We start from the raw sequence: 57671 nt of genomic DNA on the forward strand, positions 1-57671 counted from the left end.
TGATTTCACACCTCCGAGGCAGACTTTCGTTTTTCTCGGAAAACAAGTACCTTCCATGCCACGGCAAGCCCGCACCCATTGCACGGCCACGGAAAATCCCGATGACGTACACCTGAACCCCGCACCACGACGTCACCGATACGCCCCCCTGAGCAGGGGAGATGCCCGTCGGGCGCGGCGCACCGCGCCCCCGGCCACGCCTCCTCACCGCCCGCCGGGTGATCACGTACCGGTCTCGGTCCGTGGCCGGCGCTTTACTCGGCCTCCCGCACGCGGCACGCCCGCGGAACGCGTCGGAGGGGGTCAGCGCTTGCCGTGACACCCCGCCGACGGCCCGGCGACACCTTTGGGCCGAGCCGGGAAAACCCTGCGCGTCGGGTCCCGGAATTCGAGAAACATGGCCGAAAACCATGAGCCGATCGCTTTTTCCGGACCGTGCCGGTCCTGACGCGACCCGACCACCGACCCCTGAGAAGGAGTGCCGATGACCGCCGAGACCGTCCTCGAGGGGAAGGATCCGGCCGACACGGCGGGCCCGGGCGGCGCCACGTCCGGAACCGGAGGGCACGACAGCGTGCCCCGCTGGCTGTTGGCGCAGATGCGGCCGTTCCGGCCGTACATCGCCCTCCACCTGACGGGCAGTCTCGTCTGGCAGTCGCTGAACGCGGCCATCCCCCTGGTCGTCGGCCTGGCCTTCGACGCGATCCTCGACCACAGCGGCACCGCCCCCGACTTCGGTGCCTTCCACGCCGTCGTCGTCGGCCTGCTGGCGCTCGTGGTCGTCCGGGCGGTGGGCGGCATCGTGGCCACCTACTGCCTGGAGTCCTTCGCCAGCGGGCTGGAACGCGAGGCGCGCGCCCAGGTGTTCGCCAGTCTGCTCCGCAAGAGCCAGGGCTACTTCAACCGGCGCCGGGTCGGTGATCTGTCCGCCCGCGCCACCGGCGACGCCGAGTCGCTGAACCTGATGGTGTCGCCCGGCTTCGACATGGCGGTCGACCTGGCCCTCAACGTGCTGATGCCGATCGTCTTCGTCGCCCTGGTCGATCCGCGGCTGCTGCTGTCCCCGGTCGCCTTCGTCCTGCTGTTCGCGGTGGCCCTCGTCGAGCACGGTCGGCGCCTGGAGCCCGTGTCCGACCTGGCCCGCGAGCGCTTCGGCGACATGACGGCGCAGGCCACCGAGAGCATCGCCGGGGTCGAGGTGGTCGAGTCGACCGGCGGCGTCGACCAGGAGCGCCGCCGGTTCACCGAACTGGCCACGGCCTACCGCGACGCCTCCGTGCGCCAGATCCGCACCCAGGCGCTGTCCCTGCCCCCGCTGCTGCTGACCCTCGCCACCGCGGGCGCCCTGGTGCACGCCGTGGTCCTGCTGCGCGGGGGCTCCCTGAGCATCGGGGAACTCGTCGCCGTACTGGGCTTGATGGGCACCCTGCGGGCCCCCACCCAGCTCGCCTCCTTCAGCATCGGGCTCATCTACCTCGGCATGGCCGGAGCCCAGCGCATCAAGGAGGTCGTCGACGACCCGGACGGCGAGGACGAGCAGGACGGCCGGCACGCCGGGCCCGTCACCGGCGACGTCGCCATGGAGCACGTCACCTTCGGTTTCGAACCCGGCAAGCCGGTGCTGTCCGACGTGTCGTTCCGGGTGCCACCGGGCACCACCGTGGCCGTCGTCGGCGCCACCGGAAGCGGCAAGTCCACGCTGCTGAACCTGCTGAACCGCACCTACACCCCCGACGAGGGGCGCGTCCTGATCGACGGGGTCGCCACCACGGACTGGGCCACCAGGTCGCTGCGCTCGCAGATCGCGGTCATCGAGCAGGACGTGGTGCTGTTCTCCCGCACCATCGCCGAGAACCTCGCGCTCGGCGCGGAGAGCGGAGCGGACGACCGCGCCAGACTGGAAGCCGCGGCCCGCACCGCCCAGGCCCACGACTTCATCACGGCGAGCGAGCACGGCTACGACACCGTCCTCGGCGAACGCGGCGTCACCCTGTCCGGCGGACAGCGCCAGCGCCTGGCCATCGCCCGCGCGCTGGTGGCCGACCCCCGCGTCCTCGCCGTGGACGACGCGACCAGCGCCGTCGACGCCGCGACCGAGCACGAGATCCAACGCGCCATGCGGCAGGCCTCGGCCGGGCGCACCACGTTCCTCGTCACACCCAGGCTGTCCCGTATCCGTGCCGCGGACCACATCCTCGTCCTGGACGCCGGCCGGATCGTCGGCCAGGGCAGCCACGAACAGCTCCTGCGGGACTGCTCGTTCTACCGCCGGATCTTCGCGCCCTATCTGGACGAGCCGGCCCCCACCGACCCGCGCACCGTGGGTGCCGAGGAGGAGAGCCACTGATGGCGCACTTGCTGGAGGGCATCGACGCGGACGGCTACGACCGCCGCTACCGGGACCGCGAGCTGGCCCGCCGTATCGCCCCGTACTTCCGAGGCAGGGGCGGCACGGTGGCGTTCGTGGCCGTCGCCGTGGTCGTCGCCGCGGCGGCGGGCAGCGCCGTGCCCCTGCTGCTGGCCAGGACCGTCGACTCGGCCCTGGGCGACGACGGCGACGGCCGGGTCGCCTGGCTGGTGGCGGCCGTCCTCGCCGCGGGCACCGTCGCCTGGTCGTTCACCTACCTCCAGGAGCGGATGGCCGGGACCCTGATCAGCGACGTCGTCCTCAGCCTGCGCCGGCGCGTGTTCGAGGCGGCCATGCGGCAGGACATGACCTTCCACGACACCCACGCCACCGGTGTCGTGGTCAGCCGGGTCACCAACGACACCCAGGCGTTCGCGACGCTGGTCAGCCTGGTGCTCAGCCTGCTCGGCCAGGTACTGATGATCGTCATCCTGCTGACCTCGCTCTTCCTGATCAACGTGGGGCTGGCCCTGGTGACGTCCCTCGTCGCCGCGGTCGTCGTCGCCGTCAGCCTGGCCTTCCGCCGCGCGGCGCGCAGCGCCTCCCTGCGGCAGCAGGAGGCACTGGCCGAGGTCAACGGCTATGTGCAGGAGACCCTGCGCGGCATCAGCGTGGCGCGCAACCACAGCCACCAGCAGGCCGCGCAAGCCGGACTCGACGAGGTCAACCACCGCTGGTTCCGGGCGAGCGTGCGGCTGAACCGCATGTTCAGCGGCATCTTCCCGCTGCTGATCTCGCTGACCGGGCTGGGCACGGTCGCGGTGGTCCTGGTGGGCGGCCACGGCGTGGACTCCGGCAGTGTCTCGGCGGGTGAGTGGGTGCTGTTCCTGGAGGCGCTGGCCCTGTTCTGGTCACCGCTCACCAGCATCGCCTCCTTCTGGAGCCAGCTCCAGCAGGGTCTGGCCGCCGGGGAAAGGGTCTTCGCGCTCGTCGACCGCGAACCCGCGGTGCGCCAGCGCGACCACCTCCCCGTGCCACGCCTGCGCGGCGAGATCACGCTGCGCGACGTCCACTTCGGCTACGACCCCCGGCACCCCGTCCTCAAGGGCGTGAGCCTGACCGTCCCGGCGGGCCGCACCGTGGCGCTCGTCGGTCACACCGGCGCCGGCAAGTCCAGCCTGGTCCGGCTGATCACGCGCGCCTACGAGTTCCAGGAGGGCGGCATCGAGGTCGACGGACAGGACGTGCGCACCCTGGACGTCGAGCAGTACCGGCGCTGCCTCGGCGTGGTGACGCAGACCCCGTTCCTCTTCTCCGGGACGGTCGCGGACAACATCGCCCGCGGACGGCCGGGCGCCACCCGCGACGAGGTCGAGGCCGCCGCACGCGCGGTGGCGGACGGCGACTGGCTGGCCCAGCTCCCGCAGGGCCTGGACACCCCCACCGACGAGGGCGGACGCAACCTGTCCACCGGTCAGCGGCAGATCGTCGCCCTGGCCCGGGTCTTCCTCCAGGACGCGCCGGTGCTGATCCTCGACGAGGCCACGGCCAGCATCGACCCCCTGACGGAGGCCCAGATCCAGGAGGGCCTGGACGCCCTCGCCAAGGACCGCACCACCATCGTCGTCGCCCACCGGCTGCCCACCGTCCGCAAGGCCGACACGATCGTCGTCGTCGACGACGGACGCATCACCGAGGAGGGCGACCACATGACCCTGCTCGCCCGCGACGGCGCCTACCGCCGCCTGTACGACAGGTACTTCCGCCACCAGCGGCCCGACGCCGACCCCGCCGACGACCCGCGCCCCCTGTCCGCCGCCGCCGAGAGGAAGGCGTGAGCGATGCCCACCACGTCCGGCACCGGGACGGTGCCCGTTCCCGGGACCCTCGACCACCTGCTCGACAGCGCGGCCCGCGCCCGCCCGGGCGCCGTCGCGGTGCGCTGCGGGGACGCCGTCCTCACCTACGGTGAGCTGCGCGAGCGGGTGCGCGCCACCGCGCGCCACTGGAACCGGCTCGGCCTCACCCCGCACGGCACGGCGGCCCTGCTCCTGGACAACACCCCCGAATGCGTCGTCGCCTTCCTCGCCGCCGCGCGCCTCGGAACCCGCCTGGTCCCCCTCGAACCCGGCACGACCCGTCCCCAGCTGGCGGCCCTGCACGGTGCGTTGGGCACCCTCTTCGTCGCGGCACATGGGGCGAGGCTCCGCGCGCTCGGCGACGGCGGGGAACAGGACCCGCTCGACGGCTGCGTCCTCGTCCCCGTGGACGAGCCCGACGGCGCCGGGGGCCGGCCCGCACGGCAGGGCGCCGCCCGGGAGCCCGGCGGTGACGAGCCACCGGCCGCCGCCGCGCCCGACGCCCCCTTCCTGTACCAGTACACCTCCGGCTCGACCGGGGAGCCCAAGGCGGCCGTCCACACCCAGCGCAACCTCGTCAACGGCGGCGAGATCTACACCCGCGCCTACGGCGTCACCGACGAGGACCGTGTCCTGGCCGCCGTACCGCTGCTGCACTCCTTCGGCATGGTCGCCGGGCTGGTCACCGCGCTGCGGGCCGGGGCGCAGCTCGTGCTCCTCGGCCGCTTCGCCCCCGCACGGCTCCTGAGCGCCCTGGACGAGCACGCCTGCACCGTGCTGGTCGCCGCCCCCATGGTCTACGACCTGACGACACGCGCGGCCGTCGGCTCCCGCTCCCCACGGCCGGCGCGCGCCCTGCGGCTGTGCCTCTCCTCGGGAGCCGCCCTGCCACCGGCCGTGGCACAGCGGGTCAGGGAGCGGCTCGGACTGGACGTCCATCAGGTCTACGGCTGCACGGAGGCCGGAGTCATCGCCGCGCACCGGCCCGAGGACGGCCAGGGTCCGGACCGCGGTGTGGGCCGTCCCCTGCCCGGCGTCCGGGTCCGCGTCGTCGACGCGCACGGGCAGGAGGTGCCGCGCGGCGAGGAGGGGGCGCTGCTGGTCCGTACACCGGCGATGTTCACGCACTACCTCGGCCACCCCGAGGCCACCCGGTGGGCCCTGCGCGACGGCTGGTACGCCACCGGCGACGTGGCCCGCCTCGGCCCGGAGGGCCATCTGCACCTGGTCGGCCGCAAGGACTCCTTCATCAACGTGGGCGGCAAGAAGGTGAACCCCCTGGAGGTGGAGCAGGTCCTCCTCGCCCACCCGTCGGTCGTCGAGGCGGTGGTCTGGGGCGAGGAGACGGGTGACACCGGGGAGCGGGTCCGGGCCACCGTCGTCGCCCGCGCTCCGTTGCCCGCGGCGGAACTGACGTCCCACTGCAGGACCCGCCTCCTCCCCCACCAGGTGCCCACCATGGTCGACTTCGTCTCCGCACTGCCGAAGAGCTCGCTGGGCAAGATCCGCCGCGCGGCGGTACGCGCCGCACCGGGCGGCGACGGCGACCGCCCGTAGGGGCGCCGCGGCCCGCGCCGCGCGACGGCCGCGGGCCGGGCCGGCCCCCCGCCTGGTGGCGTTTTGAATCGATAAACACGAGCGCGCCCCCTGCCCGTCCCGCGATCGGAGTCGTCGCGATCGATCCCGTCAGATCCGTTGCCCCTCCCGCCGTCAGCTCCTATGGTTACGTCGCTCCCCCCGATTGAATCGTTCAAATCAATCCGCACACACGGCTGACCCGCTGACGCGTCAGGGAGACACATGGCATCTCACACCTCCCCGTCAAGACCCCCGAGGGGCGGGTCGAGGGGACGACTGCTCGCCTGGGGCACCTGTCTCGCGGTGCTCGTCGGCCTGGTGATGTCACCGCCGGCCGCCACCGCCCCGGCATCCGCCGCACCCGTCGTGGGCGGACTGACGACCAACGGGCGTGTCGATCCCCTCGGCATCCCCGGTCAGGACCCGGTCTTCGGCTGGCGGACCGAGTCGGCCCGGCGCGGCGTCACGCAGACCGCGTACGAGATCAGGGTCGGTACCTCACCGCGCGCCGCCGACGTGTGGCGCTCGGGCCGGGTCGCCTCCTCCCAGCAGGTGGACGTGGCCTACGGCGGGCCGGGCCTCAGGTCCGGCACCCGGTACCACTGGAGCGTCCGGGTCTGGGACGACAGGGGCACCGCGAGCGGCTGGAGCGCGCCGGCCTGGTTCGAGACGGGGCTGCTCACGGCGGACCACTGGGGGGCGGCGGCGTGGGTGGGCAGACCGGCCCCGTCGTACCGGAGCTGGACCGACTACGAGGCGACGCTGGAGTTCAAGCTCAACAGCGAGGCCTTCGGCACCTTCCTGCGCGCCCAGGGACCGGACGACGCCTACATGTGGCAGATCAACGTGGGCACCTCGGGCTCCTCCGTACCCCACCTGGCCCCGCACCGCCGGGTCAAGGGCGCGTACACCAAGCTCGCGGCGGTCGACCTGCGGCCCTTCGGCTTCACCCGGGACGCCCTGCTCGCGGGGACTCACAAGGTCACCTACGCTCTGGCCGGCGACACCGTCACCACCACCCTCGACGGTGTGGTCGTCGACACCCGGACGGTGACGGACTTCGACCACGGCCGGGTGGGGTTGCGCACGCACGGCTCGGAATCGGCCACCGTCACCGCGCTGAAGGTCACCGAGCCCGACGGCACGGTGCTCGCCGAACCAGACTTCACGAGCAACCCCTTCGGCTCGGGGACCTTCAGCGGCCGGCAGGTCACCGTGACGGGCGGCACCGACGCACTCCTCGTCCTGCCCCGGGACCACGAGCCGCTGCTGCGCACCGGCTTCACCACCGTCGCGGGCAAGACCGTCAGGAGCGCCCGGATCTACGCCTCGGCCCACGGCGTCTACGAACTGTCCCTCAACGGCCGCAAGGTCGGTGACCAGTTCCTGGCGCCGGGCTACACCGAGTACGCCAAGCGCGTCCAGTCGCAGACCTACGACGTGACGGACCTGGTCCGGGCGGGCGGAAACGGGTTCGGCGCCAGGCTCGGAGACGGCTGGTGGGCCGGGAAGGTCGGGCTCGCTGGCAAGGGGCAGTACGGTACGGACCTGGCGCTCGTCGCGCGGCTGAGGATCACCTACGGCGACGGCAGCGTCCAGTGGGTGGACACCCATGACGGCTGGAAGTGGGCGCCGGGCCCCTTCGTGGTGACGGACAACCAGCTCGGAGAGACCTACGACGCGCGCCACGAGCGGCCCGGCTGGGACCGCGCCGGCTTCGACGACTCCGCCTGGGAGCCGGTCGTCGTACGTCCCTCCGACACGGCCAGGCTGTCACCGCAGCCGGACGAGCCGGTACGACGGACCCAGGTCCTCGACACCGTCGCCGTCACCCGGCCGGGCGGCGGCGTGACCGTGTACGACCTGGGGCAGAACATGGTGGGCGTGCCGCGGGTGAGGATGACCGGCGAGGCCGGCCAGACCGTCCGGATCCGCCACGCCGAGGTGCTCAACCGGGACGGCACGATGTACACGGCGAACCTCCGGTCCGCCCTGGCGACCGACTACTACACGTTCGCCGCCGACGGCACCGTCACCTACCAGCCGACCTTCACCCAGCACGGCTTCCGGTACATCGAGATCTCCGGACCGGTCCGGTCCCCCGCCGCGGCGGACGTGCAGGGGGTCGTCCTCGGCTCCGACCTGCCCGCGACCGGAACGCTGCGCACCTCCGACGCCATGCTCGACAAGCTCGTCAGCAACGTCTCCTGGGGGGCCCGGGGCAACTTCCTGTCGATCCCCACCGACACGCCCGCGCGCGACGAGCGACTGGGCTGGACCGGCGACATCGGCATCTTCGGCCCCACCGCCGGCTACTTGAGCGACACCCGCGCCTTCCTCGGCAAGTGGATGCTCGACGTGCGCGACGAGCAGAAGGACGACGGATCGATCCCGGCGGTCGTCCCGTCGACCAACGGCGCGTTCGACGCCAGCGGCGTGGGCTGGGAGGACGCCGTCATCACGGTGCCCTACTCGGTGTACCGGGCCCACGGTGACACCCGCATCGTGCGGGACAACTACGCCGCGATGAAGAAGTTCTTCGACCACGCCCGCAGCAGCGCCGGCGCCGACCTGCTGGAGACCGGCCGGACCACCTTCTTCACCGGTGACTGGCTGCACCTCGACGATCCCTCCGACCAGGGCGTGATCGGCACGGCCGTCTGGGCGCAGGACGTGCGGATGATGGCCGAGATGGCGCGTGCCGTCGGCCGCGACGCCGAGGCGGACGAGTACGCCGGCCTCCACCAGGACGTGCGGCGCGCGTTCACCCACGCCTACGTGGCCCCGGACGGCACGGTGCTCGGGAACTCGCAGACCGGATACGCCCTCGCCCTCGGCATGGACCTGATCACCGATGCGACGCTGCGGGTGAAGGCGGGCCAGAAGTTCGTGGCCAAGCTGGCCCGGACGGACAACCACCTGCGGACCGGCTTCATCGGCACCCCCTGGCTGCTGCCCGCGCTGTCCGCCATCGGCCGGGACGACCTGGCCTACACGCTGCTCCTCAAGGAGGACTACCCGTCGTGGGGTTATGAGATCAAGAACGGCGCCACCACGGTCTGGGAGCGCTGGAACTCCATCCAGCCCGACGGCTCCTTCGGGCCGGTGGACATGAACTCCTTCAACCACTACGCCTACGGGGCGGTCGCCGACTGGATGCACCAGCACATCGGTGGCCTCCGGATCGACGCCCCGGGGTACCGCAGCAGCGTCGTCGAGCCGCGCATCGGAGGGGGTCTGACGTCGGGAGAAGGACGCCTCCGGACCGTCTACGGACTCCTGTCGAGCGCGTGGCGGGTGACGGACGACGGTCTGACGATGAAGGTCACCGTGCCGGTCAACACCACGGCGCGGGTCGTCGTCCCCTCCGACCACCGGCACGCCGTCACAGAGTCCGGGAGGCCGCTCGACGCGGTGGCCGGCATCCGCGAGGTCGCCCACGACGAGGCCGGGCGGGCGACCGTGGTGACGGTCGGGTCCGGCACCTACACGTTCCGGGTGGCCAAGACCTCCGTACCGTCGGCCGGGACCGGCACGGGGTCCTCGACGCCGTAGCGTTCCGGCGGCCCGGCCGAGCAGGCGCTCCGGGGGCCGGCGCGGAGGCAGAGGACCCGCTCTCCTCCGCGCCGGCCCCCGTGCGCGTCGACGGCCCGGCCTCCGTCCGACCACCGGTGGCCCCGTGCGGAACCCGGTCCTCGCGTCCACGCGTCCTGACGGGCGAGGACCAGGGACGGGATGTGACGATGGAACGGACGGGCCGCGTGACGTGGGTGGGCCGGGTGACGTCGGTGGTACGGGCGGCACCGCCGCGGTGGGCGCGGCGCCCGGCGTGGACGCGACGGGCGGGCGTGCGGGGCGAGTCGGCCTGGACGCGGGGCCGGGCGCTCGCCTCGTCCGCCGTACTGACGGCCGCCCTGCTGGAGTTCCACGGCGCGGTCCCCAACACCGCCGTCGGGCTGGGCAGTCTGCTGGAGTCCTTCCTGCCGTGGCTGGGCCTGGTGGTCGTGGCACTGCTCGTCCTGGCGCTGCTGCGCCGTTCGGCCCTCGCGCTGGTGGCCCTGCTCCTGCCGGTGGCGGCCTGGGCGCACCTCTTCGGCCCGCTGCTCCTGCCCGCGCCGGGCTCCGGCCCCGACGACCTGGTCGTGGTGCAGCACAACGTCAGCGACGAGAACACCGACCCGGCGGGCACGGCCCGTGCGCTGGCCGCTGCCGAGCCCGACCTCATCGCGCTCCAGGAGCTGGTGCGTCCGGCGCTCGACGTGTACGCGAGAACGCTCGCGCCGCACTACCCGTACCGGGCGGTCCGGGGCACGGTCGGGCTCTGGTCGAAGCATCCGCTCACCGGCGACCGGTCGGTCGACATCGAACCGCGGGGCATCGCGCAGGAGTGGCGTCGCGGACTGCGGGCCGCGGTGCGCACGCCGCGCGGTGAGATCGCCGTGTACGTCGCGCACCTGCCCTCGGTCCGCGTCGGGGCGGGCGGCCTCGCGTCCTCCTGGCGCGACGAGAGCGCCGCCCTGCTGGGCAGTGCCGTCGCGGCCGAGGAGCTGAGCACGGTGATCCTGCTGGGCGACCTCAACGGCACGGTCGACGACCGCGCGCTGGATCCCCTGACCACACGGCTGAACGTGGCGGAGCGGGGCGTCGCCCTCAGCTTCCCCGCCGTCTTTCCGCTGGCCCGCATCGACCAGGTCATGGCCCGCTCGGCGACCGTCGGTCACGTCCGCACCCTGCCCGCCACCGGCAGCGACCATCTGCCGTTGATCGCCCGGGTCTCCTGTCCTCGCCTCTGACCCCCGCCACCGGTCCTTACCTCCGACGTCATCGACCGGGGGACGGCCCTGCGGCAGGATCGGGCGTGCCGAAGCCCCTCCGACCGGAAGGACGTCATGTCCGCCTACGCCATAGCCCACTTGCGGGAAGCCACGCCGCACCCGGAGGTCGCCGAGTACATCGACCGCATCACCGCCACCTTCGAGCCGTACGGCGGCCGCTTCCTCGTGCACGGTGCGCGGCACGAGGTGAAGGAGGGCGACTGGCCGGGGGACGTCGTCATGATCGGCTTCCCCTCGCTCGACCGGGCGCGGGCCTGGTGGGACTCCGACGAGTACCAGGAGATCGCACCGCTGCGCTCGCGGCACATCAAGGGGGACATCATCCTGGTGCCGGGCGTGCCCGAGGACTACGACCCCTCGGACACCGCCCAGGCCCTGCGGGAGTCGCTGCCCCCGCGGTGACCCCGAACCGGCACGCAAGCCCCTTGCATCGCTTGCGCTAGTCTTGCGTACGTGACGCGACGACTTGCTCAAGTAGCGAAGAAGGTTGGGGTCAGCGAGGCCACGGTCAGCCGGGTCCTCAACGACAAACCCGGAGTCTCGGAGGCGACCCGGCAGTCCGTGCTGAGCGCGTTGGACGTGCTCGGTTACGAACGCCCGACGCAGCTGCGGGGCGAGCGGGCCCGGCTGGTGGGGCTGGTGCTCCCGGAGCTGCAGAACCCGATCTTCCCGGCGTTCGCCGAGGTCATCGGTGGCGCGCTGGCCCAGCAGGGGCTGACCCCGGTGCTGTGCACGCAGACCAAGGGCGGCGTCTCCGAGGCCGACTACGTCGAACTGCTGCTGCAGCAGCAGGTGTCCGGAGTGGTCTTCGCCGGCGGCCTGTTCGCGCAGGCGGACGCCCCGCACGACCACTACCGGCTGCTCGCGGAACGCAACATCCCCGTGGTCCTCATCAACGCCTCCATCCCGGACCTCGACTTCCCGTGCATCGCCTGCGACGACGCCGTGGCCGTGGAGCAGTCCTGGCGGCACCTGGTCTCCCTCGGCCACGAGCGCATCGGCCTGGTCCTCGGCCCCTCCGACCACATCCCCTCCCGGCGGAAGCTGGCCGCCGCCCGGGAAGCCGCCGGCGCCACCGGCCGGGAACTGCCCGAGGAGTTCGTCGAACGGTCGATGTTCGCCCTGGAGGGCGGCCAGGCAGCCGCCACCCGACTGCTGGAACGCGGAGTCACCGGCATCATCTGCGCCAGCGACCCCCTCGCCCTCGGCGCCGTCCGCGCCGCCCGCCGGCGCGGACTCGCCGTACCCCGCGACGTGTCCGTCGTCGGCTACGACGACTCCGCCTTCATGACCTGCACCGAACCCCCGCTCACCACCGTCCGCCAACCCATCGAGGCCATGGGCCGCGCCGCCGTCGACCTGCTCTGCACCCAGATCCAGGGCAGCGAGGTACCCCACAGCGAGCTGCTCTTCGAGCCCGAACTCGTCGTCCGCGGCTCCACCGCACAGGCGGCGGCCCGGTAACGGAATCCCCGCCGTCTGCGGTCCACTGTCACACAATTACGAAATCAGCGCGAGATATTGCGTCCCCTTGTTCACGGTGGTTGAGTGAGCGGCGCCCCGCAACGCATCGGCGGTGGGGCGCCTTCCACGTTCATGCCCGAAGGGGACCACCCATGAGAAGTGCTCGGTTCCGCCGTACTCGCCGTGCCGGCGCCATCACGCTCGTCTCCGCTCTCACCCTGACCGCTCTGGCCGCCTGCGGCACGAGCAGCAGCGACGACGGCGGTTCCGAGGGTGGCAGTGGGTCCTCCGACCCGGCCGCTCCGCTGGACCCGAAGACGAAGGTGACGATCACCATCGACTGCATGCCCCCGGCGGCGAAGGCGGCCGAGCTGGAGGAGTGGAAGGAGGACGTCGAGGAGTTCAACAAGACGTACCCGAACGTGACCGTCGAGGGCCGCTCCACCCCGGGCCAGTGCCTGGAGCCGCCGCGCTTCACGGCGATGCTCAAGGCAAAGTCGCAGCCCGACGTCTTCTACACGTACTTCACCGACCTGCCCCAGGTGCTGGACAACGACGGCGCCGAGGACATCACCGCGTACGTCAACGACAAGACGGTCCCGCTCCTGAAGGACATCGACCCGGACGTGCTGGGCTCGCTCAAGCACGAGAACAAGCTCTACGGCCTGCCCACGAGCAACTACACGATGGGCCTGCTGATCAACCGGAAGCTCTTCGAGAGGGCCGGACTCGACCCGGACGCCCCGCCGCGCACCTGGGACGAGGTCCGCACCGCCGCCAAGAAGATCGCCGGCCTGGGCGACGGAATCGCCGGCTTCGGCGAGTACAGCGCGGGCAACACCGGAGGCTGGCACTTCACCGCCCAGATGTACAGCCTCGGCGGCGAGGTCGTGGACGCGAGCGGCAGGAAGGCGGCGTTCAACGACGAGCTGGGCAGGCAGGTCGCCGAGAACCTCCACGCCATGCGCTGGGAGGACGAGAGCATGGGCAAGACCCAGCTGCTCAAGTGGGGCGACCTCCAGAAGCAGATCGCCACCGACAAGCTCGGCATGTTCCTCGCCGCACCCGACGACATCACGTACATGGTCCAGCAACTCGGCGCCGACTACGAGAACTTCGGGATGGGCCCGATCCCCGGCGGGAAGAACACCCTGGCCGGCGGCAACAACTACATGATCAAGAAGGGGATCTCCCCCGACAGGATCAAGGCCGGCATCGCCTGGCTGAACTTCCAGAACCTCACCGTCGGCGAGGGCCAGTTCAACTGGGCCCGCAAGAAGGCCGACAAGCTGCCGGTCGGCCTCCCGCAGCCCAACTTCTGGCTGAACGAGTCGAAGGCCAAGGACGACGCGGCCCGGGTCGAGCACGCCACCATGCCGGTCGCGAACTTCAGGACGTTCATGGACAACCCGGTCCCGGGCAAGGCCGAACCGCCGAAGGCGCAGGAGGTCTACAAGGTCCTGGACAACGTGATGTCCGGCATCCTCACCAACGAGGACGCCGACATCGACAAGCTGCTCTCCACCGCCGAGCAGCAGGTCGACCAGGTCCTGGCCACGCAGTGACCGGCTCCCTCGGGGGGCGGGCCGCATCGCCCCCCGGGGCCCATGAGACCAGCCCCGAGGAGCGACGATGTCGGCCCCCAGCCTGACCCCGAGCAAGGCGGCGAGAGCCCGCCACTCCCAGCCACCGGTGGACGGCCCGTCCCCGCCCGGCGGGGCCTTCGGCAAAAGTCTGAAGCGCAATCTCACCGCGCACGGCTTCCTGATCGGAGCGGTCCTGTGCTTCGCGCTGTTCTCCTGGTACCCCATGGTCCGGGAGTTCTTCCTCGCCTTCCAGAAGACGGACCAGGGCGAGGTCTCCTGGGTCGGCCTGGACAACCTGCGCACGGTCGTCGACGACCCGGCCTTCTGGCAGGCGTGGCGCAACACCCTGCTGTTCACCGTGCTGGCCCTGGTCCTCGGGTTCGCCGTGCCGTTCGTCGTCGCGCTCGTCATCAACGAACTCAGGCACGGCAAGGGATACCTGCGGCTGCTGGTGTACCTGCCCGTGATGCTGCCCCCGGTCGCCGCCGTGCTGCTCTTCAAGTACCTGTACGACCCCGGCTACGGCCTGCTCAACGAGCTCTTCGGCGCCGTCGGGCTGCCCGAGCAGCAGTGGCTCCAGGACCCCGGCCTGTCCATGCTCTCCGTGGTCGTCGCGTCGACCTGGATGAACATGGGCGGCGCGGCCCTCATCTACCTGGCCGCGCTCCAGGGCATCCCGGGAGAGCTGTACGAGGCGGCCGAACTCGACGGGGCGGGGCTGCTGCGCAAGATCTGGCACGTGACGATCCCGCAGACACGGCTCATCCTCTCGCTGATGCTGCTGATGCAGGTCATCGCCACCATGCAGGTCTTCGTCGAGCCCTTCCTGCTCACCGGCGGCGCCGGCCCCGAGGGGTCGACCACCACCGTGGTGTACCTCATCTACCAGTACGCCTTCAACTTCAACAACTACGGCGCCGCGGCGGCCCTGGGCCTGCTCCTCCTCGTGCTCCTCGCCGGATTCTCGGCGGTGTACGTGAAGCTCAGCCGCGCCGAGGACGAGTAGGCCCCGGGGGGAACCACTGATGTCCACACGCACACTCATCTCGCCGGCCCAGCTCGCCAGGCCGCGCGGCAAGATCCTCTACTGGGTGACGCTCGGCGTCGTCGTCACCGTCTTCACCGTGGTCTTCCTCGGCCCGATGTACTGGATGGTCTCCAGCGGGTTCAAGGACACCCAGGAAGTCGTCCGGACACCGCCGACCCTGGTCCCCGACTCCTTCCGGCCCGAGAACTACTCGCGGGCGTGGGAGGTCATGGACCTGGCCGGCCTGCTGTGGAACACCCTGTTCTACGCCTTCGGCGCGCTCGCCTTCCAACTGGTCCTGGACGTGGCGGCGGCGTACTCCCTGTCCAAGCTCCGCCCGGTCTTCGGCAAGGCCATCCTCGGCATGATGCTGGCGACGCTGATGATCCCGGCGACCGTGCTGGTCGTGCCGCAGTACCTGACGGTGCTCGACGTGCCGGTCTTCGAACGCAACCTGCTCAACACCCCGTGGGCCATCTGGCTCCCGTCGGTGACGAACGCCTTCAACATCTTCCTGCTGAAGCGGTTCTTCGACTCGATCCCGAAGGAGTTGCTGGACGCCGCCGCCATGGACGGCGCCTCGCCGATGCGCACGCTCCGGTCGATCGTCCTGCCGATCTCGCGGCCGATCCTCGGCGTGGTGTCCATCTTCGCGATCGTGGGCGTCTGGAAGGACTTCCTCTGGCCCATGCTGACGCTGCCCGACCCGTCCAGGCAGACGCTGAACGTCGGAATCTACTCCCTGTCCAACGGCGTGCCCGTGAACGTGCTGATCGCCGCGCTCACCCTGGCCTCCCTGCCGACGCTGATCATCTTCCTGATCTTCCAGCGCAACATCATGAGCGGACTCACCGCAGGCGGACTCAAGGGCTGAGGCCCCGGCCCGCCCGCACGCCCCCGCCCGCACGCTCGCCCCGTCAAGCCTTCGCCGCCGGCCCGTCCGACGCCCCGCTGTCCGGGCCGGCGGCGAAGACCACCCCTGCCCGAAAGGACCGTCACGTGGCAGCCCCTCCCCCGCACCGCACCGCAGACTGGTGGCGCGACGCCGTCATCTACCAGGTGTACCCCCGCAGTTTCGCCGACGGAGACGGCGACGGCACCGGTGACCTCGCGGGCGTCCGGGCAAGACTGCCGTACCTCGCCGAACTCGGCGTGGACGCCGTCTGGTTCACCCCCTGGTACGTCTCGCCGCTCGTCGACGGTGGGTACGACGTCGCCGACTACCGCGTGATCGACCCCGCCTTCGGCACCCTCGGCGAGGCCGAGAAGCTGATCGCCGAGGCCCGGGAGCTGGGCATCCGCACCATCGTGGACATCGTCCCCAACCACGTCTCCGACCAGCACGCCTGGTTCCAGGAGGCGCTGGCGGCCGGGCCGGGCGGCGCCGCGCGGGAGCGCTTCCACTTCCGCCCCGGCTGCGGCGAGCACGGTGAGCTCCCGCCCAACAACTGGCCCTCCCAGTTCTCCGGCCGCACCTGGACCCGGGTCCCCGACGGCGAGTGGTACCTCCACCTCTTCACCCCGGAGCAGCCCGATCTCAACTGGGCCCACCCCGAGGTGCGCCAGGAGCACGAGAACGTGCTGCGCTTCTGGTTCGAACGCGGCGTCGCCGGCGTGCGCATCGACTCCGCCGCCCTGCTGGCGAAGGACCCGGCGCTCGCGGACTTCCAGGAGGGGGTCGACCCGCACCCGTACATCGACCTGGACGAACTGCACGACATCTACCGCTCCTGGCGCGCGATCGCCGACGAGTACGGGGCCGTGTTCGTGGGTGAGGTGTGGCTGCCCGACTCTGAACGCTTCGCCCGCTACCTGCGGCCCGACGAACTGCACACCGCCTTCAACTTCAACTTCCTGTCCTGCCCCTGGGAAGCGGACCGGCTGCGTCGCACCATCGACGACACCCTCGCCGAGCACGCTCCCGTCGGCGCCCCCGCCACCTGGGTGCTCTGCAACCACGACGTGACCCGGACCGTGACCCGGTACGGCCGTGAGGACACCGGCTTCGACTTCGCGAAGAAGGCCTTCGGCATCCCGACCGACCTCGCGCTCGGGACCCGGCGCGCCCGCGCCGCCGCGCTGCTGACGCTGGCCCTGCCCGGCTCCGTCTACCTGTACCAGGGGGAGGAACTCGGCCTGCCCGAGGCCGACGTCCCGCTCGGCCGCATCCAGGACCCGATGCACTTCCGCTCCGGGGGCACCGACCCCGGCCGGGACGGCTGCCGGGTCCCGCTGCCCTGGTCGGCCGACGCCCCGTACTGCGGTTTCGGCTCCGGGACGGAGCCCTGGCTGCCGCAGCCGGAGGACTGGCCGGCGTACGCGGCGGACCGCCAGAGCGACGACCCGGAGTCGATGCTCTCGCTCTACCGCGAGGCGCTGCGCCTGCGGCGCTCCACCGAGGGGTTCGGTGACGGCCCCCTGCGCTGGCTGCCCGCACCGGACGGCGTGCTCGCGTTCGCCCGCGCGGGCGGCCTGATCTGCGTCGTCAGTCTGGCCGAGGAGCCCGTCGGGCTGCCCGCGCACGACACGCTCCTGCTCGGTAGCGGGCCCCTCGACGCGGACGGCCGGCTGCCGCGGGACACGGCGGTGTGGCTGCGCGCCTGAGGTGACGCGGTCGGCCCCCCGGCCGGCGGGCCGACCGGTCGCGGCGCCGCCGTCGCCGGCCGCCCCGAGGGGAGGCAGAATCGGGGCAGGAGGCCCCGGGAGGAGGCGAACGCGAGCGGGAACGACCGTGGCTGCGCGGGGAACGCCGTCCTCCACAACCCGTCGACGGCGTCCGCCAGTTGACCGACATGCCGTGCCGGCGCCGGGGCTCGTGCCGCACGCCCGACCAGAAGGTCGTCCGGGCGGAGCAGGACCTGCCGGTGCGGGCCGGATCGCCCGGCCCGCGGTAGCACCTACGCGGCCTTTCCGGCCTCGTCCGGCGAACCCCCCTCCCGCGCCTTCGGCGCCTGGTCCAGCGCTCGCGGCCCGAACTGCGTACGGCTCAGCTGGGCGTAGCGGCCACCGGCGGCCAGGAGTTCCTCGTGCGTGCCGCGTTCCACGATGCGGCCGGCCTCGACCACCAGGATCTGGTCGGCCGCCCGGACGGTGGACAGCCGGTGTGCGATCACGATGGCCGTCCTGCCCTCCAGGGCCTCGGTGAGGGCCTCCTGGACGGCGGCCTCGGAGGTGTTGTCGAGGTGGGCGGTGGCCTCGTCGAGGATGACGACGCGCTGGCGGGCCAGCAGCAGCCGGGCGATGGTCATGCGCTGGCGCTCACCGCCGGAGAGCCGGTAGCCGCGCTCGCCGACCACGGTGTCGAGGCCGTCGGGCAGGGACCGTACGAGGTCGGTCAGGCGGGCGCGGCGCAGCGCGTCCCACAGCTCGGCGTCGGTGGCCCCGGGGCGGGCCAGCAGCAGGTTGGCCCGGACCGTGTCGTGGAAGAGGTGGCCGTCCTGGGTGACCATGCCGACGGTGTCGCGCAGTGACCGTGCGCTCAGGTCACGGACGTCGACGCCGCCGACGCGCACGGTGCCGCCGTCGGTGTCGTACAGGCGCGGCAGCAGCCCGGCGGTGGTCGACTTGCCGGCGCCCGAGGACCCGACGAGCGCGACGGTCTGCCCCGGTTCGGCGCGGAAGGAGAGGCCGTGCAGGACCTCGGCGCCGCCCCGGGTGTCGAGGGAGGCGACCTCCTCGAGGGAGGCCAGGGAGACCTTGTCGGCGGACGGGTAGCCGAAGCGGACGTCGTCGAACTCGACCGCGACCGGGCCGTCGGGCACCGGACGGGCGTCGGGCTTCTCGTCGATGAGCGGGGGCAGGTCCAGCACCTCGAAGACCCGCTCGAAGCTGACGAGGGCGCTCATCACCTCCACGCGGGCCCCGGCGAGCGCGGTGAGCGGCGCGTACAGGCGGGTCAGGAGCAGCGCCAGCGCGACGACGGCGCCCGGGTCCAGGGTGCCGCGCAGGGCGAACCAGCCGCCGAGGCCGTAGACGAGGGCGAGGGCCAGGGCGGAGACCAGGGTGAGCGCGGTGATGAAGGCCGCCTGTGCGGTCGCCGTGCGGACGCCGATGTCAGCGACGCGTCGGGCGCGGTCGGCGAACTCGGCCGACTCCTCCTCGGGGCGGCCGAACAGCTTGATCAGCGTGGCGCCGGGTGCCGAGAAGCGCTCGGTCATCCGGGTGCCCATCGCGGCGTTGAGGGTGGCCGCCTCGCGCTGCATGCGGGCCATGCGGCGTCCCATGCGCCGGGCCGGAAGCACGAACACCGGCAGCAGCACGAGGGCGAGCAGGGTGATCTGCCAGGACAGGGTGAGCATGACGGCGAGGGTGAGCAGGAGGGTGACCAGGTTGCTGACCACGCCGGACAGGGTGTTGCTGAAGGCCCGCTGGGCCCCGATGACGTCGTTGTTGAGACGGGAGACCAGGGCTCCCGTACGCGTACGGGTGAAGAACGCGACCGGCATGCGCTGCACATGATCGAACACAGCCGTGCGCAGGTCGAGGATGAGTCCCTCCCCGAGCATCGCCGAGAGCCGGCGGGAGACGATGCCGAGCGCCGCCTCCGCGACGGCGATGAGCGCGATCAGGAGGGCGAGGCGGACGACCGTCCCCTCGTCGTCGCCCGACACGATCGCGTCCACGACGCGTCCGGCCAGTACGGGGGTGGCGACGGCGAGCAGCGCGGTCACCACCCCCAGCAGAACGAACCGGGTGATGCGGCGGCGGTGCGGACGGGCGAACGCGCCGATGCGGCGCAGCGTCGCGCGGGCGAGCGGACGGCGCTCCTGCTCGGCGTTCATGACGCTGTGCAGCTGGGTCCAGGCGGTGGTCTCCATGCTCATGTTCATGACGGTAGAACCTCAATCAACCTTGAGGTCAAGACTCCCGGGCTTGAGGTCAGGACTCCCGGGGTGGGCCGGTCGCCCGCGGTCCGTAAGCCCCCGTCCGCGCGTCGGACATCCGTGGTTGGCACGGCTGGGGGAGTCTCTGGTGGTGTGACAGCGGTGCCTCTTCCCGAGCAGTCCCTCTCCGGACGCGTCCCGGTCCGCCGGAGCGGCCCCGCCCGCCGCATCCGGCGGTCCCTCTGCGTGCTCCCGCTGCTGCTGGTCACCGTGGTCGCGGTGCGGCACCGGTCCGTGCTCGCGGAGGGCTTCGGCCACCTCGCCACGGCCCGGTGGCCCTGGCTGCTGGCCGCGGCCGGCGCGACCGGTCTGACGTGGGTCGCCGCGGCCTGCACCCGGCAGGGTGCCGTGGTGGAGCGGCTGCCCGGGCGGCGGCTGCTCGCCACGCAGTTCGCGGCGGGGGCGGCCAACCACCTGCTGCCGACGGGGCTGGGCGCGAGCGCGGTCAACCTCCGGTTCATGACGGTGTGCGGGCTGTCGCTCGCCCGTTCGTCGGCCGCCCTCGCCCTGTACCTGCTGGCGGAGGGCGTCGGACGGCTCGCCCTGCTGGGTGCCCTGCTGATCGCGTTCCCCGGCGCGCTGCGACTCGGCACCCTGTCGCCCGGGGCGGCGACCGGGCCGTTGCTGGTCACCGCGGGCGCCGTGCCGGTGGTGGCGGCGGGCGTCCTGGCGCTGCTGCCCCGCGTGCGTGCGTCGGTGGTCTCCTTCCTGCGGACGGCGCTGGGCGAGGCCCGCTCGGTGCACGCCCGTCCGGCGCGGGCGCTGATGCTGTGGGGCGGCGCGCTCGCCTTCCCCGCGCTCCAGGCCGCCGCGCTGGTCCTGGTCGGCCGGGCGCTGGAGCTGCCGGTGCCGCCCGGCCACATGGCGGTGGCCTACCTGGCGGCGACGATCGCGGTCGCGCTGGTGCCCGCGCCGGGCGGTGTCGGCTCGGTCGAGGCGGCGCTGGTCGTGGCGCTGGTGGCGGCGGGCGGTCCGGCCGCGGTGGCCACGGCGGTGGTGCTCGCGTTCCGGCTCCTGACCGTCTGGCTGCCGCTCCTGCCGGGTGCGCTGACGCTGGCGGCGCTGGTCCGGACGAAGGTGATCTGAGGCCGGGCGGCGCCCCGGCCCCGCCGGCCTCCCGGCCCTCGCGGACGGCGGAACCGAAGGTCCACGACGGCGGCTCGCACGGCATCGTCCTCGTGCCGGGCGGCGGCGAGAAGGCCCACGCGCACCCGGGCAACCCGGGCACCGCCGCGTGCCCGGTGCGCCTCAGGTGACCGTGACGCGTACCGGTCCGCCCTCCGGGTCGACCCGGTGGGTCCAGCGTGCGGTCAGCGTCAGGGGGCGGTGCGGGACGGCCGCGGTGCGGGTGGGCCGTTCGCGGTGGAGCGGGCGGCCGTCCTGGGTGACGTGCAGGACCGGGCGGGTCAGCGGTGTCGTCGTGCGCAGGAGGTACGGGAAGGAGTCTGCCGGGGTGACCCGGTTCGGGGTGATGCGGCCCAGGGGAGGTTCGGCGATCAGGGGGACGCCGCCGGGCCACCCGGTGTCCCGCGCGAGCCGGTCCCGTACGGCGGTCGCGGCGTACGCGCCCTCGCGGGCGGCCGTCGCCGCGCTCTCCACGGCGTGCAGCACGCTGCCGACCGCGAAGACGCCGGGCCGCGAGGTGCGCAGGGCACCGTCGACGGCGGGGCCGCGGGTGCCGGGGTCCAGGGTGAGCGCGCCGCGCCGGGCGAGTTCGTGCTCGGGGACGAAGTCGCCGGTGAACACGACGGTGTCGCAGGACAGCGTCGCCGTACGGCCGTCGTGGTGGCGCACGCGCACCGCCGACAGGCGTCCGTGGCCGAGCAGCTCGGTGACCGCGGTGCCGGTGAGGAGGGGGATGCGGTGGCGCAGGCGGGCGTCGAGTGCGCGCGCGGGGCGGGTCAGGGCCCGGGGCCGGTCCGTGACCAGGGCGACGACCCGGGCGCCGGCGGTCCGTACGGTGTCGGCGGCGGCGTAGGAGACGTCTTCCGCGCCGACGATCAGCACGCGGCTGCCGATGTGCTGTCCGTGGAGGTGGACGGCCTGCTGGAGTTCGCCGGTGGTGTACACGCCGGCCGGGCGGGTGCCGGGGACGAGGCGTGCGGCGCGGGGGCGTTCGCGGGCGCCGGTGGCCAGGACGACCGCCCGGGCGGCGACGGTCTCCGGGCCGTCCGGTCCGACGGTGGCGAGCGAGCGTGGGCCCGCCCAGTCGAGGGCGGTGACGCCGGTCCGTACGTCCGCTCCCGCGCGCACGGCCGCGTCGGCGAGCAGCCGGGCGTAGGCCGGGCCGGTCAGCGTGTGCGGCCAGGCGCCGAAGCCCCGGTGCGCGCAGTGCCTGGGCACTCCCCCGGCCTGCCGTTCCCGTTCCAGGACCTCGACGCGTGCGCCGGTCACCGCGAGCAGGGACGCGGCCACGAGTCCGGCGGGGCCGGCCCCCACCACCAGGACGTCGACCTGCCGGGTCATCCCTGGGCCTCCTCGAACAGCGCCCGTACCTCGGCCCCGCAGTAGAAGCCCTGGCAGCGGCCCGCCCGGGCCCGGGTGCGGCGGCGCAGTCCGTCGAGGGAGCGGGGCGGGATCGGGCCGGCGAGGGCGTCGCGGATCTCACCGCGGGAGACGCGTTCGCAGTGGCAGACCAGGGTGCCGTACTCCGGGTCGGCGGCCACGAGGTCCGGCCGCTGGTGGGGGCGGGGGCAGGACTCGCCGAGGCCCGGCATGCGGACGGGGTCCGGCGGGCGCCACGGGCCGAGGTCGAGCCCCAGGCCGGCGAGCAGACCGGTGACGTGCGCGGCGATGGCGAGGGAGGCGGTGAGCCCGGTGGAACGGATACCGCCGACGGTGACGTATCCCTGGCCGGGGTGGGCGGTGATCCGGTAGTCGTCGTGCCCGGTGGCGGCCCGCAGGCCGGCGTAGACGGCGGTGACCTCTTCCTCCAGCAGCGCGGGCAGGATGCGGCGGCCCTGTTCCCGCAGCCCGTGCAGGCCCTCGGCGGTGGATTCGGTGGCGTGTTTGTCGTCGAGATCCTCGGCGGTGGGGCCGAGCAGGACGTTGCCGTGGACGGTGGGGGCGACCAGGACGCCCTTGCCGAGTGCGGTGGGGACGGGCAGGAGGATGTGGCGGACGAGGGCGCGGGCGAACCTGTCGTAGACGATGAGCTGGCCCCGGCGCGGGGTGACGGTGAAGTCGTCGTGGCCGAGCCGCCGGTCGAGGGTGTCGGCGTGCAGTCCGGCCGCGTTGACGAGCCGGCGGGCGTGCAGCGGACCGCGCGGGGTCGTCAGCCGGTGGAGGCCGTGCGTGTGGCCGGCCTGCTCGACCGGCGCGTTGAGGTGCAGGTCGACTCCGCCGCGGACCGCCTGGGTGGCGTAGGCCAGGGTCGTCGTCCACGGGCAGATGACGCTCTCGCCGGGTACGTGGAGGGCGCCGAGCGCGCCGGGGCCGAGGTGGGGTTCGCGGTCGTAGAGGTCGGCGGCGTCCAGGATGCGGGCGGCGTGGTACTCGTTGTGCTCGGCCTTCTCGGCGAGGCGGGGCAGGGCCGCGAGCTGCTCCTGGTCCCAGGCGACCAGCAGCGCGCCGACGGGCTCCACCGGAATGCCCGACTCGGCGGCGTACGCGGCGAGTTCCCGGGCGCCCTCGCGGACGAGCCGGGCCTCCAGGGAGCCGGGCACGGCGTCGAAACCGGTGTGCAGGATGGCCGTGTTGGCCTTCGAGGTGCCCTGCCCGACGTCGTCCTGCGCCTCGACGAGGGCGACGCGCAGACTCGGGTGGTGCGCGAGCCGGCGGGCGATCGCGCAGCCGACCACACCGGCGCCGACGATCGCCACGTCGTACGGGTCGGTGGGCAGGGGGCCGGAGGCGGTGACCGTCATGCCGGGCTCCCCGCGAGCAGCGCGGCGACCGCCGTGCGGAAGCGGGCGAGGCGTTCGGCGGCCTCGTCGGCGGTGACGCGGGGTTCGTACACGGCGGCCGGCCGGGCGTCGGGCAGTGCCTCGGCGACCGTCAGGCCCGGGTCCGCGCCCAGCCGGGCCAGCGCGCCGGCGCCGAGCGCGGTGGCGTCCGGCAGGGCGGACACCTCCACGGGGCGTTGCAGCAGATCGGCTTGTGTCTGCATGAGCAGCGCCGAGTGGGTCAGTCCGCCGTCGACGCGCAGGACGGTGAGCGGGCCGCCGAGGTCGGTGGCCGCGGCGTCGGCGAGTTCGACGACCTGGGCGGCCAGGCCCTCGCACAGGGCGCGCACCAGGTGCCCGGGGCCGGTGTCGAGGCCGAGGCCGGTGAGCGAGCCGCGCAGGTCGCCGCGCCACCAGGGGGCGGCGAGCCCGGCGAGCGCCGGGACGAAGGTGACGCCGCCGGAGTCCGGCACCGTGCCGCCCACGGTGTCGAGGTCGGCGGCGCCGGCGATGACGCCGAGGTCGGTGAGCCAGCGTACGGCGGACGCCGCCGTGTACACCTGCCCGTCGAGGCAGTGGCTCGTCCGTCCGCCCAGCCGCCAGGCGACACAGCTGACCAGGCCCGAGGCGCCCCGCCGGGGGGTGTCGCCGGTGTGGGCGAGGAGGAACGCGCCGGTGCCGTAGGTGCACTTGGCGGTTCCGGGTTCGGTGACGCGCTGGGCGAGGAGGGCGGCCTGCTGGTCGACGGCGAGGCCGGTGAGCGGGAGTTCGGGGCCGAACACCGTGGTCGTCCCGACGTGGGTGGCGTTGTCGACGACGTCCGGGAGCCGTTCGCCGGTCAGCCCGTACACCTCCAGTGCGCGCGGCGACCACGCGGTGCGGTCGAGGTCGAGGAGCTGGGTGCGGGAGGCGGTCGCGGCGTCGGTGGCGCAGACGCCGGTGAGCCGGTGGACCAACCAGGCGTCGGAGGTGGTGACACGTCCCTCGCGGGTGAGGTGCCGTCGGATCCAGGCCATTTTCGGCGCGGCGAAGTACGGATCGAGGGGCAGCCCGGTCAGGTGCCGCAGTTCCTCGCCGTAAGGGGCGAGTTCCTGGCACACGGACGCGGCGCGGCGGTCCTGCCAGACCAGCGCGTCGGTCAGGGGGCGGCCGGTGTCCGGGTCCCAGGCCAGTACGGTCTCGCCCTGGTTGGCCAGGCCCAGCGCGGCGACCGGCTCGCCGGCCCGGTCCAGGGCGCGGCGGCCGGCGTCGACCACCGAGCCGTACAGTTCCTCCGGGTCGGCCTCCACCCGGCCGCCGGGCAGGTACCGGGGGCGCACCTCGGCGAAACCGGTGCCGATGACGCCGCGTTCGGGGCAGATCACCAGGGCCTTGGTGCCGGACGTGCCCTGGTCGACGGCGAGCACCGCCCTTGTCATCGCGCCCCTCCCCGGCTCCCGCGCCGACGGTCTCGGCGATCACTGGGCGCCAGCCTGCCGCCGCGCGCACACCGCGTCAAGGCCGACTGACGGTAAGTCAGTTTCAGCTGGTGGTAAAGGAATTGCTCAGCTTGGAGAAAACCGGCAGAGGCGGAACCTCCGCCTCTATAGTGGCCGCCGACCAGCACGACCGCTCGACCGCCGCCCGGGGGAGGCCTGTTTGTCACTCCAGCCTGCCGTCCCACCCGCTCCGTGCCCGGGAGCGGGCGGGTGATGGCCAGAGACGGAGCACGCCCCGCCTACGATCCCGCCGGCCACGACACCGCGCTGCGCTCGGCGCTGCAGGAGGTGCGCGCCGGGCGCTGGATGTCGATGCGCACCCTGCTGGAACAGACCGCCTCCTGGTGGCAGTGGACGCAGCGTACGCAGGTCCTGGCCGCCTCTGCCGCGGGTACGGACGTGGTGCGGGCCTGGCTCGCGGAGGAGCCGCACAGTGCGCCGGCCGTGGTGATGCACGCCCGGGTCGTGGTGGAGCGCGCGCTGCGTGCCCACCGCGAGGACCACCACCGCACGCGCGAGCTGTGGCTGGAGGCCTGGCACGCGTGCGACGCGGCGGCCCGGGTCGCGCCGTACGACCCGGTGCCGTGGGTGTGCCTGCTGGCGCTGGCCCGGCTGGACGGGGAGCAGAGCTGGGAGGAGCACCGGGTGGCGCCTCCGGAGCCGATGCTGCCGCCGGGCCCGTGGGGCCTGCTCGCCGAGGCCGGCAAGCGGGACCCGTACAACCGGGAGGCCCACCACCGCATGCTGCAGTTCCTGTACCCGCGGGGCGACTCCGGGCGACTGGCCAGGGCGGCGGGGTTCGCGCAGTGGGCGGCGGGGTCCGCCCCGCCGGGTTCGGCGCTGCACGTGCTGCCGCTGTACGTGCGGGTCGAGCGCTACCGCCGCTCGGGCGGGCGGGACGCCGCCCTCGATCTGCACTGGGTGGCCGAGGACGCCACCCGCGAGGCGCGGCAGGCCTTCCACTCCTGGTTCCTGCTCACCCAGAACGCCGAACGGTCCCTGCTGGACATGAACCACCTGGCCCACGCCCTGTGGGGCGCCCTCCAGTTCCGGGAGGCGGTCCAGGTGTTCGACGCGCTCGGCCCGTACTGGACGCCCCTGCCCTGGGCCTACCGCGTCGCGGGGCCCGGTGACTCCCAGCGTGCGGTGGAGGTCTTCCTCCAGGCCCGCGCGCGCAGTCGGTCCGCCGCCCGCGGCGGTGGCCGGCGCCGCTGACCCCCCAACCCCTTCCGTCCCCGGAGGTCTTCGCATGTCCCGCTCCTGTGAACCGTCCGATTCCGGACCAGCCGTTTCCGGGCCAGCCGTTTCCGGGCCAGCCGTTTCCGGGCCAGCCGTTTCCGGGCCGTCCGTTTCCGGCCCGTCCGCCACGACCGACGAGGAACAGCGTCTGCGCGAACTCGGTTACCGGCCGGTGCTGGCCCGCCGCATGGGCGGCTTCGGCAACTTCGCGATCAGCTTCTCCGTGATCTCGATCCTGTCCGGCTGCATGACCCTGTACGGCTTCGGCCTGGGCACCGGCGGTCCCGCCGTGATGCTGTGGGGCTGGGCGGGTGTCGGCCTGTTCGTGCTGTGCGTGGGGCTGGCGCTGGCCGAGGTGACCAGCGCGTACCCGACGTCCGGCGCGCTGTACTACATGGCCGACCGGCTCGGGGGCCGCCGCTGGGGCTGGTACACCGGCTGGCTGAACCTGCTCGGGCTGCTCGGCGCGATCGCCGGGATCGACTACGGGGCCGCGTTGTTCACGGGCGCGTTCCTGAACCTCCAGTGGGGCTTCGAGCCCACACCGGAGAAGACGATGCTGATCTTCGTGGCGATCCTGCTGCTGCACGCCGTGCTCAACCTCTTCGGCGTGCGGCTGGTCAGCGTGCTCAACTCCATCAGCGTGTGGTGGCACCTGGCCGGTGTGGCGCTGATCGTCGGCGCGCTGGCCGTCGTCCCCGACCACCACCAGTCGCCGTCCTTCGTGTTCACGGAGTTCGTCAACGACACCGGCTGGGAGAGCCCGCTGTACGTGGCCGCGATCGGGCTGCTGCTCGCGCAGTACACCTTCTCCGGCTACGACGCCTCCGCCCACCTGTCCGAGGAGACCTCGAACGCCTCGGTGTCGGCGGCCCGCGGCATCGTCCGGGCGATCTGGGTGTCGTGGCTCGCGGGCTTCGTGCTGCTGGCCGGCCTGACCTTCGCCATCCAGGACTACGACGCCACACGCGCCACCGCGACCGGGGTGCCGCCCGCGCAGATCCTGCTGGACGGCCTGGGCACGGACGGCGCGAGCGCGCTGCTCCTCGTGGTGATCGTCGCGCAGTTGTTCTGCGGCAACGCCGAGGTCGCCGCCGCCAGCCGGATGGTGTTCGCCTTCAGCCGGGACGGCGCCCTGCCCGGCTCGGCGCTGTGGCGCAAGGTCTCCGCGCGCACCCAGACGCCGGTCGCCGCGGTGTGGCTGTCGGTGGCGGTCGCCTGTCTGCTCGCGCTGCCGTCCCTGTACTCGGCGACGGCGTACGGCGCGGTCACCGCCATCAACGTCATCGGTATCACCCCCGCGTACGCCATCCCGGTGCTGCTGCGGCTGCGGGCGGGCGACCGCTTCACGCCGGGGCCGTGGAGCCTGGGCCGGTGGAGCAGGCCGGTCGGGTGGGTCGCGGTGGTGTGGGTGGCCTTCGTCACCGTGCTGTTCTGCCTGCCGCAGTCGTCGCCGGTGACGGCGGAGACGATGAACTACGCCGCCGTCGCGCTGGTCGTGGTGCTGGTGCTGGCCACCGTGTGGTGGTTCGTCGCCCGCCGCTCGTACGGCACGCCCACGACCGCGGCCTACGGCGACGACCGGGAACAGGCCGAACTCGCCGAGGGCATCGTCTGAACGCCCCCGGTCGGCCCCCGGCGCGGTACGGACCACCACTCGGCATGCGGCAGGATGAGCGATCGCGCCGGTCGAACTGTCTTGCGGACCGGGCGAGCGCACATCCCGAAAACCAGCAGGTACGAGCAGGTGAGACGTGACGAGACTTCACATCCGGCCGTCGGCGAGGCACTTCGCCGCAGCAGTGCCCCCCGGAGGTGACCGGTGACGGACGACCTGACCATGGACCACCTGGTGCCCGCCGGCATCGCGCTGGCGGCGGGGCTGCTGGGGGCGTTCCTGCTGCGGGTCCTGCTGCGCTGGCTGGCGGGGCACGCCGGACGCACCCGCTGGAGCGGTGACGACGTCATCGTGGCCGCGCTGCGCACGGTCGCGCCGTGGGCCGCGGTCGCGGGCGGCGTGGCGGGTGCGGCGGCGGCTCTGCCGCTGACCCGCACGGTGCAGCACAGCGTCAACCAGGTGCTGACGGTCCTGCTGATCTTCGTGGCGACCGTGACGGCGGCCCGGGTGATCGCCGGTCTGGTGCGGACGGTGACGACGTCCCGCTCCGGGGTCGCCGCGTCGGCCACGATCTTCGTCAACATCACCCGGATCCTGGTACTGGCCATCGGTTTCCTGGTGATCCTGCAGACGCTGGGCGTCTCCATCGCGCCGATGCTCACCGCGCTGGGCGTCGGTGGTCTGGCGGTCGCGCTGGCGCTGCAGGACACGCTGGCCAACCTCTTCGCGGGCATCCACATCCTGGCCTCCAAGACCGTGCAGCCGGGTGACTACATCCAGCTCAGCAGTGGCGAGGAGGGCTACGTCGAGGACATCAACTGGCGGCAGACCACCGTCCGTGAGCTGTCCAACAACCTCGTCGTGATCCCGAACGGTCAGCTCGCCAAGTCGAACATGACCAACTTCATGCGGCCCGAGCAGCAGCTGACCATCATGGTCCAGGTGGGTGTCGCCTACGACAGTGACCTGGACCACGTGGAGCGGGTGACCACCGAGGTGGTCGCCGAGGTGATGACCGAGATCACCGGCGCGGTGCCGGAGCACGAGCCGGCGGTGCGCTTCCACACCTTCGGCGACTCCCGGATCGGCTTCACGGTGATCCTGGGCGTCGGCGAGTTCAGCGACCAGTACCGGATCAAGCACGAGTTCATCAAGCGGCTGCACAAGCGCTACCGCGAGGAGGGCATCCGCATCCCGTCGCCCGTCCGCACGGTCGCGCTCCAGCAGGGGACCGTGGTGTTTCCGCAGCAGCGCGAGGGCGAGGACACCCCCACTCCCCTCTGACCGCTCACCTGTTCGACAGGGGGCGCGCGGCCGGTTGTCCGGAATCTCCGCGTGACCCCTGTCGAGCCGAGGTCGATCACGAGATATCTTGATGTCGAGCAATGTTGCAGACGTGGAGCGGAGCACCCGGTGACTGACTCGACCATCATCTACACACACACTGACGAGGCCCCGGCCCTGGCGACGTATTCGTTCCTGCCGGTGGTCCGGGCCTACGCCTCGCAGGCGGGTGTCGCCGTCGAGACCCGCGACATCTCGCTGGCGGGCCGCATCATCGCCCTGTTCCCGGAGTACCTCGCCGAGGACCAGCGGATCCCGGACGCCCTCGCGGAGCTCGGTGAGCTGGCCAAGACGCCCGCCGCCAACATCATCAAGCTGCCGAACATCTCGGCGTCCATCCCGCAGCTCAAGGCCGCGATCGCCGAGCTGCAGAGCCAGGGCTACGCGCTGCCGGACTACCCGGACGACCCGAAGACCGACGAGGAGCGCGAGATCCGCGCCCGCTACGACAAGGTCAAGGGCTCCGCGGTCAACCCGGTCCTGCGCGAGGGCAACTCCGACCGCCGCGCCCCGGCCTCGGTCAAGAACTACGCCAAGACCCACCCGCACCGCATGGGCGCCTGGACCGCCGAGTCCAGGACCAACGTCGCGACCATGGGCGAGAACGACTTCCGCTCCACCGAGAAGTCCGTGGTGATCGCCGAGGACGGCGCGCTGCGGATCGAGCTGGTCGGCGACGACGGCACCACCACCGTGCTGCGCGAGTCCGTGCCGGTGAAGAAGGACGAGGTCGTCGACGCCTCCGTGCTGCGCGTCGCCGCGCTGCGCGAGTTCCTCACGGCGCAGGTCGCCCGCGCCAAGGCCGAGGGCATCCTGTACTCGGTCCACCTGAAGGCCACGATGATGAAGGTCTCCGACCCGATCATCTTCGGCCACGTGGTGCGCGCCTTCTTCCCGAAGACGTTCGCCCAGTACGGCGAGACGCTCGCCAAGGCCGGCCTGACCCCGAACGACGGTCTGGGCGGCATCTACAAGGGCCTGGAGTCCCTGCCCGAGGGCGCCGAGATCAAGGCGTCCTTCGACGCCGAGCTGGCCGAGGGCCCGGAGCTGGCCATGGTCGACTCCGACAAGGGCATCACCAACCTGCACGTCCCCTCGGACGTCATCATCGACGCCTCCATGCCGGCCATGATCCGCACCTCCGGCCACATGTGGGGCCCGGACGGCCAGGAGCACGACGCCCTCGCCGTCATCCCGGACTCCTCCTACGCCGGCGTGTACCAGGCCGTCATCGACGACTGCCGCGCCAACGGCGCCTACGACCCCTCCACCATGGGCTCCGTGCCGAACGTCGGCCTCATGGCGCAGAAGGCCGAGGAGTACGGCAGCCACGACAAGACCTTCGAGATCCCCACCACGGGTACGGTCCGTCTGGTCGACCAGGCCGGCAACGCCGTCCTCGAGCAGACCGTGTCCGCCGGTGACATCTTCCGCGCCTGCCAGACCAAGGACGCCCCGATCCGCGACTGGGTGAGGCTGGCCGTCACCCGCGCCCGCGCCACCGGTGCCCCGGCCGTCTTCTGGCTGGACGAGGGCCGCGCCCACGACGCCAACCTGATCGCCAAGGTGAAGCAGTACCTGCCGGAGCACGACACCGAGGGTCTGGACATCCGGATCCTGAACCCGGTCGAGGCGACCAAGCTGTCGGTGGAGCGCATCCGCCGCGGTGAGAACACCATCTCCGTCACCGGCAACGTGCTGCGCGACTACCTGACCGACCTCTTCCCGATCCTGGAGCTGGGCACCAGCGCCAAGATGCTGTCGGTCGTCCCGCTGATGGCGGGCGGCGGCCTGTTCGAGACGGGCGCCGGCGGCTCCGCGCCGAAGCACGTCCAGCAGCTGGTCAAGGAGAACTACCTGCGCTGGGACTCCCTCGGCGAGTTCTTCGCCCTGGTGCCGTCCCTGGAGCAGTACGCCGAGGCCACGGGCAACACCCGCGCCAAGGTCCTCGCCGACACCCTGGACCGCGCCACGGCGACCTTCCTCAACGAGGACAAGTCCCCGACCCGGCGCGTCGGCGGCATCGACAACCGCGGCAGCCACTTCTACCTGTCCCTGTACTGGGCGCAGGAGCTGGCGAAGCAGACCGACGACGCGGACCTGGCCAAGGCCTTCGCCCCGCTCGCCGAGACGCTCGGCGCCAACGAGGCGAAGATCGTCGAGGAGCTGAACGCCGTCCAGGGCAAGCCCGCCGAGATCGGCGGCTACTACCAGCCCGACCCGGCCAAGGCCGCCGCGGTCATGCGCCCGTCGGCCACCTGGAACGAGGCGCTGGCGTCCCTCGCCTGATCCCCGCCGGGCCCGGACAGGCCCCGTGGCACCCCGTCCCCGCCCCGGCGGAGGCGGGGTGCCCGTCTCTTCACCGGTCCCGCGCGGCGACGAGCGGAACCGGAGGCGCGGTCGCCCGCCGCTCCGTGCACGGCAGCCGATCCCCGCGGCCCTCGTTCGGCACTCCGGCCTGCCGCACACCACCGACAACACCCCTGGAGCACTCCCGTGACCGACGCCCAGCGCCCCGCCTTCGCGTTGCTGCCCGGCGCCGCGCGGTCCCCCGTGATTCTCCACGTGCCGCACTCCTCGCGGGAGATACCCGCCGACGTCCGCGCCGGTATCGTCCTGGACGACGCGGCCCTGGAACGGGAGCTCGACCACATCACCGACTCGCACACGGCGGACATCGCCGAGGCGGCCGCCGGACTGGCCGGCATCACGCCCTGGCGGTTCGTGAACCGGGCCTCGCGGCTGGTCGTCGACCCGGAGCGGTTCCCGGACGAGCGGGAGGAGATGACGGCCGTCGGGATGGGCGCGGTGTACACGCGGACCACGCACCGCGAGGTCCTGCGCCCCGACGACACCGACCCGGAGCCGCTGCTGGAGCGGTACTTCCGGCCGTACGCGCGGGCGGTGACCGAGGCGGTCGCCGACCGGCTCGCCGCCACCGGGCGGGCCGTGATCATCGACGTGCACTCCTACCCGACCGATCCACTGCCCTACGAGCTGCACGGCGCGGGCCCGCGCCCGCCGGTCTGCCTGGGCACCGACGGCTTCCACACGCCTCCCGCGCTGCTCGCCGCCGCCCGGAAGGCCTTCGCGAGCCGCGGGGGGACGGGGCTGGACAGCCCGTTCAGCGGGACGTACGTGCCGCTGGAGTTCTACGGCCGTCGGGCCGAGGTCGGGGCGTTGATGGTGGAGATCCGCCGGGACACCTACATGACCGAGCCGGGCGGACCGGCCGGGCCGGGGCTGTCCCGCCTCGCGGAGTCGCTGGCGGCCCTCGTCGACGCCGCGTCCGCCTGACCGCGGACCGGGCCCCGGCCCGCCCGCGCTTCCCCCGTGTCCCGGCCCGCCCGTCTTCGTCGACCAGCCCACCAGCGGGACCAGCCCGACCACGAGGAACCCGTGGCAGGCGGTCGCCGGGGCGTTCACGGTGCGTGCGGTGGAGGGCTGCGGCCCCCGGGCGCGGCAGGTCCGCGACAGTCCGGTAGACGGCGGCGGGGGCGTACGGGACCGGCCCCGGCGGACCTGGGCGAGGGCCTCGAACGCTTCCCGACGGCCGTGCCGGCGAGGTGACGGCGTGCCGGACCGTCTTCGGCGCGGGCGCGCACCCCGCCCCGCGGCCGGCCGTTCAGGCCCGCCGGCGGGTCAGGCGCGCAGCCACTCCGTCACGACCACCGCGCCACCGGTCCGCAGCCGCAGTGCGAACGGGCCGGTGGGCGGGGCGGCGCCGGTGAACCGGCCCATGTCGTCCGCCGTCAGCCGCGCGTGGGTCCGGGGACCGCTGAGCACCTCGACGCGGGCGGGCCCGGGCGGCAGCACCTGCCCGATCAGGCCGTCCGCGGTCACTTCGACGTCGACGGTCACCTCGTCCACGCGGAAGGTGAGCATCCGCGGCGGGTCCTCCGCTCCCCTGACCGGAAGCGCGTCGACCAGCGAGTCGAACGTCAGCTCGGCCACGCGCGTGTCCAGGTCGTGCAGCGCGAACGCGTCGACGGCGATCCGCCGCAGCTCGGCCGGGACCGGATCCAGGATCGCGGCGGCCTGCCGCAGTTCCTCCTCCAGCAGCGCGGCCTCCAGCTCGCCCTCGGTGAAGGTCCCCTCGGCGAATCCGTCGCCGTCGTACATGTCGCTCATATCGTCCCCCGTGCCTCGAGCCGGGCCCGCAGCCGGCGCAGACAGCGCTGGCGCATCGGCCCGATGCTGCCCACCGCGATCCCCAGCGCGGCGGACACCTCCTGATAACTGGGCGGCGGCGAGGAGATCAGCACACGCAGCAACTGGCGGCACCGCTCGCCCAGTTCCTCGAACTCCTGCCACAGCCGCCGGACGCGCTCGGTCTGCGCGGCGGCCTCCTCGGAGTCGAGCACCGACTCCTCCGGCGTGCGGTCCTCGCTCGGCCGGTCGAGCAACTGCGGATCGTCGGTCGGTGTCCACCGCTTCGACGCCCTGAGCAGCTTCAGGCACTCGTGGCGTGCCGTGCTCGCCAGCCAGGAACCGGTCTTCTCCGGTTCCCGGATGCGCCCCAGGTGCTGGGCGAAACGGAACCAGGCGGTCTGGTACACCTCGTGCGCGTCGGCGTCGGACAGCCCGTGCGCCCGCGCCACGGACCACACCAGCGGGCCCAGCCCGTCGACCAGCGACTTCCAGGCCGCCGCGTCCCCGTCGGCGGCCAACCGGACGAGCGCCCCGACCTCTGCACGGTCCACTGCCCCACCCCTCGTGTACGACACGTCATCGTACGCCGTGGAATGGGTGGTTCCGCCCAGCGTGCGGCCGCTCACGGCCTGCCGGCCGACGGGTCGACGGGGACCGGTCGCCAGGTGGGCGGCAGCAGGGCCGGAACGTGCGCCCCGCGGACTTCCGCGTACTCGGTGTTGGCCGCGAGCAACTGCGCCCGGGCGGCGCGCGGGTTCCGCTGCTTGTGCGCCGTCATGTGGGAGGCGACCAGACCCGCGACCACGGGGGTGGCGAAGGAGGTGCCGCTCCACTGCGCGTGCCCTTCGAACATCACCTGGTCCGGCTTGGCGGGGGCGTCGCCCGGCTCGCTCAGCACCCCGTTGTGCCGGGGGTACTGACAGGTGCAGGGGTAGGCGAAGCCGTACCGGCACGCGTCGTAGGTGGAGTGCTGGTAGACGTACGGCACGGGCGCCCGGAAGCCGGTCAGGGCGCTGGTCAGGCGCTCGCCCGGGGCGTAGACCTTGACCCAGCCGCCGTGGTTGCTGAAGCAGGCGCCGAACTCGCCGTCGGAGCGCAGCGCGCCGACCGACAGCACGGAGTCCTCCCAGCCGGGCAGGTCGGCGTAGGCGGCGGGCCAGAAGGGCGTGGCGCTGCCGTTGTTGCCGGCGGCGGCGACCAGCAGGGTGCGCTGCTCGCGCAGCTCCTCCATGAAGGCGTGCACGCCGAGCAGGCCGTCGGTGCGGCCGTTGGAGGTGCCGGCGGAGAGGCTGAGGATCTCCGGCCAGCCGTCCCGGTCGACGGCCTCGAAGAGCCTCTCGCCCAGCTCGGACTCCAGGATGGCGCCGGCGTCGTTGAGGGTGTTGCTGACGGTCACCTCGGTGTTGGGGGCGACGGCGGCGACGAGACCGGCGATGAAGGTGCCGTGGCCGACGTACTGCTGGAGGATGCCGTCCTCGTCGCACTCCCTGATCTGGGCGTCGCCGTCGGTGTGGGTGAGCAGCGGGCAGGACCGGTAGTCGTGCATGAGGCCGGTGTCGATGACGAGGACACCGACGGCGGTGCCCGCGTCGTACGGCGTGTCGGCGGGGGCCGGGTTCGGCTGCTCGCTGACCGGGACGGGCACGGGCTCGTCACCGGGGCAGGCGTTGACGGCGATGGAGACGACGTGGTTGCGGCTGATCAGCCTGCGGCCCGCGCGGCCCTCCATCGTCCGCAGGGAGCGCAGGGCGTGGGCGACGGTGGGGTCACCGCCGCCGTCGCCCTCGCCGGGGTCACCCACCTGGATACGGGTGATGCCGGTGCGGTTGGTCTCGGGGCTCGCCCGGCGCACGTGGTCCGAGGTCAGCTCGGCCATCGTGGTGAAGTGGTCCCGCACGGTGTCCTCGACCAGGCGGGCCTCCTCGCCGTCACGGGCGAGGACGACGCCCTTCTCGTAGAGGAACTCGGCGGAATCGTCCGGACCCATCGCCAGCGGGACGCCCGGCATCGAGCGTTGGATCTGATCGAACTGCTCGCGGAATCTCTGTGGTGCCATGGCATGTCCTCCACTGAGGCGGTGGTGGTGACGGTCGCGGCGACGGTCGTCAATCAGAGTCGACGGTTGGCTGATTGATACAGACTCGAACCTGTGGGGTGCGGTTCCGGAGCACTACCATCCGTGGGGTGACAGCGGGAAACGACTCGGTTCTCCAACTGCTGCCCATGGTGTTCGCCTCCCCCAACGAAGCGCTGGCGCGGGCGGAGGAGCTGCTCGGGGCCGATCCGTCACCGCTGCACGCCTCGATCGCCCACCAGGTGATCGGCATCTGGCAGCGGGACTTCGGCGACACCCGGCGGGCCCTGGCCCATCTGCGGCGCGCCCGTGACCTCGCGGCCCGCGCGGACTCGGCCGAGCGGGAGGCGGACGTACTCGCCACGCTCGGGGTGGCGCTGGTGCACTCCGGCCGCACCCGGGAGGGGCTGGCGGCGTTCGAACGGGGCGTGGCACGCGGCACCGGGCACACCAGGGCGCGGGTGCTGTACCGGCGGGCCTACGTCTGGTGGGTGCTGGGCCGGCACGGCGAGGCGCTGGAGGACGTGCGGCGGGCGATCCCGGTGCTGCGGCAGGCGGACGACGTGATCTGGACCGCGCGGGCGCTGACGCTGCGGGCCACGGTGCATCTGGCGCTCGGGGCGGTGGAGCGGGCGGACGCCGACTTCACCGCGGCGGAGGCGCTGTGGGACACCACCGGCCAGGAGCACGACAAGGCCGACGCGGTGGAGAGCCGGGGGCTCGCGGCGTTCCGGTCGGGTGACGTGCCGGCGGCGCTGCGGCTGCTGGACGAGGCCGAGGAGCGGTACGCCAAGCTGGACACGCCGACGTTCATGCTCACCATCCGGCGCTGCGAGGTGCTGATGGCGGCCGGGCTGGCGACGGAGGCGCTGACCGAGGCCGACGGGGCCATCGCCGCGCTGGACGGCATCGGCGGGCAGTCCACCCGCAAGGCCGAGCTGCTGCTGGTGGCCGCGCGGGCGGCCCGGCTGGCGGACGATCCGCGGACCGCGATCGCCCGCGCGGCCGTCGCGGTACGGCTGTTCGCCGGGCAGCGGCGCACCTGGTACGAGACGCACGCCCGGCTGGTGCTGATCGAGGCGCGGGTCGCGACGGGGCGCGCGTCGGGCCGGCTGGTGGCGGACGCCGCGGCGGTGGCGGAGCGGCTGGCCGCCTTTGGGGCGCCGGCCGCGCCGGAGGCGTCGCTGCTGGCGGGCCGGATCGCGCTGGGCCTGGGCTGGACGGCGGACGCGGAACGGCATCTGGCGGTCGCCGCGCGCGCCCGGCACAGCGGTCCGCCGCTGGCACGGATGACGGGCTGGGCGGCGCAGGCGCTGCGGGCGCGGGCGGCCGGCTCGGCGCGGGGCGTGCTGGAGGCCTGCCGACGGGGGCTGGACGTACTCGACGACCACCGGATGACGCTGGGCGCCTCGGAGCTGCGGGCCCGGGCCACCGCGCAGGGGGCGGAACTGGCGGCGCTGGCGCAGCAGGCGAGCCTGGTCTCGGGCGGGCCGCGGCGGCTGCTGGTGTGGAGCGAGCGCTGGCGGGCGACCGTGCTGTCCGCGCCGCCCACCCGGCCGCCGGCCGACCCCGCGCTGCTGAGCGGTATGACGGCGTTCCGGGAGATCGCCGCCCGTGCGGACGAGGCCCGGCTGGAGGGGGGCCGGCCCGTGCCCGCCCTGGAGCGCGAACAGCGGCGCCTGGAGCGGGAGATCCGCTCCCGCACCCTGCACATGCGGGGCGAGGCCCCCGGTGACGGTGACCGGTTCGACGTCGGCCGTCTGCTGCGGCGGCTGGGTGACGACGTGCGGCTGGTGGAGCTGGCGGTGCTCGACGGGCGGGTGCACGTCCTGTTGTGCGGGCAGGGCCGGGTGCGGCGGTTCGAGGCCGGGCTGCTGGCGGAGGCGGAGCGGGAGGCCGAGCACGTACAGGCCGGGCTGCGGCGGCTGGCGCATCCGGGAGCGGATGCCCGGCTGCCGCTGGTGGAGGCGGCGGGCGCGCGCCTCCAGGAGCTGCTGCTCGGCCGCGCGGCGGCGCACCTCGGCTCCGGTCCGGTCGTCGTGGTCCCGCCGGGCCGCCTGCACCGGGTGCCGTGGGCCCTGCTGCCCGCCCTGCGGGAACGGGTCCTGAGCGTGTCGCCGTCGGCGACCAGCTGGCTGCGCGCGAGCGAGACCACGCCCCCGTCGGGCGGCCGGCAGGTCCTGGTCCGCGGACCGGGTCTGGCGAGCGGCGGGGCGGAGGTACCGCACCTCGCCGGCCGGTACGGGGTGCCGCGGATGCCGGGGGCCGGCGGGGCGTGGGCGCCTTCGTCCGGCGGCGCGTACGAAGACGGCGCCGGGACGCGGGACCGGGCACGGGACACCGGTGGGAGCGGGAGGCCCACCGGGCCGGGGGACGGCAGGGACGGCGCGTCCTCACCCGGGGACCGGGGCGCGGTACCGGCCCACCCCGGGAGCGACGGCGTACGCGGGGCGCGGCCCCCGGACCGGCACGGGCACTCCGCCGAACCCGACAGCGGCCGGGGGCGCGTGCCACGTACCTCCGGGCGGGGGGACGGCGCGGACCTGCCGCGTGGTGGCGCGGCGGGAGGACCGGCCGGCGCGGAGGACGCCGCCGCGCGGGAGGCCGGCCGGCACGCGGGGCCCACGGTGCTGGAGGGCGACGAGGCGCGGGTGCCGCGGGTGTTGCGGGAGCTGGACGGGGCCGCGCTGGCGCACATCGCCGCGCACGGCACCTTCCGCGCGGACAGCCCCTTGTTCTCGTCGCTGCGGATGGCGGACGGGCCGCTCATCGTGCACGACTTCGAACGTCTGGACCGCAGCCCGTACCGGATCATCCTGTCCTGCTGTGACACCGCCCGGTTCGCGTCGGTCGGCGCCGACGAGCTGCTCGGGCTGGTCACCGCGCTGCTGCCGCTGGGCACGGCCGGGGTGGTGGCGTGCAGCGCGCCGGTCAACGACGCCGCGGTGGTGCCTCTGATGCTCGCGCTGCACAAGGGCCTGGACGCCGGGCTGTCCCTCGCGGAGGCACTGCGTGACGCGCGGGCGGCACTGCCCGGGGACGCGGTGCACCAGGCGACGGGGTGGGCGTTCTGCGCGTTCGGCGCGGCCTGAGGCCTCGGCTGCCCGTGCTCAGGCCGGTTGGGCCTCGGGCAGGTCCACCAGCCAGGGCAGGGCGCCGCGGTCGCCCGCACCGAGACGGGTGTAGGCGCTGTAGAGGTGGTTGCCGACGGTGCGGACGGACAGGGTGAGTCTCTCCGCGATCTGCCGGTTGCTCAGGCCGGCCGCGGCGAGTGTGACGATCTGCCGCTGACGGGCGGTGAGTTCGCCGAGCGCCAGACCGGACAGGGCGGGCGTCCGGGCGCCCTCGCAGCGCCGGGCGAGGGCGACGGCGCGGGTTCGGGCGGTGCGTGCGGCGCTCGGGTCGCGGTGCGCGCCTGCCGCCTGGGCGTGTGCCTCGGCCGCGAACAGCAGGAAGCCGCGTTCCTCCAGCTGCTCGGCCACCCCGTCCAGCGCCGGTCCGTCGCCCCGCGCGAGGGCGTCCGCGTGCGCGGCGAAGACGCCGGTGAGACGGCCGGCCGCCCACTCGGGGGCACCGAGCCGGACGGCGTCGTACGGGTCCCCGGCGAGCGCGGCCTCCCGGACCGCCGCGTCCAGGTCGCCGCGCGCGGCGGCGGACCACACGGCGGCGTCCCCGGTGGGGGCGCCGTGGGCCGCCGTCGGTGTCGCGTCGCCCGACTGCGCCGAGGCGAGGGCGAGCTCGGTACGGCACGAGGCGTCGCCGGGGGCCGTCCGCAGGCCCTCGCGGGCCCAGGCCGCGGCCTCCCGCAGCCGGCCGCGCAGGCGTGCGAACCGCGCGCGCGGCGCCGCGTACTCCGCGGGCAGCGGCACTCCCTCGGCCACGAGCCACTCCCCCACGGGCGTCTCCAGGGCCCGTACGTCGGCCTGTTCGATGCGCCGGGTCAGGGCGGCCGACTCCGCCGCCAGGGCGGGACCGCACCGGTCCGGGGTACGGGACAGACGCCGGGCCCGCAGCCGGCCCGCGGCGGCCCGCAGGACGGGGCCGTGCAGGGGGTGGGCGAGCCGGGTGGCCCCCTGCTCGTCGACGACGACCAGGCCCTCGGCCTCCAGCCGCTCCAGGGTGTGCGCGTCGAAGGAGTCCAGGTCGGGCGGCAACGGCTCGGCGAAGGCCAGGCGTTCGAGCGTCTCACGCTCCTCGGGGCGGGCGCGGCCGAGGACGTGGGCGGCGCGCTCCCGTACGGCCGCGGTGACCGGCACCGGCCCCCGCCACGCGCGCCGGTCCGTGCCCGGGACCGGCGTGAGCAGCCCCCGTTCGCGTACCGCGGTCAGCAGCTCGCGCAGCAGCCGCAGGTCTCCCCGGCACAGGCGGTGCAGCCGGTCGACGGTGAGCGGCTCCAGGCCGACGCCCGCACCCGCCGCGAGCAGTTCGGCGGTCTCCTCGCGGGGCAGCGGCTCCAGGGCGAGACGCGGCAGCAGCTCGCCGGACCACAGCCTGGACACCGCGTCCGGCACGGGGACGCCCTCCGTGGCGACGACCAGGAGCCGGGTACGGCCGTGCACGGCGAGCTGGTGCACGAGGGCGGCGGAGGCGTCGTCGAGCAGGTGCGCGTCGTCGACGAGCAGCAGCCGCACGCCGGACAGGAGGTGCACGGCACGGTGCAGGGTGACGGTCTCGGGGAGCAGGTGCGCGAACGCGGCGAAGGGGATGCCGCCGGTCGCGGGCGTCCCGGCCGCCCGGGAGTGTTCCGTGCCCCGGACGGCCTCCGTCACGAGCCGGCTCTTGCCGCAGCCCGCCGGGCCGGTCACCACGACGCCGTTGCGCCCGGCGGCCAGGGACCGGCGCACCAGCTCCAGTTCGTCCGCCCGCCCGGTGAAGGGCCAGGCCGGCTCCAGCGTCTTCGCGTCCCGCAGAGAAGTCGTCACGGCAACATGAGCCGGCGTACTCATCCCTGATACAGGGCGACTTGAGTAGCCCTCGACTCAGGCGCCGGACCGGGCCGCACGGCAGTGTGTGGGCCATGACCGCACGCTACTGCTCGCTCGCGCAGCAGCCCGCTCCCGCGTTCGCGCCGGGGCTGGCCGCCGAGCGTCTCGCCGCGCTCGTGGGCGGGCAGCGGATGTGGATCAACGGCACCGTTCTGCACTACTGCTTCCTCGGTGGCGACACCGACGCCTCGGTCGTTCCCATGCCGGGTACCGGCCGTCCCCGGCGGGTGTCGTGGTTCGGGACCGAGGAGCAGCGGGCCGTGGTGCGCGACTGCTTCCGGGAATGGCAGGACCTCGGCATCGGACTGGTCCTGACCGAGGTCGGCGACCGCTCGGAGGCCGAACTGCGCATCGGCTTCCAGCCCGGGGACGGGTCCTGGTCGGCGGTGGGCAAGGACGCGCTCCGGGTGGGCCTGAACGACCGTACGATGAACTTCGGCTGGGACCTGACCGCGCCCGGGGAGCGCGCGACGGCCCTGCACCAGATCGGGCACGCGCTCGGCATGCTGCACGAGCACCAGAGCCCGTTCGCCGGCATCCTCTGGGACGACGAGGCCGTCTACGCCGAGCTGGCGGGCCCCCCGAACCACTGGAGCCGGGAGCGGACCTTCCACAACATCCTGCGCAAGCTCGACACGGACGAGGTCAACGGCCCGGTCTGGGACCCGCAATCGATCATGGAGTACCCGTTCCCGTCGGGGCTGATACTGGAGCCCGAGCACTACCGCTCCGGCCTGCAGCCGCCCGGCACCCTCTCCGCGGCCGACAAGGAGTTCGCCCTGCGCTGGTATCCGCCCATCGGCCGGCCGGGGCCGCTGGTGCCGTTCCGCTCGGTCCCGCTCGGCCTCGGTCCGGGCGAACAGGCCGACTTCCGCGTGGACCCGCCGGAGACCCGGGAGTACACGGTGGGCACGTTCGGCGACAGCGACGCCGTCGTCGTGATCTTCGAGGAGCGGGACGGGGAGCCCCGCTACCTCGTCGGACAGGACGACGGGGGAACCTCCCGCAACGCCAGGATCAGGGCCCGTTTCGTCAAGGGCCGACGCTATGTCGTCCGGGTGCGCCTGTACTCCACGTGGGGTGTGGGCGAGACGGCGGTCATGTGCTGGTGACCGCACGGCTCCGAGGCACCCGGGCACCACGACCACAGACCGGCGCCGGGGGACAGCCGGGGCACGTCGCCTTCGGGGGAGGGTGACGTGTCACGGCTGGCCGGGCCCCGCTTCTTCTGGGGGGAGGAGGCGGGGCCCGGCCGCGTGTGGCGAGGGCCCGGGACCAGCGGTCTCATCGGTCAGCTCCAGCACGTCGCCGAGGCGGGGAGGCGGCGGGCCGGGCCGGCCGGGGTTTGGGGGCGTGACCACGCCGAGGCGGAATACCGGCGGCACGGGCCTTGTTGGTCGCCATTGTTGATCAACAAGGAGGAGGCCCATGCCTGCGACCCTTCGGCCCCGCGCGCTGCGTTCCGGCGACCTCGTGGTCGTCACCGCACCCTCCGGCCAGCTTGAGCCGGGTGAGGAACCACTGCTCGCCCGCGGTGTGGCGATACTCGAGCGGATGGGTTTCCGCGTGCGGGTCAGCCCGATGGTCAACCCGGCGCGGAACCGCTGGTGGGCGTCGGGCACCCCTGCCGAGCAGGCCGACGAGCTCAATGTCCTGCTCCGGGACCCGGAGGTGCGGGCCGTCGTCGCGCATACCGGTGGACAGGCGACCGTCGGCTATCTCGATCTGATCGATCTGGACGCGATCCGGGCCGACCCGAAACCGATCATCGGCTACAGCGACATCTCGCTGCTGCACATGGCGCTGTTCGCCCGAACCGGCCTCGTCGGCTTCCACGCCGACATCGCCACCCACGGTTTCGGCAGCGACTGGTACACGCTGGGCGACGAGGCCCGTCGCTCCGAGCTCGTCGACCTCTACACCCGGGTGCTCACCAAGGCCGAGGCGCCGGGCGCGCTGCCGGCGAAGGAGGCTTGGGAGACCTGGCGGCCGGGCAGCGCGCAGGGACCACTGTTCGGCGGCTTGCTGAACCGTCTGGTCCTGCTGCAGGCGACACCGTTCGCGCCGGCCCCCGAACTCTTCGAGGGCGCCGTGCTGTTCTGGGAGGAGCTGCAGCGGCCAGTCTCGCGGATCTGGAACGACCTGCACACCTTGCGGCTGTCCGGTGTGCTGGACCGGATCGCCGGCATGGTGGTCGGCATCCCGACCGAGGTCACGCCCCACGAGGGCGGCGGACAGCGCGCGGACCTGCGCGACGTGGTACTCGATGTCCTGGGCCGACGTGACATCCCGGTTCTCGCACAGGTCGACTTCGGTCACACCTCGCCGAACCTGCCGCTGCCCATCGGCGTCCGCGCGCACGTGGACGCGGACCACCGGACGCTGTCCCTGATCGAGCCGGCGGTCGCGGAAGGCTGAGTCCTGTCGCATTTCGACGCAGGGCCGGAGGGCCGCGACCCGGCCTGTTCGGCTTCTCCCGGCCGACCTGACCGTGATGCCCGTCGCGCCGGCTTCTCCCGGCCGACCTGACCGCGATGCCCGTCGCGCCGGCTTGCCCGACCGTCCTGACCGCCGCCGGACGCGGGCGGCCGAGACCGATCCCGGCTTCCGCCCGAGGCCGAGCGCGTGCGTGACCTGTACGCCCGCGCCCGGGAGGGCGAACCGCTCGGCGCCCACGAGTACGTGATCAGCGCAGACGAGAAGACCTCCGTCCAGGCCCGCTGCCACCGCACCCTCGCCCCGGCCAGGGCGATGCGGGTGCACCACACCTACGGCCGAGGCGGAGCTCCTCTCCGGGGAACTCGCGGCACCGCGCGAGCTTCCAGGGCGGGCCGGTCCGCGAGGTGACGGCCGAAGGCCGGGTGGGCGGTCAGGCGCCGCACGTGGGACCAGAGGGCGGGGTGACCGGCCGTGCGCCGGGGGCCGTCGTGCCGTACGAGGGCCACCCACACCTCGACGTCGGCGGCGGTGGGCCGGTCACCCACGACGTAGGGGTGCGCGGTCAGACGCCGCTCCAGCGCGTCCAGTACGCCGGGCAGGGCCGCGGGGTCGGCGGTGCGCTCGCACAGCAGCTCGACCCTCTCGATCTCCGTCTCCGCCCCGCAGGGGTACAGCACCGGACCGGCGGGGGACGTGAAGTACCGGGCGAGGTCACGCATGATGTCGCGGGCGTGGGTGCTCACGATCCGGCCCGACCAGTCGTCGCTGAGCACCGGCGCCACGGCCGGCCCCCGGTAGCGGTGCGCGCTCGCCTCGTACAGCGGGCGCAGCGCGGAGTGACCGCCGTCGGGGCAGTCGGGGACCGCGTCCAGGACGGTCACCGGACAGACCCGTTCCAGGCCGAGCAGGCTGTGGACGACGGCGATGCGCAGACAGTCGTCGTGGTCGGGCGACAGGTGGAGGCGGTAGCGGCGGGGCACGGCGTAGTGGCCACTGCGCGGGTCGCGGCCGATCCGTCCCCGGAAGGCGGGGGCAGGGGTGAGCGGTGTGACGGACATGGTTCTCCCCGGGTGCGGGCGCGTGACGTACGCGCGGTGGAGGCAGGCGTCGGGCCGTGGTCGGCGAGCGGATCCGGGCGGCGTCCGTACGGGGACCGCCGCGGCCGGCGCCGGAGGGCTCAGCGCGCGAGGCTGAGCGCGCTGCTGACGCGGAGGAGGTCGATGTGACGGCGGGAGGTGAGCAGGGGGGACGGGCCCGGCGCACGGCTCTCGCCGCCCGTGGCTCGATCGAGGCGCCCCATGTTTCCCTACCCGTTCACTAGGATTCCTGGGCAGTGTCGACCGGCGCCCGTGAGCCGTCAAGGGGGCGTCCAGTCGGTGGTACGCCGCATACGGAAAAGGGCCCCCGCGAGCCACTGCCCGCGAAGACCCTTCCTCACCGTCGGGACGACAGGATTTGAACCTGCGACCCCTTGACCCCCAGTCAAGTGCGCTACCAAGCTGCGCCACGTCCCGGTGCGCGTCGCCGCGGACGGCCTGTGATCCGTTTCCGCGTGATCGCGCTGGTCAACCCTACCGCATCCCGCACGGTGGGGCCGACGCCGGCCGCCTCCCTCCCGGGGAGGCCGACGATGTCCCACCGGGCCCGGGCGGCCTGGTCCCGCTCCCGGCGGCCGCTCGGGACCGGCCGCCATCCGGTCGACGCGAAGGGTCACCAAGGCCGGCCGTCCCGATGATCACATCGCGAGACGGCTTTGCGTCACGCCGCCCACCAGGCGTTACCTCGCACGGTGCGAACCGAACGACCCGAACACCTCAGCGACGACGCCACCGGCGACCGCTCCGCGCGACGCGCCGTCACCGTCTTCCCGATCCTCGTCCTCGCGGCCGGCGCCCTCGGCCTACTGCTCCCCGGCGGTTTCACCGGCTGGAGCGAGTCGGTGCCGTACCTGCTGGGCGTCGTGATGTTCTGCATGGGCATCACGATGACCCCGGAGGACTTCCGCGGCGTGGTGAGACGTCCCTGGGCAGTGGGCCTCGGGCTGGTCGCGCACTACGTCATCATGCCGCTGCTCGGCTGGGCCGTCGCCCACCTGCTCGACCTCCCGCCGCAGCTCGCCGCCGGTGTGATCCTCGTCGGCTGCGCGCCCAGCGGCACGGCGTCCAACGTGGTGACGTACCTGGCCCGCGGCGACGTGGCCCTGTCGGTCTCCGTCGCCACCGTCTCCACGCTCGTCGCCCCGCTCGTCACGCCGCCGCTGACGCTGCTGCTGGCCGGGGAGTACCTGCCGGTCGACGCCGGTTCCATGGTCACCGACATCCTCAAGACGGTGCTGCTGCCGGTCCTCGCGGGTGTCGTCGTACGGCTCCTCGCGGGCCGGTACGTGCAGCGGGCGCTGCCGGTGCTGCCCTGGTTGTCCGCGCTGACGATCGCCGTGATCGTGGCCGTCGTCGTGGCGGGCAGCGCGGAGGCCATCAAGTCGGCGGCGGCGCTGGTGTTCGTCGCCGTCGTACTCCACAACGGTCTCGGCCTGGCGCTCGGTTACGGCGCGGGGCGCCTGGGCCGGCTCGGCGAGCCCGCCAGCCGTGCCATGGCCTTCGAGGTCGGCATGCAGAACTCCGGCCTCGCGGCCTCCCTGGCCACCGCCCACTTCAGCCCGCTCGCGGCGCTGCCGGCCGCGGTGTTCTCGGTCTGGCACAACGTCTCGGGCGCGGTGGCCGCCGCGTGGCTGTCCCGCCGGGGACGCTGAGCCCCGTGTCCGGCCGAGCGGGGACGCGATCGTGGCCTTCTCAGCGTGTGAGGCGGTCAGGGCGGTGACACCGTCCGCCCGCCGCGGACCGCCGGGCTGCCGGACCGCCGGGCTGCCGGGCGCCCTGTGGACGTATTGTCCTGTCAAAAGGTTGACATGAAACGGACGTCGCCTCAGGGTGGGCGGGACACAGCTCGGATCGGTGCGAAGAAGGGCTCTCATGGTGGACGCACTCGGTGTCGCCGTCGTCGGTTTCGGCTGGATGGGCCGGGTGCACACCCAGGCGTACGCCCGTGTCCGGCACCACTATCCCCAGCTGTCCCTGCGTCCGGAGCTGGTGACCGTCGCCGAGGAGGTGCCGGGGCGGGCCGAGGAGGCCGCCGCGCGGTTCGGGTTCGCTTCGACGACCCGCGACTGGCGGGACGTGGCCGCCGACCCACGGGTCGGCGCGGTCAGCATCACCGCCCCGAACTTCCTGCACCGCGAGATCGCCGTCGCGATGGCCGAGGCCGGCAAGCACATCTGGATCGAGAAGCCGGTCGGACTGACCGCCGAGGACGCGCGGGCGGTCGCGGACGCGGTCGCCAAGGCCGGGGTCCAGGGCGCGGTCGGTTTCAACTACCGCAACGCGCCGGCCGTGGAGGCCGCCCGCGACCTGATCGCCGCCGGGGAGATCGGCACCGTCACACATGTCCGCATCCGCCTCTTCAGTGACTACGCGGCCCATCCCGAAGGCGCCTTGACCTGGCGTTACGAGCGGGAGCGCGGCGGCAGCGGAGTGCTCGGCGACCTGGCCTCGCACGGCGCCGACCTGGCCCGGTTCCTGCTCGGCGACATCACGTCCCTGACCGCCGACACGGCGGTCTTCCTGCCCGAGCGGGCCCGTCCGACCGCCGCCACGGCCGGTCACGCCCGTGCCGCGGGCGGCGAGCTCGGTCCGGTCGAGAACGAGGACTACGTCAGCTGCCTGCTGCGTTTCGCCTCGGGCGCCCGCGGTGTCCTGGAGGCCTGCCGGGTCTCGGTCGGCGAGCAGAACAACTACGGCTTCGAGGTGCACGGCACCACCGGCGCCGTCTTCTGGGACTTCCGCCGCATGAACGAGCTGGGCGTCAGCCGCGGCACGACGTACCAGGACCAGCCGGTCAGTACCGTCTACGTCGGCCCCGCGCACGGCGAGTTCGCCGCCTTCCAGCCCGGTGCCGCGAACGCCATGGGCTACGACGACCTCAAGGTGGTGGAGGCCCACCGCTTCCTGCGCTCCATCGCGGAGGACACCCCGTACGGGGCCACCCTGCCGGACGCCGTGCACAGTGCGGCCGTACTGGACGCCATGGCCCGGTCGGCCGAGCGCGGGGCCTGGGTCGAGGTCCGACCGGTGGGGTGAGGGCGGCCCGCCGGCAGCAGTACCGCCGACCGTGCGCGGCTGTCCGAGCGGGGCTGCGACCTCGACGGGTTGCGCGCGCGTGCGGCTCGCACGACTCGCACGCTCACACGTCTCCCGTCCGCACACCGCACCGGCACCCACACCCACCCGCACCCGCACCCGCACCCGCACCCAAGGAGCAGGATCCGTATGCGCGTTGGAATCCTCGGCCTCGGCCGCATCGGCGCCTTCCACGCCGAGACCCTCTCCGGGCTCGACGTCGTCGACTCGCTCGTCGTCGCCGACCCGGTCGCGGACGCCGCGAAGGCCGCCGCCGAGCGGTTCGGCGCCCAGGTGGCGGACTCGCCCGAGGCCGTGCTGACCGCCGGGGTGGACGCGGTGGTGATCGCGGCGGCCACCGACGCCCACCCGGCCCTGATCCTGGCCGCCGTCGAGGCCGGCGTCCCCGTCTTCTGCGAGAAGCCCGTCGCCCGCACCATGGCGGAGGGCGTCGAGGTGTTCAAGGCGGTCGCGGGTCATGACGTGCCGGTCCAGATCGGCTACAACCGCCGCTTCGACGCCGGGTTCGCCGCGGCGCGGGCGGCCGTGCGGCGGGGCGAGCTGGGCACGCTGCACACCGTGCGGTCGACCACGCTGGACCCGGCGCCGCCGCCGGCCGCGTACATCGCCGCCTCCGGGGGCATCTTCCGCGACTGCTCGGTGCACGACTTCGACATCATCCGCTGGGTGACCGGCCGCGAGGTGAGCGAGGTGTACGCCGTCGGCGGCAACCGCGGCGCCGTCTTCATCAAGGAGGCCGGCGACGCCGACACCACCGGCGCCGTCCTCACCCTGGACGACGGCACGATCGCCGTGGTCTCCAACAGCCGTCACAACGCGCGCGGTTACGACGTCCGCATGGAGATCCACGGCTTCGCGGACTCCATCGCCGTCGGCCTGGAGGACAAGCTGCCGCTGCGCTCGGTCGAGCCGGGCGTGACCTTCCCGGCCGGCACCCCGCACGACTTCTTCATGGACCGCTTCAGCGCCGCCTACCGCGCCGAGCTCACCGCGTTCACCGAGGTCGTCGCCGGCGCCCGCCCCTCCCCCTGCACGATCGAGGACGCGCTGGAGGCGGGCTGGATCGCCGAGGCGTGCACACGGTCGCTGCGCGAACACCGACCGGTGACGATCGCGGAGGTACGGCAGGAGTGAGCCGGGCGAGGGAGCCGGCGGGCCGCGCGGTCAGCTCGCCGGCTCGCTGATGTCCACCATCCAGGGGACGCCGAACCGGTCCGTGCACATGCCGAAGACATCGCCCCACATCTGCTTCTCCAGCGGCACGGCGACCGAGCCGCCGGCGGACAGCTGCTCCCAGTAGCCGCGCAGCTCGGCCTCGTCGTCGCCGCTGAGACTCACCGAGAAGTTGGTGCCCGGGGTGTACTCCATGCCGGGCGGGGTGTCGGAGGCCATCAGGGTGAAGCCGCTCGGCGTCTCCAGCACGGCGTGCATGATCTTGTCGGCGTGAGAGCCGGCGGACTCGTCGAACGCGCCGAAGGTGTTCAGCGCCAGCGTGCCGCCGAACACCTGCTCGTAGAACTCCATCGCCTGTCGGGCGTCGCCGTCGAAGCTGAGGTAGGGGTTGAGACGTGCGGTCATGACTGCCTCCCGTAACGGGACGAAGTGCCGGTGCCGTGCACGCTAGCGCGCACCACGGGCAACGGCCCGCCGAGCGGCGCGCCGGCGGGACACGCCCGCCGGCGCCGCGGGTCTCAGGCGCCGCAGGAGCGCAGGAACCTGCGGGTGCGCACCGCGATGGGCAGCGGCTTGTCGGGCTCGCAGGGGTACATGTCCTGCTCGACGATGGCGAACAGGTCCACACCCAGCTTCTGGGCCGCCGTGAGCACCGGGCCCAGCTCCGGTACGCCGGCGGGCGGCTCGCACATCACCCCGCGCTGCACGGCCGGCCCGAACGGCACCCCGCCGGTCCGCACCTCGGCGAGGATCTCCGGGTCGACCTGCTTGAGGTGCAGGTAGCCGATGCGCTCGCCGTAGGTCTCGATCAGCTTGACGCTGTCGCCGCCGCAGTAGGCGTAGTGGCCGGTGTCCAGGCAGAGGCTGACCAGGCCGGAGTCGGTGGCGTCGAGGAAGCGTTCGACGTGCTCCTCCGTGTCGAGGTGGGTGTCGGCGTGCGGGTGGACGACGATGTCCAGACCGTAGGTCTCCTTCACCTCGCGGCCGAGGCGTTCCATGCCACGGGTGAGGTGCGCCCACTGCTCGCCGGTGAGCTCCGGCGGCTCCAGGATCTCGGCGGTCCTGTCGTCGCGCCAGAAGGACGGGATGACGACGAGGTGCTTCGCGTCCATGGCCCGGGTCAGGGCGGCGACGCGGCCGACCTGCTCCCAGGTGGCGTCCCACTCGGAGGGGCCCCGGTGCAGACCGCAGAAGATGGTGCCGGCGGAGACCCTGAGGCCGCGCCGGGTCACCTCGTCGGTGAGGCGGGCCGGGTCGGTGGGGAGGTAGCCGTAGGGGCCCAGCTCGATCCACTCGTAGCCGGCCTCGGCGACCTCGTCCAGGAACCGGCCCCAGGGCACCTGCCGCGGGTCGTCGGGGAACCAGACGCCCCAGGAGTCGGGGGCCGAGCCGACGCGGATGCGGTCCAGGGCAGCGGGCATGTCAGGCCTTCCCTTCGGCGGTGTCGGACGTCGCGGCCAGGGGCGCGGCGGCCTCCGACGCGGCGCTCCCGTGCGCGGCGGTGTCCGGTTCGGGAGCCTCCGGGCCCTCGTCCGGGAGCGCGTCGACGTCCACCCCGCCGGTCTGCGCCAGTTCGTGCTTGAGGGCGGCGAGTTCGGCGCCGCCGGCCATGTGGTGGGTGAGTTGTTCGAGGGTGATGTCGGCGCGGGCGGCGCTGAGTTCGAGGGTGCCCAGGCGCAGCACGCTGAAGTGGTCGCCGACCAGGTAGGCGTGGTGGGGGTTGTGGGTGATGAAGATGACGCCGAGACCGCGTTCGCGGGCGGCGGCGATGTACTTGAGGACCACGCCGGACTGCTTGACGCCGAGGGCGGCGGTGGGCTCGTCGAGGATGAGGACGCGGGCGCCGAAGTGCACGGCGCGGGCGATGGCGACGCACTGGCGCTGACCGCCGGAGAGGGTGCCGATGGGCTGTTCCAGGTCGTCCAGGACGATGCCCATGGCGCGCAGCTCCTCGTCGGCGGTCTTCTTCATGCGGGCGATGTCGAGGCGCCGCACGGGCCAGGGACCCTTGGTCATCTCGGAGCCGAGGAAGAAGTTGCGCCACACCGGCATCAGGGGCACGGTGGCGAGGTCCTGGTAGACGGTGGCGATGCCCCGGGCGAGGGCGTCGCGGGGGGTGGTGAAGCGCACCGGTTCGCCGTCCACGAGGAAGTCGCCCTCGGTGTGCTGGTGCAGCCCGGAGATGATCTTGATGAGGGTGGACTTGCCGGCGCCGTTGTCGCCGAGCACACAGGTCACCCGGCCGGCGTGCACGGCGAGGTCGACGCCGTGCAGGGCGCGGATGTTGCCGTAGGTCTTGCCGGCGCCGCGCAGCGCGACGAGCGGCCGGTCCGCCGCGAGCGCGGGGTCCGCGAGGACGGCCCCGTGGGTGCCGGGGGTCTTGCTGGTCATTTCCGATCACCTCCGGGTCGCCGCGCGGCGGACCCACAGATTGATGAGGACGGCGCCGAGGAGCATCACGCCGAGGAAGGCCTTGAACCAGTCGGGGTTCCAGCCGGCGTAGACGATGCCCTGGTTCACCATGCCGAACATGAAGGCGCCGAAGACCGGGCCGACGGCGGAGCCGTACCCGCCGGTGAGCAGGCAGCCGCCGATCACCGCGGCGGCGATGTAGATCAGCTCCTGGCCGACGCCCTCCCCGGACTGCACGGTGTTGAAGGAGAACAACTGGTGCATGCCGACGAACCAGGCGCCGAAGCCGACCAGCATGAACAGCGTGATCTTGGTGAAGGTGACGGGGACGCCGACCGCGCGGGCGGACTCCTGGCTGCCGCCGACCGCGAAGACCCAGTTGCCGTACTTGGTGCGCAGCAGCACCCAGGTGGCCAGGGCCGCGAAGGCGAGCCACCACACGACCGTGATCTTCACCTGGACGCCGCCGACGTCGAAGGACGAGGCGAAGAGGGCCTTGGCCTGGTCGAAGCCGTCCATGTCGCTGATGTCGTCGGTGGCGACGTTGCCGGTGACCAGTTTGGTGACCGCGAGGTTGACGCCCTGGAGGATCAGGAAGGTGCCGAGGGTGACCAGGAAGCTCGGCAGTCCGGTCTTCACCAGCATCCAGCCGTTGAACGCGCCAACCCCGAGGGAGACCGCGAGGGCGACGATCACGCCCGTCCACACGTTCATGGTCAGCTGGTAGCTGAGCATGCTCGCGGTGAGCGCCGAGGTGACCACGGCGACACCGGCCGACAGGTCGAACTCGCCGCCGATCATCAGCAGGGCGACCGGCAGCGCCATGAGGCCGATGGTGGACGACTGGTAGAGCACCGTCGCCATCGAGCCGCCCTCGCGGACCGAGGGGGCGGCGATCAGGAAGAAGACGAACACGGCGACGGCGCCGAGGAAGACCCCGACCTCGGGCCGGGCGAGCAGCCGCAGCGCCAGGGGGCGTTGCCGGGTCCGCCCGTCGGTCTCCTCCGGGCCGGGAGCCGGTGGTGCCGTCACCGCCGGCGCGGCCTGCCGGGTCGTGCTCATCACCGGGTGCCCTTCGCGGCGAACCCGGCGACGGCCTTCACGTTGGACTTGTCGACGAAGGCCGGGCCGGTCAGCACCGGCTGCTCGCCGCCGCCGCTGTAGTTGCCGTTGTTTTTGTAGAGCCACAGGCCGTCGACCGCCAGGTAGCCCTGGAGGTAGGGCTGCTGGTCGACGGCGAACTCGATGTCGCCCTTGTCGATGGCGCCGGTCAGTTCCTTGTTGAGGTCGAAGGTGACCACCTTCGCCTTGCTGCCGCCCTCGTCCACCGACTGCACGGCGGTCATGGCGAAGGGGGCGCCGAGCGTGACGAGGTGGTCGATGTCGCCGTCCTGTTTGAGCTTGGCGGTGACGGTCGACTTCACCGAGGGCATGTCGGTGCCGTTGACGTAGAGGTTCTCGACGGACCCCTCGAAGGTCTTCCTCACGCCGTCGCAGCGCTGGGTCAGGCCGATGTTGCCCTGCTCGTGGATCACGCAGACGGCGTTCTCGGCGCCGTCCTCGTTCAGCCGTTTGCCGAGCGCCTCGCCGGCCACGGTCTCGTCCTGGCCGAAGAACTCCATCAGGCCGAGCTTCTTCCAGTCCGCGAGGCCCGAGTTGAGCCCGACGACGGGTATGCCGGCCTTCTCCGCCTTGCCGAGGACGCTTCTGAGGGCGTCCGGCTTGGCCAGGGTGACGGCTATGCCGTCGACCTTCTGGTCGATGGCGTTCTGCACCAGGTTGGCCTGGTTGCCCGCGTTCGGGTCGGCGGAGTAGACGAGCTTGACGTTGTCCTTGGCGGCGGCGGCCTCCGCGCCCTTGCGGACGATGTCCCAGAAGGTGTCGCCGGGCGCCTGGTGGGTGATCAGGGCGACCGTCATACGGGGGGTGTCCGCCTTGCCCGCGGAGGCACCCGAGTCCCCCTCCTCGTCGGCCTTCTTGCCCCCGGAACTGCTGGAGCAGCCGGCCAGGGTCAGCGCCGCGGCGGCGGCCAGGGCCACCGCGGGGGCGAATCTGCGGGAGCGGGCGTGCGAAGAGCGGTCCATCTTTCCTGCACCTCACTGTGCGACTGTGCTACGGGGAAGCCGTGTGCCAGACCAGAGAAGAACGGCTGTTGCGCTGGGACCGGATACAAGTGCTTGGGACGCCCGCTGTCAATACTTTGTTAAGACATCATTTCACAAGCAGGTCCGAATGTAAGTACAAAGTATTGACAGGGTCGGCCCGGGGTCATACACCTGGGAGGCGGCAGGCCCCCGCCCAGCCCGAGGAGCGTCGCACATGGCCGAGTCAGTCCAGCATTTCGATCTGATCACGATGGGGCGCATCGGGGTCGATCTCTATCCCCTGCAAACGGGCGTGCCCCTGGCGGAGGTCGAGACCTTCGGCAAGTTCCTCGGGGGCTCGGCCGCCAACGTGGCGGTCGCCGCCGCCCGCCTCGGCCGGGCCACCGCCGTCATCACCCGCACGGGCGACGACCCGTTCGGCGGCTTCCTGCACCGGGCGCTGAAGGGATTCGGCGTCGACGACCGCTGGGTCACGCCGGTCGCCGCCCACCCTACCCCCGTCACGTTCTGCGAGATCTTCCCGCCGGACGACTTCCCCCTGTACTTCTACCGCCGCCCCAAGGCCCCCGACCTGGAGATCCACCCGGAGGAGCTGGACCTCGACGCGATCCGCGCCGCCCGCATCTTCTGGATCACCGGCACCGGCCTGAGCGAGGAACCGAGCCGTACGGCGACGCTGACCGCCCTCGCCCACCGTGCCAGGTCCGGCACCACGGTCTTCGACCTGGACTGGCGCCCCATGTTCTGGACCGGTCCCGGCCAGGCCCGCCCGTACTACGCCGAGGCGCTGCGGCACGCGACCGTCGCGGTCGGCAACCTGGACGAGTGCGAGATCGCCACGGGCGTGCGCGAGCCGCGCGCCTGCGCCGAGGCCCTGCTGGCGGCCGGCGTGGAACTGGCCGTCGTCAAGCAGGGCCCGAAGGGCGTCCTCGCCGTGCACCGCGACGGCCGGACGGCCGAGGTGACGCCGGTGCCGGTCGAGGTGGTCAACGGCCTCGGCGCGGGCGACGCGTTCGGCGGCTCCCTCTGCCACGGTCTGCTCTCCGGCTGGGACCTGGAGCGGACCATGCGGCACGCCAACGCGGCCGGCGCCCTCGTCGCCTCCCGTCTCGCCTGCTCCTCCGCGATGCCCACCGAGGCGGAGGTCGACGACCTCCTCGCGCGAGCCACCCCCTGAACGGAGCTTCGTCTTGTCCCTCAGCATCCCCGACCTCACCGCGGTCAGAGCCCGGCACCCGGAGGCGATCGCCGAGGCCGCGGCCCGCCGGACACGCCGTCCGCTGATCGGCGACTCCGGCCGTCTGATGATCGTGGCCGCGGACCACCCGGCACGCGGCGCGCTCGGCGTCGGCGACCGCCGGCTCGCCATGGCCAACCGGGCCGACCTGCTGGAACGCCTGTGCACCGCGCTGTCACGGCCCGGCGTCGACGGAGTGCTCGCCACCGCCGACGTCCTGGAGGACCTGCTGCTGCTCGGGGTGCTGGAGAACAAGGTCGTCATGGGCTCGATGAACCGCGGCGGCCTCGCGGGAGCCGCCTTCGAGATGGACGACCGCTTCACCGGCCACCGCGCCGAGGACATCGCCCGGCTGCGCTTCGACGCGGGCAAACTGCTGCTGCGCATCGATTACGACGACCCCGGCTCGCTGACCACCATGGAGGCCACCGCCCGCGCGGTCGACGCCATGGCGGCGCGTGAACTGCCCGTCTTCGTCGAACCGTTCATCTCGCGTCGCGTCGAGGGCCGGGTCCGCAACGACCTGTCCGCGGAGGCGGTCACCCGGTCCGTCGCCATCGCCTCGGGCCTGGGCGGCACCTCCGCCTACACCTGGCTGAAACTGCCCGTCACCCAGGACCCGGACGACATGGGCGAGGTCCTGGAGACCTCGACGCTGCCCGCCGTACTGCTCGGCGGCGACATAGGCGGCTCCCCCGCGGACCAGGCCGCCGCCTACGAACGCTGGCGCAAGGCGCTCAGGCTCCCCACCGTGCAGGGCATGGTCGTCGGCCGCTCGCTGCTCTACCCGGCCGAGGGCAGCGTGGAACAGGCGGTGGACACCGCCGTCGGCCTGTTGTGACAGAGGAGTTGATCCGATGACGTACCACCTTGCGGCGGGCAGGGCCGCGAGCGGTCCCTACGCCGTGGACGTGACACCCGAGACGGCCGGCTGGGGCCACTCCGCCCTGCGCGTCCTGCACCTGCCGCCCGGCGGCGGCCACACCTTCGACAGCGGCGACAGCGAGTGGATCGTCCTCCCGCTCAGCGGCGGCTGCACCGTCGCCACCGCCGACGACTTCGGCCGGGAGACCTTCGAACTCACCGGTCGCGACAGCGTGTTCAGCGGCGTCAGCGACTTCGCCTACGTGCCGCGCGACGCCCGTACGAGCGTCACGTCCACCGGCGGCGGCCGGTTCGCGCTCACCGGCGCCCGGTGCACCCGCCGCCTGCCCGCACGCTACGGTCCGGCCTCGTCGGTGCCGGTGGAGCTGCGGGGCACGGGCACCTGTTCCCGCCAGGTCAACAACTTCGGCGCCGCCGGGGTCTTCGCATGCGACAAGCTCATCGCGGTCGAGGTGATCACCCCCGGCGGCAACTGGTCCTCCTTCCCGCCGCACAAGCACGACGAGCACCGTCCCGGCGAGGAGTCGGTGCTGGAGGAGATCTACTACTTCGAGTTCGCGGACCACGACGGCGCCCCCGGCCTCGGCTACCAGCGGGTCTCCCCGTCCGGGCGGGGGCAGGGCACGGACGTACTGGCCGAAGTGCGCGACGGGGACGTCGTGCTGATCCCCGACGGCTGGCACGGGCCCTCGATGGCCGTGCCCGGCCACCACATGTACTACCTCAACGTCATGGCCGGCCCGGAGGCCGAACGCGCCTGGCTGATCCGCGACCACCCCGGCCACGCCTGGATCCGCGACACCTGGCCGGACCAGCCCGTCGACCCCCGACTCCCCCTCTACACCGCACCGGAGAGGTCCGCATGAGCACCGCCACCCGCCGACTGACCACCGCCCAGGCCCTGGTGCGCTTCCTGGCCGCCCAGTACACGGAACGCGACGGCGTACGGCACCGCCTGGTCGCCGGCACCTGGGGCATCCTCGGCCACGGCAACGTGGCCGGCCTCGGCCAGGCCCTCGTCGAGCACGCCGACGTCATGCCGTACCACCAGGGACGCAACGAACAGGCCATGGTGCACGCGGCCGTCGCCCATGCCCGGCAGCTCAACCGGCTGTCCACGCAGGCGGTGACGACGTCCATCGGCCCCGGCGCCACCAACCTGGTCACCGGCGCCGCCCTCGCCACCATCAACCGCCTGCCCGTCCTCCTGCTCCCCGGCGACTACTTCGCCTCGCACGCCGCCGACCCGCTGCTCCAGCAGCTGGAGCACCCGACCGAGGCCGACGTGTCCGTCAACGACACCCTGCGGCCCGTCTCCCGGTACTTCGACCGCGTCACCCGCCCCGAGGCCCTGCTCGCCTCCGCGCTCCGGGCGATGCGTGTGCTCACCGACCCGGCGGAGACCGGCGCGGTCACCCTCGCCCTCCCCCAGGACGTACAGGCGCAGGCGTACGACTGGCCCGAGGAGTTCTTCGCCGACCGCGTCTGGCGGGTGCGTCGCCCCGCGCCCGACCCGTCGGAACTGGCCGACGCCGCGGACGCGATCCGCGCCGCCGAGCGCCCGCTGATCGTCGCGGGCGGCGGTGTCCACCACAGTGAGGCCGAACAGGCGCTGAAGGCGTTCGTGGACGCCACCGGCATCCCCGTCGCCTCCACCCAGGCGGGCAAGGGCGCGCTGCGCCACGACCACCCGGCCGACCTCGGCGGCATCGGGCACACCGGAACCGCCGTCAGCGACGACCTCGCCCGCACCGCCGACCTGGTGATCGGCGTCGGCACCCGCTACTCCGACTTCACCACGGCCTCCGGCACCCTCTTCCAGCACCCGGACGTGCGCTTCCTGAACCTCAACATCACCGCCTTCGACGCCCACAAGCTCGCCGCCCGCACCCTGGTCTGCGACGCGCGTGCGGGGCTCACGGCGCTGACACGGGCGCTGGCCGGGCACCGGGTGACGCCGGCGTACGAGGCCGAGTACCGCGCGGGCAGGGCCCGCTGGGAGGAGGTCGTGCGGGCGGCCTACCGTGCCGACGACGACAGCGCCGTGCCGACCCAGACCCAGGTGCTGGGCGCGCTGGACGCGGTCGTCGGCGACGAGGACGTGGTGATCAACGCGGCCGGCTCGCTCCCCGGCGACCTGCACAAACTGTGGCGCGCCCGCTCCCCGCGCCAGTACCACCTGGAGTACGGCTACTCCTGCATGGGCTACGAGATCCCGGCCGCGCTCGGCGTGCAGCAGGCGGCACCCGGCACCAGCGTGTGGGCGCTGGTCGGCGACGGCACGTACCTGATGAACCCGACGGAGATCGTCACCGCCGTCCAGGAGAACCTGCCGGTCAAGCTGGTCCTGGTCCAGAACCACGGTTACGCCTCCATCGGGGGCCTGTCCGAGTCGGTGGGCGCCGAGCGCTTCGCCACCGCCTACCGCCACCGGGCCCCCGACGGCACGTTCACCGGCGCCCCGCTGCCCGTCGACCTCGCGGCCAACGCGGCCAGCCTCGGCATGGACGTCCTCCGCGCCAAGACGGTGCGCGAACTGCGCGAGGCCCTGACGGCGGCCCGCGCGTCGGACCGTCCGACCTGCGTCTACATCGAGACCGACCCCACGCCGACCGCGCCCCCGGCCGAGGCCTGGTGGGACGTGCCGGTGGCGGAGGTGTCCACCCGGGAGGCCGCCGCCGATGCCCGTACGCGGTACGAAAGCGCCGTCGCCGACCGTCGCCACCACCTCTGACACACCGCCCGTCCGTGGCACTCGGCCCCCTGCGCAAGGAAGGTACGCCCATGGTGAGGACCGGCGGCCCCGCGCGTGCCGCGACCGCCCCCGCGCTCAGCACGCTGGACTTCGCCCTGGACCGGCGCAGCCCCGTCCCG

43 protein-coding genes and 1 tRNA gene (1 of these 44 running past the window's edge) are annotated in these 57671 nt (G+C 73.1%); 28 read left to right on the top strand and 16 right to left on the bottom strand.

The window, feature by feature from the left end; translation table 11 throughout:
* The first annotated feature begins 484 nt into the window (after nucleotides 1–484).
* From KUM32_RS34455 to KUM32_RS34505, 11 genes are all read left to right on the top strand, one after another.
* Nucleotides 485–2347: an ABC transporter ATP-binding protein gene (locus KUM32_RS34455; RefSeq protein ID WP_217145853.1), complete on the top strand. Its 1863-nt coding sequence runs from the start codon at nucleotides 485–487 to the stop codon at nucleotides 2345–2347.
* Nucleotides 2347–4185, top strand: coding sequence for an ABC transporter ATP-binding protein (locus KUM32_RS34460; protein WP_217145854.1), 1839 nt, complete (start codon nucleotides 2347–2349; stop codon nucleotides 4183–4185). Before KUM32_RS34455 ends, KUM32_RS34460 begins: the two co-directional genes overlap by 1 nt.
* 3 nt (nucleotides 4186–4188) lie before the next feature.
* Nucleotides 4189–5763 carry a class I adenylate-forming enzyme family protein gene (locus KUM32_RS34465; RefSeq protein ID WP_217145855.1) on the top strand — a complete coding sequence of 525 codons (1575 nt, stop codon included), beginning with the start codon at nucleotides 4189–4191 and terminating at the stop codon, nucleotides 5761–5763.
* A 243-nt stretch (nucleotides 5764–6006) separates the two neighbouring features.
* Nucleotides 6007–9339 (top strand): alpha-L-rhamnosidase, encoded by a 3333-nt coding sequence (locus tag KUM32_RS34470; RefSeq protein ID WP_217145856.1) that lies wholly within the window; start codon nucleotides 6007–6009, stop codon nucleotides 9337–9339.
* Nucleotides 9340–9527: 188 nt separating this feature from the next.
* Nucleotides 9528–10577: an endonuclease/exonuclease/phosphatase family protein gene (locus tag KUM32_RS34475; RefSeq protein WP_254406540.1), complete on the top strand. Its 1050-nt coding sequence runs from the start codon at nucleotides 9528–9530 to the stop codon at nucleotides 10575–10577.
* A 96-nt stretch (nucleotides 10578–10673) separates the two neighbouring features.
* Nucleotides 10674–11021, top strand: a complete 348-nt coding sequence (locus tag KUM32_RS34480) for a DUF1330 domain-containing protein (protein ID WP_217145857.1) — start codon at nucleotides 10674–10676, stop codon at nucleotides 11019–11021.
* A 51-nt stretch (nucleotides 11022–11072) separates the two neighbouring features.
* Nucleotides 11073–12083 carry a LacI family DNA-binding transcriptional regulator gene (locus KUM32_RS34485; RefSeq protein ID WP_217145858.1) on the top strand — a complete coding sequence of 337 codons (1011 nt, stop codon included), beginning with the start codon at nucleotides 11073–11075 and terminating at the stop codon, nucleotides 12081–12083.
* A gap of 152 nt (nucleotides 12084–12235) precedes the next feature.
* Complete coding sequence (locus KUM32_RS34490; protein ID WP_217145859.1) at nucleotides 12236–13648, top strand: ABC transporter substrate-binding protein; 1413 nt, start codon at nucleotides 12236–12238, stop codon at nucleotides 13646–13648.
* 67 nt (nucleotides 13649–13715) lie between these two features.
* Nucleotides 13716–14675, top strand: coding sequence for a carbohydrate ABC transporter permease (locus tag KUM32_RS34495; protein ID WP_217145860.1), 960 nt, complete (start codon nucleotides 13716–13718; stop codon nucleotides 14673–14675).
* Between the two features lie 19 nt (nucleotides 14676–14694).
* Nucleotides 14695–15570, top strand: a complete 876-nt coding sequence (locus tag KUM32_RS34500) for a carbohydrate ABC transporter permease (RefSeq protein ID WP_217145861.1) — start codon at nucleotides 14695–14697, stop codon at nucleotides 15568–15570.
* A 125-nt stretch (nucleotides 15571–15695) separates the two neighbouring features.
* The gene (locus KUM32_RS34505) at nucleotides 15696–17300 is read left to right on the top strand and encodes a glycoside hydrolase family 13 protein (RefSeq protein ID WP_217145862.1); all 1605 of its coding nucleotides are present in this window, start codon (nucleotides 15696–15698) and stop codon (nucleotides 17298–17300) included.
* Between the two features lie 293 nt (nucleotides 17301–17593).
* Here KUM32_RS34505 and KUM32_RS34510 read toward each other — a convergent pair whose 3' ends face one another.
* On the bottom strand, nucleotides 17594–19513 hold the full coding sequence (locus KUM32_RS34510; protein WP_217145973.1) for an ABC transporter ATP-binding protein: 1920 nt from the start codon (nucleotides 19511–19513) through the stop codon (nucleotides 17594–17596).
* Nucleotides 19514–19765: 252 nt separating this feature from the next.
* On the opposite strand from KUM32_RS34510, the gene KUM32_RS34515 reads away from it, so the two are divergent.
* Entirely contained in the window at nucleotides 19766–20665 is a 900-nt protein-coding gene (locus KUM32_RS34515; protein ID WP_308408797.1) for a lysylphosphatidylglycerol synthase domain-containing protein, read from the top strand.
* Nucleotides 20666–20827: 162 nt separating this feature from the next.
* Here the strand turns inward: KUM32_RS34515 and KUM32_RS34520 are convergent, their stop codons facing one another.
* From KUM32_RS34520 to KUM32_RS34530, 3 genes are read right to left on the bottom strand one after another with little or no spacing between them, the layout of a single operon-like run.
* Nucleotides 20828–22045, bottom strand: coding sequence for an NAD(P)/FAD-dependent oxidoreductase (locus tag KUM32_RS34520; protein WP_217145864.1), 1218 nt, complete (start codon nucleotides 22043–22045; stop codon nucleotides 20828–20830).
* Nucleotides 22042–23445 (bottom strand): NAD(P)/FAD-dependent oxidoreductase, encoded by a 1404-nt coding sequence (locus KUM32_RS34525; RefSeq protein WP_217145865.1) that lies wholly within the window; start codon nucleotides 23443–23445, stop codon nucleotides 22042–22044. Before KUM32_RS34525 ends, KUM32_RS34520 begins: the two co-directional genes overlap by 4 nt.
* A complete protein-coding gene (locus KUM32_RS34530; protein WP_217145866.1) occupies nucleotides 23442–24881 on the bottom strand; it encodes an FGGY family carbohydrate kinase in 1440 nt (479 codons plus the stop codon). The genes KUM32_RS34525 and KUM32_RS34530 overlap by 4 nt, the downstream gene beginning before the upstream one ends.
* Nucleotides 24882–25154: 273 nt before the next feature.
* Here KUM32_RS34530 and KUM32_RS34535 point away from each other — a divergent pair, with 273 nt between their 5' ends.
* The 5 genes from KUM32_RS34535 (at nucleotide 25155) to KUM32_RS34555 (ending at nucleotide 32439) form a co-directional block, all read left to right on the top strand.
* A complete protein-coding gene (locus KUM32_RS34535) occupies nucleotides 25155–26156 on the top strand; it encodes a hypothetical protein (protein WP_217145867.1) in 1002 nt (333 codons plus the stop codon).
* A gap of 34 nt (nucleotides 26157–26190) precedes the next feature.
* Nucleotides 26191–27798 (top strand): amino acid permease, encoded by a 1608-nt coding sequence (locus KUM32_RS34540; protein WP_374227582.1) that lies wholly within the window; start codon nucleotides 26191–26193, stop codon nucleotides 27796–27798.
* Nucleotides 27799–28002: 204 nt separating this feature from the next.
* Nucleotides 28003–29082 carry a mechanosensitive ion channel family protein gene (locus KUM32_RS34545; RefSeq protein ID WP_217145868.1) on the top strand — a complete coding sequence of 360 codons (1080 nt, stop codon included), beginning with the start codon at nucleotides 28003–28005 and terminating at the stop codon, nucleotides 29080–29082.
* Between the two features lie 129 nt (nucleotides 29083–29211).
* A complete protein-coding gene (locus KUM32_RS34550) occupies nucleotides 29212–31431 on the top strand; it encodes an NADP-dependent isocitrate dehydrogenase (RefSeq protein WP_217145869.1) in 2220 nt (739 codons plus the stop codon).
* A gap of 207 nt (nucleotides 31432–31638) precedes the next feature.
* Nucleotides 31639–32439, top strand: coding sequence for an N-formylglutamate amidohydrolase (locus KUM32_RS34555; RefSeq protein ID WP_217145870.1), 801 nt, complete (start codon nucleotides 31639–31641; stop codon nucleotides 32437–32439).
* A 345-nt stretch (nucleotides 32440–32784) separates the two neighbouring features.
* Here the strand turns inward: KUM32_RS34555 and KUM32_RS34560 are convergent, their stop codons facing one another.
* The 3 genes from KUM32_RS34560 to KUM32_RS34570 form a co-directional block, all read right to left on the bottom strand.
* Nucleotides 32785–33264, bottom strand: coding sequence for a hypothetical protein (locus KUM32_RS34560; protein ID WP_217145976.1), 480 nt, complete (start codon nucleotides 33262–33264; stop codon nucleotides 32785–32787).
* Nucleotides 33265–33269: 5 nt separating this feature from the next.
* A complete protein-coding gene (locus KUM32_RS34565; RefSeq protein ID WP_308408792.1) occupies nucleotides 33270–33845 on the bottom strand; it encodes a sigma-70 family RNA polymerase sigma factor in 576 nt (191 codons plus the stop codon).
* A gap of 71 nt (nucleotides 33846–33916) precedes the next feature.
* Nucleotides 33917–35350: a S8/S53 family peptidase gene (locus KUM32_RS34570; protein ID WP_217145871.1), complete on the bottom strand. Its 1434-nt coding sequence runs from the start codon at nucleotides 35348–35350 to the stop codon at nucleotides 33917–33919.
* A 167-nt stretch (nucleotides 35351–35517) separates the two neighbouring features.
* Here KUM32_RS34570 and KUM32_RS34575 point away from each other — a divergent pair, with 167 nt between their 5' ends.
* Entirely contained in the window at nucleotides 35518–38460 is a 2943-nt protein-coding gene (locus KUM32_RS34575) for a CHAT domain-containing protein (protein ID WP_254406577.1), read from the top strand.
* A gap of 18 nt (nucleotides 38461–38478) precedes the next feature.
* On the opposite strand, the gene KUM32_RS34580 is transcribed toward KUM32_RS34575, so the two are convergent.
* A complete protein-coding gene (locus KUM32_RS34580; RefSeq protein WP_217145873.1) occupies nucleotides 38479–40314 on the bottom strand; it encodes a LuxR C-terminal-related transcriptional regulator in 1836 nt (611 codons plus the stop codon).
* Between the two features lie 71 nt (nucleotides 40315–40385).
* Here KUM32_RS34580 and KUM32_RS34585 point away from each other — a divergent pair, with 71 nt between their 5' ends.
* Together KUM32_RS34585 and KUM32_RS34590 are read left to right on the top strand one after the other, a co-directional pair.
* Entirely contained in the window at nucleotides 40386–41465 is a 1080-nt protein-coding gene (locus KUM32_RS34585) for a hypothetical protein (RefSeq protein ID WP_217145874.1), read from the top strand.
* 316 nt (nucleotides 41466–41781) lie between these two features.
* Nucleotides 41782–42771, top strand: a complete 990-nt coding sequence (locus KUM32_RS34590) for an LD-carboxypeptidase (protein WP_217145875.1) — start codon at nucleotides 41782–41784, stop codon at nucleotides 42769–42771.
* 350 nt (nucleotides 42772–43121) lie between these two features.
* Here the strand turns inward: KUM32_RS34590 and KUM32_RS34595 are convergent, their stop codons facing one another.
* From KUM32_RS34595 to KUM32_RS34600, 3 genes are all read right to left on the bottom strand, one after another.
* Nucleotides 43122–43850, bottom strand: coding sequence for a glutathione S-transferase C-terminal domain-containing protein (locus tag KUM32_RS34595; protein WP_217145876.1), 729 nt, complete (start codon nucleotides 43848–43850; stop codon nucleotides 43122–43124).
* Nucleotides 43851–43969: 119 nt separating this feature from the next.
* Nucleotides 43970–44092, bottom strand: a complete 123-nt coding sequence (locus tag KUM32_RS45490; RefSeq protein WP_374227583.1) for a putative leader peptide — start codon at nucleotides 44090–44092, stop codon at nucleotides 43970–43972.
* A gap of 140 nt (nucleotides 44093–44232) precedes the next feature.
* Nucleotides 44233–44306: transfer RNA gene (locus KUM32_RS34600), tRNA-Pro, on the bottom strand.
* 275 nt (nucleotides 44307–44581) lie between these two features.
* Between KUM32_RS34600 and KUM32_RS34605 the strand changes: the two genes are divergently transcribed.
* The 3 genes from KUM32_RS34605 (at nucleotide 44582) to KUM32_RS34615 (ending at nucleotide 48119) form a co-directional block, all read left to right on the top strand.
* Nucleotides 44582–45541, top strand: coding sequence for a bile acid:sodium symporter family protein (locus KUM32_RS34605; RefSeq protein ID WP_217145877.1), 960 nt, complete (start codon nucleotides 44582–44584; stop codon nucleotides 45539–45541).
* Between the two features lie 220 nt (nucleotides 45542–45761).
* A complete protein-coding gene (locus KUM32_RS34610; RefSeq protein WP_217145878.1) occupies nucleotides 45762–46925 on the top strand; it encodes a Gfo/Idh/MocA family protein in 1164 nt (387 codons plus the stop codon).
* A 189-nt stretch (nucleotides 46926–47114) separates the two neighbouring features.
* Nucleotides 47115–48119, top strand: coding sequence for a Gfo/Idh/MocA family oxidoreductase (locus KUM32_RS34615; protein WP_217145879.1), 1005 nt, complete (start codon nucleotides 47115–47117; stop codon nucleotides 48117–48119).
* 30 nt (nucleotides 48120–48149) lie between these two features.
* Here KUM32_RS34615 and KUM32_RS34620 read toward each other — a convergent pair whose 3' ends face one another.
* The 5 genes from KUM32_RS34620 to KUM32_RS34640 form a co-directional block, all read right to left on the bottom strand.
* Nucleotides 48150–48563, bottom strand: a complete 414-nt coding sequence (locus KUM32_RS34620; protein WP_217145880.1) for a VOC family protein — start codon at nucleotides 48561–48563, stop codon at nucleotides 48150–48152.
* 113 nt (nucleotides 48564–48676) lie between these two features.
* Complete coding sequence (locus KUM32_RS34625) at nucleotides 48677–49579, bottom strand: sugar phosphate isomerase/epimerase (protein ID WP_217145881.1); 903 nt, start codon at nucleotides 49577–49579, stop codon at nucleotides 48677–48679.
* Between the two features lies 1 nt (nucleotide 49580).
* Complete coding sequence (locus tag KUM32_RS34630) at nucleotides 49581–50549, bottom strand: ATP-binding cassette domain-containing protein (RefSeq protein WP_217145882.1); 969 nt, start codon at nucleotides 50547–50549, stop codon at nucleotides 49581–49583.
* Between the two features lie 6 nt (nucleotides 50550–50555).
* Nucleotides 50556–51632, bottom strand: a complete 1077-nt coding sequence (locus KUM32_RS34635; protein ID WP_217145883.1) for an ABC transporter permease — start codon at nucleotides 51630–51632, stop codon at nucleotides 50556–50558.
* Nucleotides 51632–52654 (bottom strand): sugar ABC transporter substrate-binding protein, encoded by a 1023-nt coding sequence (locus tag KUM32_RS34640; protein WP_217145884.1) that lies wholly within the window; start codon nucleotides 52652–52654, stop codon nucleotides 51632–51634. The genes KUM32_RS34635 and KUM32_RS34640 overlap by 1 nt, the downstream gene beginning before the upstream one ends.
* Nucleotides 52655–52889: 235 nt before the next feature.
* Between KUM32_RS34640 and iolC the strand changes: the two genes are divergently transcribed.
* The 5 genes in view from iolC to KUM32_RS34665 are tightly spaced (at most 50 nt apart) and all read left to right on the top strand, a layout consistent with a single transcriptional unit that may run on beyond the window.
* On the top strand, nucleotides 52890–53852 hold the full coding sequence (iolC, locus tag KUM32_RS34645) for a 5-dehydro-2-deoxygluconokinase (protein ID WP_217145885.1): 963 nt from the start codon (nucleotides 52890–52892) through the stop codon (nucleotides 53850–53852).
* 13 nt (nucleotides 53853–53865) lie between these two features.
* Nucleotides 53866–54753 (top strand): deoxyribose-phosphate aldolase, encoded by an 888-nt coding sequence (locus tag KUM32_RS34650; RefSeq protein WP_217145886.1) that lies wholly within the window; start codon nucleotides 53866–53868, stop codon nucleotides 54751–54753.
* A 16-nt stretch (nucleotides 54754–54769) separates the two neighbouring features.
* Complete coding sequence (gene iolB, locus KUM32_RS34655; protein ID WP_217145887.1) at nucleotides 54770–55663, top strand: 5-deoxy-glucuronate isomerase; 894 nt, start codon at nucleotides 54770–54772, stop codon at nucleotides 55661–55663.
* Nucleotides 55660–57531, top strand: coding sequence for a 3D-(3,5/4)-trihydroxycyclohexane-1,2-dione acylhydrolase (decyclizing) (gene iolD / locus KUM32_RS34660; protein ID WP_217145888.1), 1872 nt, complete (start codon nucleotides 55660–55662; stop codon nucleotides 57529–57531). The genes iolB and iolD overlap by 4 nt, the downstream gene beginning before the upstream one ends.
* 50 nt (nucleotides 57532–57581) lie before the next feature.
* A protein-coding gene (locus tag KUM32_RS34665) for a GntR family transcriptional regulator (RefSeq protein WP_217145889.1) crosses the window boundary here: on the top strand, nucleotides 57582–57671 show its start. 696 nt of this gene lie beyond the right edge of the window; only the first 90 of its 786 coding nucleotides appear in the window; its start codon is at nucleotides 57582–57584; its stop codon lies beyond the right edge, outside the window.

The organism is Streptomyces sp. AC627_RSS907, from assembly GCF_019049165.1.

Excerpts from the sequence above, each read along its gene's own strand:
- KUM32_RS34525 (WP_217145865.1), bottom strand. The coding sequence starts at position 23,445 with ATGACGGTCACCGCCTCCGGCCCCCTGCCCACCGACCCGTACGACGTG.
- KUM32_RS34470 (WP_217145856.1), top strand. The coding sequence starts at position 6,007 with ATGGCATCTCACACCTCCCCGTCAAGACCCCCGAGGGGCGGGTCGAGG.
- iolD (WP_217145888.1), top strand. The coding sequence starts at position 55,660 with ATGAGCACCGCCACCCGCCGACTGACCACCGCCCAGGCCCTGGTGCGC.
- KUM32_RS34465 (WP_217145855.1), top strand. The coding sequence starts at position 4,189 with ATGCCCACCACGTCCGGCACCGGGACGGTGCCCGTTCCCGGGACCCTC.
- iolB (WP_217145887.1), top strand. The coding sequence starts at position 54,770 with ATGACGTACCACCTTGCGGCGGGCAGGGCCGCGAGCGGTCCCTACGCC.
- KUM32_RS34585 (WP_217145874.1), top strand. The coding sequence starts at position 40,386 with ATGACCGCACGCTACTGCTCGCTCGCGCAGCAGCCCGCTCCCGCGTTC.
- KUM32_RS34480 (WP_217145857.1), top strand. The coding sequence starts at position 10,674 with ATGTCCGCCTACGCCATAGCCCACTTGCGGGAAGCCACGCCGCACCCG.
- KUM32_RS34520 (WP_217145864.1), bottom strand. The coding sequence starts at position 22,045 with ATGACCCGGCAGGTCGACGTCCTGGTGGTGGGGGCCGGCCCCGCCGGA.
- KUM32_RS34610 (WP_217145878.1), top strand. The coding sequence starts at position 45,762 with ATGGTGGACGCACTCGGTGTCGCCGTCGTCGGTTTCGGCTGGATGGGC.
- KUM32_RS34560 (WP_217145976.1), bottom strand. The coding sequence starts at position 33,264 with ATGTACGACGGCGACGGATTCGCCGAGGGGACCTTCACCGAGGGCGAG.
- KUM32_RS34510 (WP_217145973.1), bottom strand. The coding sequence starts at position 19,513 with ATGGAGACCACCGCCTGGACCCAGCTGCACAGCGTCATGAACGCCGAG.
- KUM32_RS34570 (WP_217145871.1), bottom strand. The coding sequence starts at position 35,350 with ATGGCACCACAGAGATTCCGCGAGCAGTTCGATCAGATCCAACGCTCG.
- KUM32_RS34575 (WP_254406577.1), top strand. The coding sequence starts at position 35,518 with ATGGTGTTCGCCTCCCCCAACGAAGCGCTGGCGCGGGCGGAGGAGCTG.
- KUM32_RS34540 (WP_374227582.1), top strand. The coding sequence starts at position 26,191 with ATGTCCCGCTCCTGTGAACCGTCCGATTCCGGACCAGCCGTTTCCGGG.
- KUM32_RS34635 (WP_217145883.1), bottom strand. The coding sequence starts at position 51,632 with ATGAGCACGACCCGGCAGGCCGCGCCGGCGGTGACGGCACCACCGGCT.
- KUM32_RS45490 (WP_374227583.1), bottom strand. The coding sequence starts at position 44,092 with ATGGGGCGCCTCGATCGAGCCACGGGCGGCGAGAGCCGTGCGCCGGGC.
- KUM32_RS34460 (WP_217145854.1), top strand. The coding sequence starts at position 2,347 with ATGGCGCACTTGCTGGAGGGCATCGACGCGGACGGCTACGACCGCCGC.
- KUM32_RS34500 (WP_217145861.1), top strand. The coding sequence starts at position 14,695 with ATGTCCACACGCACACTCATCTCGCCGGCCCAGCTCGCCAGGCCGCGC.
- KUM32_RS34620 (WP_217145880.1), bottom strand. The coding sequence starts at position 48,563 with ATGACCGCACGTCTCAACCCCTACCTCAGCTTCGACGGCGACGCCCGA.
- KUM32_RS34580 (WP_217145873.1), bottom strand. The coding sequence starts at position 40,314 with ATGAGTACGCCGGCTCATGTTGCCGTGACGACTTCTCTGCGGGACGCG.
- KUM32_RS34535 (WP_217145867.1), top strand. The coding sequence starts at position 25,155 with ATGGCCAGAGACGGAGCACGCCCCGCCTACGATCCCGCCGGCCACGAC.
- KUM32_RS34530 (WP_217145866.1), bottom strand. The coding sequence starts at position 24,881 with ATGACAAGGGCGGTGCTCGCCGTCGACCAGGGCACGTCCGGCACCAAG.
- iolC (WP_217145885.1), top strand. The coding sequence starts at position 52,890 with ATGGCCGAGTCAGTCCAGCATTTCGATCTGATCACGATGGGGCGCATC.
- KUM32_RS34495 (WP_217145860.1), top strand. The coding sequence starts at position 13,716 with ATGTCGGCCCCCAGCCTGACCCCGAGCAAGGCGGCGAGAGCCCGCCAC.
- KUM32_RS34640 (WP_217145884.1), bottom strand. The coding sequence starts at position 52,654 with ATGGACCGCTCTTCGCACGCCCGCTCCCGCAGATTCGCCCCCGCGGTG.
- KUM32_RS34625 (WP_217145881.1), bottom strand. The coding sequence starts at position 49,579 with ATGCCCGCTGCCCTGGACCGCATCCGCGTCGGCTCGGCCCCCGACTCC.
- KUM32_RS34475 (WP_254406540.1), top strand. The coding sequence starts at position 9,528 with ATGGAACGGACGGGCCGCGTGACGTGGGTGGGCCGGGTGACGTCGGTG.
- KUM32_RS34490 (WP_217145859.1), top strand. The coding sequence starts at position 12,236 with ATGAGAAGTGCTCGGTTCCGCCGTACTCGCCGTGCCGGCGCCATCACG.
- KUM32_RS34595 (WP_217145876.1), bottom strand. The coding sequence starts at position 43,850 with ATGTCCGTCACACCGCTCACCCCTGCCCCCGCCTTCCGGGGACGGATC.
- KUM32_RS34615 (WP_217145879.1), top strand. The coding sequence starts at position 47,115 with ATGCGCGTTGGAATCCTCGGCCTCGGCCGCATCGGCGCCTTCCACGCC.
- KUM32_RS34630 (WP_217145882.1), bottom strand. The coding sequence starts at position 50,549 with ATGACCAGCAAGACCCCCGGCACCCACGGGGCCGTCCTCGCGGACCCC.
- KUM32_RS34590 (WP_217145875.1), top strand. The coding sequence starts at position 41,782 with ATGCCTGCGACCCTTCGGCCCCGCGCGCTGCGTTCCGGCGACCTCGTG.
- KUM32_RS34455 (WP_217145853.1), top strand. The coding sequence starts at position 485 with ATGACCGCCGAGACCGTCCTCGAGGGGAAGGATCCGGCCGACACGGCG.